The sequence below is a fragment of the Maricaulis sp. genome (genome assembly GCF_015665295.1).
GTDB lineage: Bacteria > Pseudomonadota > Alphaproteobacteria > Caulobacterales > Maricaulaceae > Maricaulis.
The window spans coordinates 55,845-110,900 of the sequence record NZ_JADFAJ010000023.1; the positions used below are offsets into that span (position 1 = coordinate 55,845).

Below are 55,056 nucleotides of genomic sequence, written 5' to 3' on the forward strand. Positions count from 1 at the left end.
CATGTACATCGAATACTATCACTTTCCCTTCCTGCTTTTCGAACTGCCCGCCTCCATCTACGCCTCCTCCTTGATCGTCACCCTGGTTGCGGTCGGTGGCGGGGCTGTCCTGGCCGGGCTGCGCACGGCACGGCTTTCTCCGGCCGAGGCGATGCGGCCCTCTCCGCCGCCGGATTATTCCCGGGCGCTCGGTGCCACGCTGGCGCGCTGGCGGCGTTTCGACCAGCAATCGCGGATGATCCTGCGCCATGTCCTGCGCTGGCCGGCGCGCGCCGCCTTCACCCTCGCAGGTATCGCCGTCTCCGGCGCGCTGCTGGTCTCGTCCATGTACTTCCTCGACGCGATGGATGCGATGATCGACGCCCATTTCAACCTCGCCAACCGGCAGGATGTTTCTGTCACGCTGGTCGAGCCCCGTTCGCGGGCCGCCCTGCATGAGATTGCGCGTCTTCCGGGGGTCCTGGCTGCCGAGCCGGTGCGCCATGCGCCGGCGCGCCTTCGCTTTGCCGGGCATGAGGAACGTGTCGCCCTGACCGGGGCACCGCAGGACGCAAGCCTGTCCCGCCTGATCGGCGCGGACAACTTGCCGGTCACGCCGCCGCCGGGCGGGCTGATCCTCTCGCGCGATATCGCCACGCCCCTGGGCCTGCGTGCCGGGGATTGGGTCGAGGTGGAGATCACCGAGGGCCACCGTCCCGTCTTCTTCCTGCCGGTCAGCAATGTCGTCACAACGCTGATCGGGTCCGGCGCCCTCATCAATATCAGTGACCTCAACGCCCTGATGGGCGAGAGCGACATGATCACCGGCGCCGTGCTTCGGATCGACCCGGATCGGGCCGATGCCCTCTACACAGCGCTGAAGGATGCCCCGGGCGTCGCGGAAGTCGGCCTGCAAAACGAGGCCCGGCGCCGCTTCCAGGCGATCATGGACGAGGTCATTGGCGCCTCCATTTTCATCTACACCGTCTTCGCCGGCCTGATCGCAGTCGGTGTGGTCTATAACAGCGTGCGGATCGCCTTCTCCGAGCGCGAGCACGAACTCGCCGTGCTGCGCGTCCTCGGCTTCAGCCGCGGCGAAGTCGCCTACGTCCTGCTCGGCGAGATCGCGCTATTGACCCTGCTCGCCCTGCCGCTGGGCGCCGCACTGGGCGCCGGCCTGTCCTGGTACTTCTCCCGCGCCATGAGCTCGGACCTGTTTCGCCTGCCCTTTATCATCGATCCCAGTACCTTCGGCTATTCTGCCCTTGTCGTCGTGGTCGTCGCCCTGTCCTCGGGCCTGATGGTCCGGGCTCGGCTCAACCGGCTCGACATGGTCACCGCACTGAAAACGGGAGACTAGGAAACCGTCATGACGCTTCGCTTTCGGACCGTATTCTGGACCGCCGCCGCCCTGACCGTGCTGGTCACCCTCATCTGGAGTTTCTGGCCGGAACCGGTCCGCGTTGATATCGCGCGGGCCGCCATCGCCCCGATGACGGTGGAAATCCGCGATGAGGGTCGCACCCGGATCCGCGATGTCTATGCCATCGCCGCGCCGGTCTCCGGCCGCCTCCTGCGCATCGACCTGGAACCGGGCGACCGGATCGAAACCGGCGATGTCCTGGCCCGCATCCTGCCGTCCGAGCCCTCCATTCTGGATACCCGCAGCCAGGGCGAGGCAGAGGCTGCCATCCACCTCGCCGAAGCGGCGCTTTCGGCGGCCCGTGCCGACGCCCAGACAGCCACCTCCGCGCTGGATCTGGCCCGTGAAGACCACACCCGGATCGCCCGACTGCGCGCGACCGGAACGGCCTCGCAGGCCCAACTTGATCGCGCCGCTGCAGAGCTGCGCAGCGCCCAGGCCGCAGCCATCCGGGCCCAGGCGGCCATCCGCATGCGCGAGGCCGAGATCGAGGCGGCCCGCATCCATTTGCACGGCGCCGGATCCGGCCCTCAGACCGGTGAGATCTTCGACATTCGCTCCCCCATCGATGGCGTCGTCCTCCAGGTCAGCCGGGAAAGCGAAGGCCCGGTCGCCGCCGGCGCTTCCTTGCTCGAGATCGGCGACCCGGCCGGACTCGAAATCGTCGCCGAATTCCTGTCGGCCGATGCGGTGCAGACAGGGCCGGGCGATACGGCCAGCATCACCGGCTGGCGCCGTGACGCTCCGCCGCTGCCCGCGCGGGTGCGCCGTGTGGAGCCCTATGGTTTCGAACAATATTCCCCGCTCGGCGTCGAGGAACAGCGGGTCAATATCGTGCTGGACTTCACCGGCCCGCCGGACGACTTGGGAAAGCTGGGTCATGGCTATCGGGTCGAGACCGCCATCACGGTGTGGCAACGCGATGATGCCCTGCAAATCCCCGTCGCCGCCCTCTTTCGCCATGACCGGGAGTGGGCCGTCTACCGCATCATTACCAATCGCGCCCGCCTGACCCCGGTCGTGATCGGGCGGGATAACGGCATCCAGGCCGAAATCCTCTCAGGCCTGTCGGCAGGTGATCGCGTCATTCTCTATCCAGGCGAGGGGGTTGCCGACGGCGTGGTGGTACGGGAAAGGTCCGTGACGGAATAGGGATCAGGCAGGCGCACGCGCACACGCGCGAATGCGGTGCAGGCCGCCGCCCCGAACCTAGTCCCCGGCGGGATAGAACGCCGCCTGCATCGCCCGCTGGGTGAGCGGCTGCAGCTCGGGCATGCCGGGACCGGCATTGCGCTGGACCATGCCGACAAAGACGATGTCATGCGCAGGGTCGACCCAGAACCAGGTCATGGCCCGGCCATCCCACAGATAGGTGCCCTCGCCCACGGCCACGCCGCCCAGCCGCGGATCGGTCACCACGACGCCGTTATAGCCGTACTGGTAGCCCGGCCGGATCTGCTGGAAACCGATCCCGAACCCGCCCGCCGCCACGGCATGGCTGATCTGGTTGGTCATGATCGTCTCGACAGAGGCCTCGGTCAGCACGCGCACGCCGTCCAGCTCGCCACCGCCCAGCAACATGCGACCGAAGCGCAGGAAATCATCCGCCGTCGAGAACAGCCCGCCGCCGCCCCAGGCGAAGCCCGGCTCGGTGAAGGGGTCGATGAAAAGCCCGTCCGACGTGTTTTCCGGCTGCAGCCGGCCATCGCGCCAGTCATAATTCGTGGCCAGACGATCGGCCCCGGCCGGATCAACGGAAAAGCCGGTATCCGCCATGGCCAGCGGCGTGAAGATATGATCGCGCATATAGTCCGACAGGCTCTGCCCGCTCAGCCGCTCGATGATGACGCCCTGCAGGTCCATCGACACCGAATAACGCCACTCACTGCCCGGCTCGGCATTCAATGGCAGGCTGGCCATGGTCTCGATGAAATCGTCGGACGACGGCGACGCCCACAGATTGGCCTCGCGATAGCGGTCATCCACCCAGCCTCCCAGGAAGCCATAGGAGAAGCCCGCAGTGTGGGTCATCAGCTGAGCCATGGTCGGCGAACGCACCGGCGGCGTGATGACCGGCTCACCCTCCGCATCCAGCCCGCGAAACACGCCGACATCCGCCAGCTCGGGCAGATAGGCGGCAACCGGGTCATCGGGATGCCACAGCCCCTGCTCATAAAGCTGCATCATCGCCACGGCGGTCACCGGCTTGGTCATGGAATAGATGCGCACGATCGTGTCGGCCCGCATCGGCGCGCCGCTCTCCAGATCCCGCACGCCCTGCCCCCAGCGTCCGATGAGCGCGTCATCCTGCCAGACCGCCACGGCGACACCGGCAAGCTCCCCGTCATCGATCAGGGGCTGAAGTGCCTGCGCGACCGGCTCGATAACGACAGGCTCAGAGCCATCCTCAGGCCCGGCCTCTGGTCCCGCCGAGCACGCTGCCAGCACCAGAGCCGTCAGTCCCGCCACAATCCGCATGCTGAAACTCCCGTGTGCCGCCTTCTCCGGCAAGCCTCTCACAAGCCAGTGTTAGCGCCAACAGAAGATGTGGTGAAAGCGCGCGCGAGCGCGGAACGATCCATACATCGCTTGTGCACACATGGCCTTCGGCCACCCCATCGACCCGCCGCTGCGCGCCGGGCCACTTCCCCACTATGTGGGGAAGAAAACAATCCCGGATCGGCCTTTCCTCCCCACATCGTGGGGAGGTGGATCGCCGCAAAGCGGCGAGACGGAGGGGCGCCGCCGCAGGCGGCGGGGTACCCCTAAAGCGGAATATTATCGTGCTTTTTCCATGGGTTCTCTGCCTTCTTGTTCTTCAGCGTTCGTAGCGCCGAGATCAGGCGTTTGCGGGTGCCGTGGGGCATGATGACGTCGTCGATATAGCCGCGGCCGGCGGCGACGAAGGGGTTGGCGAAGCGGTCTTCGTACTCCTTGGCGTGTTCGGCCATCTTGTCGGGATTGTCGGCATCCTTGCGGTGGATGATCTCGGCGGCGCCCTTGGCGCCCATCACCGCGATCTCGGCGGACGGCCAGGCATAGTTGACGTCGCCGCGCAGATGTTTCGAGCTCATCACGTCATAGGCGCCGCCATAGGCCTTGCGGGTGATGACCGTGAGCTTGGGCACGGTGGCCTCGGCATAGGCAAAGAGGAGTTTGGCGCCATGCTTGATCAGCCCGCCATATTCCTGCTTGGTGCCGGGCAGGAAGCCGGGCACGTCGACAAAGGTCACCAGCGGGATGTTGAAGGCGTCGCAGAAGCGCACGAAGCGGCCGGCCTTGCGGCTGGCATCACTGTCCAGAACGCCGGCGAGTGACATGGGCTGGTTGGCGACAAAACCTACCGGCTGACCATCGAGGCGGCCGAAACCGGTGACGATATTGGCGGCATAGTCCGGCGCGATCTCGAAGAAATCGCCCTCATCCGCCACCTTCTCGATCAGCTCCTTGATATCATAGGGCTTGTTCGGATTGGACGGGACCAGCGTGTCGAGGCTGGGTTCGAGCCGGTCTGCCACATCATGGGTCGGACGCTTGGGCGGCGTCTCGCGGTTGGACAGCGGCAGGAAGTCGATCAGGCGGCGCAGCTGGACCAGGGCCTCGATATCATTCTCGTAGGCGCCATCGGCAACGCCGGACTTCCTGGCGTGAATGGAGGCGCCGCCGAGCTCTTCATGGGTGACGGTCTCATTGGTGACGGTCTTCACCACGTCCGGCCCGGTCACATACATGTAGGAGGTGTCCTTCACCATGAAGATGAAGTCGGTGATGGCGGGTGAATAGACATCACCGCCGGCGCACGGCCCCATGATCATGGAGATTTGCGGCACCACGCCGGAAGCCAGCGTGTTCTGCAGGAAAATATCGGCATAGCCCCCCAGCGAGGCGACGCCTTCCTGGATGCGGGCGCCACCGGCGTCGAAAATCCCGATGACCGGCGCGCCGTTCTGCAGTGCCGCCTTCTGGATCTTGACGATTTTCTGGGCGTGGGTCTCCGACAGGGAGCCGCCGAAAACGGTGAAGTCCTTGGAGAAGAGATAGACGAGACGGCCATTGATCGTGCCATGGCCCGTGACCACGCCATCGCCGGGGATTTTCTTGTCGGCCATGCCGAAATCGACACAGCGATGCTCGACGAACATGTCCCATTCTTCAAAGGAACCTTCGTCCAGCAGGAGTTCGATCCGTTCGCGCGCCGACAGCTTGCCCTTGGTGTGTTGCGCGGCAATCCGCTTTTCACCACCGCCCATGCGCGCCGCGGCCCGCTTGGCTTCGAGCTGTTCGATCACGTCTTTCATGGCCAATCCTTCCCCCGTCGGGATTCTTGTTATGCGCCAGATAGCAGACCCGCGAACGCTTTCGCAATCAAGCTGGTACGCCAGTCACAGGTCGTCCGGCGCAGGGATTGCAGCTGGACAGGCACAACGAATTTGGGGACTGGCGCATGGGCAGCCAAAACTTGCGGACCGAAGTTGTGAAGATCGACGGGCTTGGCGCGTCGGAATGCGAAGCCTGGAACGCGTTTCGCGCCACAACACCGTCACTTGGCTCACCCTATTTCACGCATGAATTTACACGCGCTGTCGCCCGGACCCGCCCGGACACCCGCATCGCAATCCTGCACCGAAACGGGACAATTTCGGGATTTCTGCCGCTCCATTTGTCCCGTTCGGGTGTGGCACGGCCGATTGGCGGACCGCTCGGCGACCATCACGGGCTGATCACCGACACCCCGGATCTGGATGTCGAGGCCGCGCTGGCCGGCACCGGATTCGGCATTTTCAACTTTCATGGTGCCCTCGCCGGACAAGCCAGTTTCGCCCGGGCTGCCACCCGCCCGGCGGAAACCTCCTGGGTCTCGGACCTGTCCGCCGGCTATGACAGTTTCCTCGAGGACTGCGCCCGAGAAGACGCCAAGGCGATGCGGAATATCCGCGCCCGCCAGCGCAAGCTGGCCGAGATGGGCGATGCGGTCGTGTTTCGCCTCGATGACCGGCGGCCGGAAGCGCTGCGTGCCGTCATCGAGACCAAGCGCGCACAATACCGCCGTACGGGGGCGCTCGACGTTTTCGTGGCGAGCTGGGCCCGAAAGCTGATCGAGGACCTTTTCGAGACCGATACACCGACCTTTGCCGGCCTGCTGTCGACCGTAGAGATCGAGGGTGAGCTCGCCGCCGCACATTTCGGCATGCGCTCGGATCGCGCACTGCACTACTGGTTCCCGGTCTATTGGCCGGAATTCTCCAAGCTGGGCCCGGGCCTGACGCTCTATCTCGAAATCGCGCGCTTCCTCGAATCCCGCGGGATCAAGGAAATTCATCTCGGGCCGGGCGATTACGACTTCAAACGCCGCCTCTCCAATGCCGGTTTCGATGTGCTTGGGGGCCGGCTCGAGCGCCCGTCGCTTGCGCACGCAATCGTTCGCACCGGCCAGCTTGTCGACCGCACAGCCCAGGCCCTTCCGCTTGGACGTGTCTCAAACTGGCCCGCCAAGGCCTTTCGCCGCCTCGACAAATGGGCGGCAGTTCACGCCTTCTAGGAGGCCGATCCCGATGACCACATTCTTCTCGCCCGACGGCTCGATTGACGCGCCCCTGCAGGCCTTCGGATTCGCGGTCGCCGTCGCGCTCGCAATGGCCATCGCCGTGAAGGTCCTCTGGCGCGGGATGGGCCGGATCGGACCGGTCGGGATGATGCGGCAGGGTCTCGACCTCGACATGCTGGCCCTGTTCGCGCTGGTTCAGCTGGCCGCGCTCAATCTGTTCGACCACACCGTCCGGCCCCTCGCCGGCGTTTTCCGGCCCGAAGTGGGCGATGGCGGCCTGATCGAGAACCTCACCATCCTGCTGATGCTGTTTCCGGTGGCGCTGACCGCCGAGCGCATCTGGCAGCGCAATCGCGATACCGCCTTCGGCGGCGTCTGCCTGGTCGCGACCGCGCTGGTCCTGATCCTTGCTTTTGGGGAAGAGGTCAGCTGGGGCCAGCACTGGCTGGGTTTTACGCCGCCGGACGCCGTGCTGCAGAGCAATCTCCAGGAAGAGTTCAACCTGCACAACTACATCCCGCCATCGACGATGGAGGCCCTCTACTACGGCCTGGGGCTTGGCCTCCTGGTGCTGGGCGCCCGCCTTGGCTCCATTGTGGAAGCCCCCCGGGGCGACCGCGTGCTGCTGCCCCTGCGGGCCCTGCTGCTTCTGAGCGGTGTGCTGATGTGTCACCACATCTTCCAGGAACTGGCAGAACTGGCCGTGATTGCCACCGGCTTTTTGATCTGGAACCGGATGGACGAAGGGCGGCTGCGTTTCCGCGAAGGCCCGGTGCGCACGCTGGCCGCTATCTAGCCGCCCAGGCCAGCGCCCGCGCCTCGATCTGCGAAACCAGTTCTGACTTGGCTGACTGGTAGGCCTCGCCGGACAGGGCGCCACGAGCGGTCAGGGCCAGCTTGTGCGCGCCATAGCGCCGCGCCTCCTCCTGATGCTCCCTGAGATAGTCGCGAAAGACAAGGTGGCGCCGAAACCCCTCGCTCCCGCACAGATAGGCATGGATATGGGCGAGCCGGCTTCCGTCCGCTGCCTCGCGACGAAAATAGCGACGCCCCGGCAGACCATATTCCCCCTTCACCTGATAGCCTGCCTCCCGCATGGCGGCAGAGCAGGCATCAAGCCGCTCCAGACTGTCCACACTCACCAGGATATCAATGATGGGCTTGGCGGCCAGGCCGCGTACGGATGTGCTGCCGACATGCTCGATGCGGCCCGCGACGTCGCCCAGCAAAGTGGCCAGACGCTCGCGCTCAAGCTCGAAACGCGCAGACCAGCACGGGTCCCAGGCGCACACGGTCACCGCCATGAGATTTACTGGAACGGGTTCAGCTTTTTCAGGAAATACTGCAGGCCGCCACGGTTTTCCTTGCGGTCGAGCTCCTCCTGGGAGGTCAGGAAAGTGGTCTGCACGACATAGCGCTCGCCCTCGAAGGGCAGATGCCCGTGCCAGGAATTGTCCGCGCGCAGGAAGGCGAAGACATAGCCGGCCAGCGGCGGCACTTCCTCGGTGAAATCCTCGAAATCCTTGGGCCCGTTGAGCACGCGGATACAGCCCGCACCCGTGCCATCCCACTCGGCATTGAGATAGGTCAGCATGGTCAGGATTTTCGACTTCGAGTCGTTGTGGATCGGGCCGTCCGACAGCTGGGAAATCTTGCGCACCGTGATCATGCGCGGCTTCTCGGTGAAATCGACGCCGAACTTGTCTGTCAGCACCTGGGCCAGGTCCGGCGAGTTGAGGTCTTCCATGAGACGCTTGAACGCGCCACTGGCCTCGAGCTTGGAAAGCGGCAGATAGCCCGGCTTGTCGATCGCAGGATAATCACGGCGCACGTCCGCCGCCTCGGTTTCGCTGAGCGCTGCCTCGGCAACGAGATAATTGTAGGGCTCGGTCCGCAAATTGGCGCGACGCAGGGCGTCAAAATCGAGCATCCCGCCGGGGCCGGTCTTGCCGGGGTGCTCAGGGCCGGTGTGCGCAGGGCCGGTGTGCGCAGGGCCGGTTTGCCCTGGGACGATGTCAGCCATGATCCAGTCTCCGCAAAATCACGTGACGCAGGTTAGCCGTCTGACGTCCGGCATCAAGCCGCAGACGCCGCGTCCAATGCGCGCAGGACTTCGCCCATCACGACCAGTTCCCGGCGCAGGCGCGCCAGGCGGTCGGCGGCCTCGTGGTCTTCGCCCCACTGGCTGATCTGGAAATGCTCGTCCAGCGTCGACAGGACGAAGGCCTTTTCGCCATCGATTTCGCCCTCGAGCAGGGCCAGTGCGATCAGCGCCGAACCACAGACGGCCGTGACATGGGCCAGGGTCGTCAAACGCCAGTCGTCCAGCTCGCCGGCCCGCTGCATGACGCGTTGCAAGGCGACCGGATCCTGGTCGATCGGCATCAGGCCCGTCGCCGGCACGAAACGGGCGTCCAGGGAGCGTCCAGCCCAGGCAATAATCGGATCCCAGGCGGCGGCCTGCGATGCGATCAGGGCAGCCGGTTCCGGTGCGCGGAAGCAGACCAGATCGGTCGAAGCGTATTTCGTGACCTCCGCCACGGTCGCTGCCCGTGCGTCGGGAATGAGATCCAGCGCCACGAAACACAGGCGGGTTGCCGGCATGGCCGGCGCATCAATGCGTTCGCCCTGGGCAGCCCATTCCGACGCCACCAGCTCGGCAAGCGCGCGGGTCGGCAGGGACAGGGCGCGGCGGGCCGGTGACTTGACCGGGCGACCGTCGAGATGGACGGCAAAACCGTCACCTTCCGCGACCACGGTCACATCGGTGTAAAAACGCTTGGGCAGGGAATTCTCGCGGCTCGGGATCTTGACGCCCGGCTTGGTCTCATAGGTCAATTCAAGTCTCGATCATTGCGGGGACGGTCGGTAGACGTAAAAATGACGCTCGACCGCGCTTCGCTGGGCGATATAGCCTTCCCTGTCATTTGTCTCACCATCGCGCAGCAGCACGTAATGCGCGCAATAGGCGGCTCGAGCCGCTTGCGAGATCGGCGAAACAAGCGCCTCGAAAGCGTCGATCGAAAGCACTTCTTGCGGCATCGGGCGGGTCACGGGAAAGTCCGGGTCTGCCAGATCCGACGCTGACAAGGCGTGAACGCCGGCCGGTTCGGACAGGCGTATGCCCCCGGCGCCGAGCGTTACAGCATATATATACCCCGGCGCGCCTCCCCCGGCGCTCATCGTAGCAACGACCGGCAGGCAGGGCGGAACACCGAGCGGCAGCGTGCGGGCCGGCACGTCCTGGCCATGTTCAGCCAACTGTGACGCCAATCGGTCCAATTCCCTTTCCAGCATCTCGACGCGGCTCGTATCCAGAGCAACATCCGGTGCCTGGGCTCGGGCCAGGACGCGATCATATTCTTCCTGAAGGTTTGCCAGCTCCTCATCAAGGCGGACGATTTCAGAGCGCCGGCCAATATCAAGCGCCCGGAACAGGCTGTCGCGCCAGTCCGGAACCAGAAGAATGGTCGCCGCAATGCCCAGCAGCGCAATCGCCGCAAGCGCGAGCAGGATGCACAGCAGGCATCTGGGCTCAGGCTCATCGGTGATGGGCGGTGCTTCCTTCGGAAATGCCAGAGAAAGAAAAAGTTTGCACAGGGCCGAGCCATCCCTGGGGGTCTCGGCAAGCGGGTCGAAACCGCCGAAGCGCAGCGCCTCACCCTGGTCAACCGCGCTTTGTTGGCGGCGGATCAGGAAATGCGTATGCAAGGGGGCTTCCATGAAGGCCGGTACGCAATCGGGTGCCATCTGCACCAGCGCCGCCGGTGCAAGATTCGCGGTCTTGAAGAACACGAAGAGTTCGACCGCATAAGGCCCCGCGCGCTTGGGCGCAAAACGGTCATGGATCAACCGGGTGGCACTCCCGATTTCCCGCTCGCGATCAGAGCGGACGCCTTTTGGCAGCGCGGCGCGGTTCTTTTCGAGCGCGGCCAGCTTTTTGCGCCAGGCAAGCGCCTTCCAATACCCGACCCCGCCACGCCAGGAAACGGCCAAGAAATCATCGCTGTAACTGGATTCAAACGCCCGTTCTTCCCAATAACCTTCGGCAATTCGGGATTGAACGCACTGGTCGAGTTCGCGCTTCAGGGTTTGAAAGCGGCCGGATTGGGAGTCGATCGACGCCTCAACCGCGGTTCGGGATTCGGCAGTGATTGAGGTCGTGCCCATCCCCGACTCCCCGACTCGCCACGAGCGCGAATTCTACCAACCGGGAGTAGCAGGAACAAGACATAAACGGAAAGCCGGATATGAGAGGTCGCTCAAGATTTCCCGTCGACCGTGGCCGCGAAACGGTCCAGCGCGGCATTAAGGGCTGCGAATTCATGATGGATGCTGTGGGCGCCGCCCTCGGCAATCTCGTCTTCGGTGTGGAAGCCCCAGCCAACGCCCAGCGTGTGCACACCGGCATTGCGGCCCATCTCCATGTCAAACCGGGTATCGCCGATCATCACGGTCTGGAAGGCGTCCATGCCGGTTTCGCGCATGGCGTCGAGCACCATGCGCGGATGCGGCTTGCCGGCGCCACCATCGACGGTCTGCAGCGTGTCGAAATAGCGGTGCAGGTCGTGATGCTCGAACACGATGTCGAGGCCGCGACGCGCCTTGCCGGTCGCCACGCCCATCAGCCAGCCGGCATCGACCAGGCGTTCGATCGTCTCGCGCACGCCATCATAGAGCGGTTCGGAAAAGCCGGCCTCGGCGCGCTGCTCGACGAAGGCTTCCTTGTAGAATGTCGCCAGTTGCACGGCCTTTTCGGCCGTGTAATCCGGCGGAGCGAGCCGGGTGACGGCCTCGGTCAGCTCAAGCCCGACAATGGTGCGGGTGCGATCATAGTCGATCCCGCCCAGCCCGGCCCGGCGAAAGGCACGGTCCATCGCCTTCTGGATCACCTGGCGACTGTCGACAATCGTGCCGTCGACATCCCAGATCGCAAGTTTGAGAGGGGTGTTCACGCCGCGAGGCTCCATTTGCTGACCGCGACATAGGCGGCTGTGCCGGGCTTGGCAAGCATGCCCCGCCTCGTGCTAGCTATGCATCACAGCCCAGCCGGAGTGCGCCTGACATGACCCTGCCCGAAAACATCACCGAGACCGAGCGCACCGCGCTGGACGCTGCCGCCTTCCGCCGCCTCGTCGCGCATCTGGATGCGCACAGGGAAGTCCAGAACATCGATTTGATGCTGCTCGCCGATTTTTGCCGCAACTGCCTGGGTGACTGGTGGCGCGAAGCCGCCTCCGAACGCGGCATCGAGGTCACAAAGGACCAGGCCCGAGAGCGCGTTTACGGCATGCCGCCGGCCGAGTGGAAAGCGAAACACCAGGGCGAGACCAGCCCGGAAAAACTGGCCGCCTTCAAGGCAAAACAGGCCGGAAAAGAAGCCTAGGCCGCCTCTCCTACGCCAGGTCTTCCTCGATATCCGTCTCGTCAATTTCCTTCACCGAAAAGCCGAGCGTGTCGTAGATCTTCTTCAATGCAGGCGGCAGGTCCGCCGTGAGCACGAGCGACTTGCCGCCCGGACGCGGCACTTCCAGGCGACGCGCATGCAGGCAGAGCCGACGTCCCAGATCCTCCGGGGCCGGCCGGTGACAGGTGTATTTCTTGTCGCCGAGAATGGCGGTGCCCATGGCCGCGAGATGGACGCGCAGCTGGTGGGTCCGGCCGGTGACCGGACGCAGCGCGACCCAGGATGCCTTCTGGCCCGCCTCGCCGATGACCACATAGCGGGTCAGGGCGTGCTGCGCGCCCTCATCGCCATGACCGGCGGCGACCATGGTTTCACGCTCGCTGTCGACGCCGACCGAGGCGGCCTTGCGCATGAAGCCCTTGATCTCGCCCTTCTTGGGCTTGGGCACACCAATGGCGATCGCCCAATAGGTCTTGCGGGTCTTGTGCGACTGGAAGGCCTTGGCGAGGCGGGCTGTCGCCTTGGGGCCCTTGCCGACAATCAGGATGCCGGACGTGTCCTTGTCGAGCCGGTGCACCAGCCGCGGCCGGTCGAGGCCTTCGCCGAACGCGTCCAGCAGACCGTCGAGATGGCGTGTTGTCTTGGACCCGCCCTGCACGGCCAGACCGGCCGGCTTGTTGAAGGCGATCAGCTCGTCATCCTCGTAGATGACCAGCGATTTCACATAGGCGATGTCGTCATCCGACAGGCGGTTGGCCGGCGGCCGTTCACCGGGTTCGGGCAGCGGCGGAATGCGGATTTCCTGGCCCTCATGGACCCGGCTGTCGCCTTTCACACGTCCACCATCGACCCGGATCTGTCCCTTGCGGCACAGTTTCTGGACCATGATGGCGGAGACATGGGGAAAGCGCCGCTTGAACCAGCGATCTACCCGGGAGCCGTCCTCGGACGCTTCGACCCTGATGGTCTGGACACCGCTCATGCAAACGCCTTCCGCATGATCCAAAGGCCGAGAAACACCGCCGCCAAGGCGAGCACGACCGAGCTGGCCGCATAGCCGAAGGCCGGCAGGATGGCCTTGCGCTCAAGCATATTGGCAATCTCCAGCGAAAAAGCCGAAAAGGTCGTGAAGCCGCCAAGGAATCCGACGGCCCCGAACAGGCGGATATATTGCTGGTCGGCGCGATCGGTTGCGGCAAGCCAGCCGATCAGCAGGCCCATCAGCAGCCCCCCGGCCAGATTGACCGCGAATGTGCCCCAGACCTGTTCCGGACCGAACCAGCGAAAGGTCAGCCGACCGACCTGATAGCGCGACAGGGCGCCCAGCGCACCGCCGACGCCGACGAGAAGATAATTGATCATCCCGGCTCGATAGGGTCCCGCAGCCGGATTGGCAAGCACTCCCGCATTCGCGATCGCGACATTAACCCGGCACTAACCAATCCTTAATTTCACGTCATAAACCGCAACCCATGCGTTTTTGCAAGGCTGCCTTGGCATAATGTCGATTGCCGATCATCGCTAAGTCCTTATTTACCAACGTGCGAACCGGGAAGGCTCGGCTCGCCTGGAAGACAAGGACTGAACCCATGATGGACCGTGTTTCGAACTCCCTCTCGACACTCGTCAATATACTTTTCGTGGCCGGTGTGTTTGGCGCCATGACGATCGCCCTCGGCGGCGCATTCGCCTAGGTTGAGCCGCCCCCAAGGGCTCTTCCCATACGGCACCCGATCCGGACCGGCGACACGCCTCACCGTCCCCCGTCCTGATCACACCCGACCCCAAGCGAAAGCGGCAGCCTCCCCCCGGGACTGCCGCTTTTGTTTTGTCGACATGCCTTGGATACGCCACACGCGGCGCTAGACTGTCCCGACAATCGGGGAGTCGACCAATGTCCATCTTCATTCTGGCCGCCATGCTTGTCCTGCAGGACGCCGAGGCGCCGCCACCGGTGGAAGCCGTGGCCGAATCCGAACCCACTGACGCCGCGACCCTGATCGCCCGGATCGAGGGACGGCTGGCAGCCTATGGCGATACGGTCGCCCAGATGGCGGCCCGCAAGGCGCGCGAGCGTTATCTCTCCGAACTCCTGCTGCCCGTCATCGCGCGCAATGATCTCGACGATGGTGCGCGGGGCGAAATCCTCAACGCGCTGGGCGCGGAAATGCGCGAGACCGAGGACGGCAATAATCGCTGGGCGCTGGGCCAGATCGACCCGCAGCGTTTCGCCATCCTGTGGCAGGAACACCCGCGACTGGGCGCTGACCTTTTGCGCATGGCGGCGCGCGATCCCGACAGCACGCCACGCCTCGTGGCCGCGCTGGAACCCGTTGCCCTCGCCGGCGGCTATGACGGCGCACAATACGCGGCCATGGCAGATGCGCTGGCCGTGACGGAAAACCGCCCGCAGCCCTATGGCACCGCGACGCAGTGCGTTGACGGAACCACCCGGGCCTGGCCCGTCGCCGATCCCGAAGCGATCAACGACGACCGGGCCGCACTCGGCCTGGGTCCGTTTGAGGCCGACACGGTCGGCGGCGAGGCCTGCGAGACGCCGACTGCCGGCACAGAGTAGCGGAACTCAGGCGTCCGGCCTGGCTCGCAGGCTCAGGACCAGAACCAGCGCCACCGAAACGATGGCCAGAATGGCCCCGATACCGAGCAGCGGTCCGACCGTCGATTCCTCGGCCATTTGACCGAACATCAGATAGAGCGACGGGATCATCACCAGCACGGCAATATGGTGCAGGCCGACCTGGGCCCAGGCCAGCAGGCCACTGCCGAGCTTGAAGACGCGGTACAGGATCGCCCAGAGGATCGGCAGGACGCCGCCCAGCAGCATCATGTGGGCATGGGTCGGCATTTGCGTGTGATCGCCCGAGCGGCCCATATGCTCGCCCAGCAACATGCCGAGAATGAGCCAGATGAGGCCAAGCGTCAGGTGAATGCGTTCCGGTTTCATGTGAACTCCCCCCAGAGTCATTGCGAGGGGAGCATTCGCGTGAACCGTGTGATTGGCAAGTACCGCCTTATGGTCGCCCGCCGCGGCGCTGATCGCGCAAGGCCCGCCATCGGGTCAGACGTTCGGCGATCGCCGCTTCGCGGCCGCTGTCGCGCGGTTCATAGAAGACCGGACGATCGGGCATGTCGTCCGGGAAATAGTCCTGCCCGGAAACACCGCCGGCGGCGTCGTGGTCATACTCATAGCCCTTGCCATAGCCCTGGTCCTTCATCAGGGCCGTCGGGGCGTTGAGGATGTGCGCGGGTGGCATCAGCGAGCCTGTTGCCCTGGCCGCGCTCCGGGCCCGCTTGAAAGCGACGTAAACGGCATTCGACTTGGCTGCCGTCGCCAGGTGCACGACGGCATGGGCCAGCGCCAATTCCCCTTCCGGCGAACCGAGCCGCTCATAGGTGCGGGCCGCCTCATTGGCAATCATCAGACCGGTCGGGTCGGCCAGTCCGATATCCTCCGACGCCATGCGCACCAGGCGGCGCGCGAGGAAGAGCGGATCCTCGCCGCCCTCCAGCATGCGCGCAAACCAGTACAGCGCCGCATCCGGGTCCGAGCCGCGGATCGACTTGTGCAGGGCCGAAATCAGATTGTAGTGCTCTTCGCGGTCCTTGTCGTAGGCAGTGGCGCGCTTGTTGAGGAGTTCGGCAAGATCCTCGGCGCTGACGGTTGTCTGCGGATCAAAGGTGAAGACTTCCTCGACCAGGTTCAGCATGTAGCGCCCGTCGCCATCGGCCATCGAGCGCAGCGCCGCACGGCCGCCGGCATCGAGCGGCAGTGCCCGGCCCATCTCGGCTTCCGCGCGCAGCATCAGAAGCTCCAGCCCGTCATCATCCAGTCGCTTGAGGACGAGAACCTGGCAGCGCGACAGCAAGGCGGCATTGAGCTCGAAGGACGGGTTTTCCGTGGTCGCCCCGACCAGCGTCACCGTGCCCTCCTCCACCACGGGCAGGAAACCGTCCTGCTGGGCCCGGTTGAAACGGTGGATTTCGTCGACGAAGAGCAGTGTGCCGCGCCCCTGCTGGCGCCGTGCGCGGGCACGCTCGAACGCCTTCTTGAGATCAGCAACGCCGGAGAAGACGGCCGAGAGCGGCTCGAACTCGAGCCCGCTATCCTCGGCCAGCAGGCGGGCAATCGTGGTCTTGCCGACCCCGGGCGGTCCCCACAGGATCAGCGAGGCGAGACGGCCCTGCGCGCGCATGCGGGCGATCGGGCCCTTGCCGGCCAGCAAATGATCCTGGCCGACCACATCGGCCAGGGTTTGCGGACGCAGGCGGTCGGCGAGCGGGCGCGGGGCATCGGCGTCAAGGCCGGCGGCTTCAAACAGGCTTGTCATCAGGGCCAAGACTAGGCGTGTTCGCGGTTTCGCAGAAGTGCGGGCGTGATAGACTTGCAGATGAGCTGGGGAGGCAGACATGACGGATAGCGAAACCCGGACGCGGCCGGCCAATGATCACCAGGGCACGCCCGTGGCCAGCGGGGTCACGCCGCACCTGACGACCAGGGACGCCCTCGCCGCCGTCAGGTTCTACAAGGCCGCCTTCGGCGCGGAGCTTGTTTTCTGCCAGATGGCGGAAGACGAGAAACGCGTCCTGCACGGCCACCTTGTGATCAATGGCGGCTCGGTCTTCCTGCATGATGATTTCCCGGAATATCGCGGCGGCGCCCTGGCGCCTGTTCCCGCGGGTATCGCCCTGCACATGCAGGTCGATGATATCGATGCCTGGTGGGATCGCGCGGTCCGGGCCGGTGCCGAGATCACCATGCCGCTGGCCGACATGTTCTGGGGCGACCGCTATGGCCAGCTCAAGGATCCCTGGGGCTATGTCTTGTCGCTCGCCGCCACGTCGGCACAAGCCGACAGGGAAGGTCCGCGATGAGCGACCCGCGGGACACCCATGCGCCGCCGACCAGCGGCGTGGCGCCCTATCTCAGCGTCCGCGATGGCGCCGCCGCGATCGACTTCTATGTCCGCGCCTTCGGGGCCGAACTGCTCGAGCGCTATGATTTCGAAGGCAAGCTTGGCCATGCCACGCTGCGCATCAATGAAGGCATCGTGATGCTGGCCGATGAATTCCCCCGGCACGAGGCGATGATCGGCAATGTCGCGCCACCAACGCTGGGCAATCGCACCACGTTCACGCTCAATCTCTATGTCACAGATGCCGACGCCTGGTTCGACCGCGCCGTCGCCGCGGGCGCAACAGTGGTCCGCCCGTGCCAGGACGAGTTCTTCGGTCGCCACGGCAAGGCCCGCGATCCGTTCGGCCATGTCTGGAGCTTCGTGGCGCTGAAACCCCACGAAACAGCACCTGGCTAGGCTAGTAGAGCCGCACCGAAGTCTCGAAGCGCTGGCCGCGCCGCTCGACAATGAGTGGCCACACCTGTTCGCCGTCATGGGCTGCCAGCACCTCGGCGACATCGTCGAGGGAATGAATGGGGATCCCCATCAACTCCACCAACTGATCACCGGGACGGAAGCCGAAGCGTCCGGCGACCGAGCGACGACCGACAGCGCTGACCACCACACCCCCGCGGAACGGATCGAGACCGACGCGTTCGTTGAAGGCCGGCGACAGGGTGACCATCGCCGCGCCTGACAGCGGATTGCGCCCGACGGCCTCGAACGGGTCCGGCTCGGCAATGCCCGGCGCCGGCTCGACGGCAACATTGAGGGAAATTTCCTCGCCATCACGCAGGACGGTGAAGACGGCATCATCGCCGGCCGCACGCGTGGCAAGACGGAACCGCGCGCCGGCCTCGTTGTTGACGGGCTGGCCGTCAATGGCGAGGACGATATCGCCCTGCATCAAGCCGGCCATGTCGGCCGCGGCTTGCGGGTAGATGTCATTGACCAGCGCACCGCGAGGCCGGCTGAGGCCGAACGCATCGGCAATATCACTGTCGACGGTCTGCAGCCGCGCGCCCAGCCAGGGCCGGATCAGCTCGCCCTCGCTCATCGCCGTATCGACGACGCGGGCGACCATCTCGACCGGAATGGCAAAACCGATCCCGTTCGAGCCACCCGAGCGAGAGAAGATCATCGTGTTCACACCGACCAGCTCGCCGTCCATGTCGACCAGTGCGCCGCCGGAATTGCCCGGATTGATCGCCGCATCGGTCTGGATGAAAGAGGCAAAATCGGTCTGCCCGACATCGGTTCGTGCCAGCGCCGACACAATGCCGGAGGTCACGGTCTGCCCGACGCCAAACGGATTGCCGATCGCCAGTACCAGGTCACCGACCTCGATATCACCGGAGCGGTCAAACGGCAGAACGGGCAGCGGTTCGTCGGTCTCGACGCGCAGGACGGCCAGGTCGGTGGCTTCATCGGTGAGCAGGATCACGGCCTCGTATTCGCGACGATCCGCGAGCACCACGCGCAGCTCGGTCGCACCGGCCACGACATGATTATTGGTCACGATGACGCCGGAGGCATCGACGATGACGCCGGAGCCCAGCGAATTCTGTTCACGCGGCTGGCTGCGGAACATGCGCGAGAAGAACGGGTCATTGGCGAACGGATGCTGATTGGCCGCCACGCGTCGCGAGTACACATTCACCACCGCCGGGGTCGCCTCGCGAACAACCGGTGCAAAGGACATCTGCATCCCGGCTCGGCTGGCGGGAATGATCCGGTCATCGGCGGCACCGGCAAGGTCGATCTCCTGGGCGGCCGCGGGCGCGGACGCGAGGAGGCAGGCAATTAGGACAGATCTGATCATGGCACCCATATAGGCTGGATTGCGGGCACGAAAAAGGCGGCCCTGCCGAAGCAAAGCCGCCCTTCCGTGAACTTGTGCTGACTGGAAGCTTACTCCTCAGTCATGCCGCCTTCTTCCTCGAGGCGCGCGCGGTCAGCGGCACCCTTGGCAGACGGGTCGCGGTCAACCAGCTCGATGACAGCCATCGGTGCATTGTCACCATGGCGGAAGCCGGCCTTGAGCACGCGGGTGTAACCACCATCGCGCTCGGAATAACGACCGCCGAGCGTGTCGAACAGTTTCTTGACCTGGTCCTCATTGCGGACCTTGGACATCGCCTGGCGACGGCCGTGCACGTCGCCGCGCTTGGCCAGCGTGATCAGCTTGTCCACGAACGGGGCCAGTTCCTTGGCTTTCGGCAAGGTGGTGACGATCTGTTCGTGCTCGATCAGCGAGGCAGCCATATTGGCCAGCATCGCCTTGCGGTGCGAATGGGTGCGGTTAAGCTTGCGGTGTGCGATGCCGTGACGCATGGCTTTATCTCCTCAGGTCCGGTTCAGGCGCCTCCCGGCGGCTGCCTAGACGTGATCCTCAAAACGTTTGGCGAGATCTTCGATGTTCTCCGGCGGCCAGTTCGGCGCTTCCATGCCAAGATGGAGACCCATCTGGGCAAGAACTTCCTTGATCTCATTAAGCGACTTGCGTCCGAAGTTCGGGGTACGGAGCATTTCCGCCTCGGACTTCTGAATCAGGTCACCGATGTAGACGATGTTGTCGTTCTTCAGGCAGTTCGCCGAACGCACCGACAGTTCCAGCTCGTCGACCTTGCGCAGCAGCGCCGGGTTGAAGTCGAGCTCGGGCTTGTCGTCCTCGGCCGGACGGGCCTCGACAGCCTCTTCGAAATTGATGAAGATCTGGAACTGGTCCTGGAGGATACGCGCGGCAAAGGCCACGGAATCTTCCGGGGTGACGGTTCCGTCCGTCTCAACTTCAAGCGTCAGCTTGTCATAGTCGAGAACCTGGCCCTCACGGGTGTTCTCGACCTTGTAGGACACCCGCTTGACCGGGCTGTACAGCGCATCAACACCAATCAGGCCGATCGGGGCGTCTTCCGGGCGGTTACGCTCGGAAGGAACATAGCCCTTGCCGGTATTGATGGTGAACTCCATGCGGATTTCCGCACCCTCGTCCAGCGTGCACAGGGCGAGGTCCTTGTTGACGATCTCGACGTCGGCCGTTTCCTCGATATCACCAGCGGTGACGATACCGGGGCCGGACTTCTTGAGCACGACACGCTTGGGACCTTCGCCATGCATGCGCAGGGCGATCTGCTTGATGTTCAGCACGATGTCGGTGACGTCTTCACGAACGCCGTCGATCGACGAAAACTCGTGGACGACGCCGTCGATGTGGACATTCGTCACTGCTGCACCCTGAAGCGAGGACAGCAGGACACGACGCAGCGCATTGCCCAGCGTCATGCCGAAGCCACGCTCCAGCGGCTCGGCGACAATCTTGGCTTGGCGCGCGGGATCATGTCCCGGCTCGATTTCCGGCTTCATCGGGCGGATGAGTTCTTGCCAGTTCTTCTCGATCACGTTCTTACTGCCCCTTCATCAGCCGTACGGGTTGGACCGCCGGCGCGTTCAACAGGCGAAATGCGCGCAGCGTACTAGACGCGGCGGCGCTTCGGCGGACGGCAACCGTTGTGCGGGATCGGTGTCACGTCCTGGATGGTGGTGATGGTGAAACCCACCGACTGCAACGCACGCAGCGCGCTTTCACGCCCCGAACCCGGACCGGAGACCTTCACTTCGATGGTCTTCATGCCGTGGTCCATCGCCTTCTTGCCGGCATCCTCAGCAGCCATCTGGGCCGCATAAGGGGTCGATTTGCGCGAACCCTTGAAGCCCATGTGACCGGCCGACGACCAGGAAATTGCATTTCCCTGGGCGTCCGTGATGGTCACCATGGTGTTGTTGAAGCTGGCACTCACGTGGGCAACGCCCGACGTGATGTTTTTGCGTTCACGCCGCTTAACGCGGCCTGTTTCCTTAGCCATTGGTCAGGACCCTACTTTTTCTTGCCGGCAATCGGCTTGGCGGGACCTTTGCGCGTACGCGCATTGGTGTGAGTGCGCTGGCCACGGACAGGCAGGCCACGACGGTGGCGCAGGCCACGGTAGTTGCCCAGGTCCATGAGGCGCTTGATGTTCACAGCCACGTCACGGCGCAGGTCCCCTTCCACCATGTGATCACGATCGATCACTTCGCGGATTTGCAGGACTTCCGCATCCGTCAGTTCACTGACTCGACGCTCGGGCGTGATGGAAACCTGCTCGCAGATCTCCTTCGCCTTGGCCGGGCCAATGCCGTGGATGTAGCGAAGCGCGATCTCTACGCGCTTATTCGTCGGAATATTGACGCCGGCAATACGGGCCACTTTCCATCTCCCAAATTCTGAACGCCATTCACGGACGGCCCAAGAGGCAACCTTTCGGTCGCCACTTCAGCTCGCCCGTTTCGCGAAGGGCGCTATCTACAGTCAGCGTTGCCACCCCGTCAATGGGGTTGCAACAGGTGTGTGTCACTTCTCTTCGAGCGCTGCAGCAATTCCTGCTGCAACCTCGTCCATGGATCCCATGCCGGGAACTTCCCGAATCTTGCCCGACCGGGCGTAAAACGGGATCAGCGGCGCGGTCTGATCCTGGTAGGCTTTCAGTCGTACTTTGAACGCGTCGATATTGTCATCGGCCCGTCCCTCTTCCGCCGCACGCTTTTCCATGCGTGCGACCAATTCAGAATCATCCACCAGCAGGCGGACAACGGCATCAACCCCGGCACCGCGCTTGGCCAGCGCCGCATCAAGAGCCTCTGCCTGGGCCACCGTACGCGGGAAACCGTCAAAGATGGCACCACCGGCCGCTTCGGCTTCCGGCAGTCTCTCCTCGATCAGCTCGATCACGATCTCGTCGGACACCAGATTTCCGGCATCCATGATCGCGGCCACCCGCTGGCCCAGTTCTGTTCCGGCCGCCTTGGCCTCGCGCAGCATGTCTCCGGTGGAGAGCTGCACCCAGCCGCGCTCTGTCACCAGTCGCTTGGATTGGGTGCCCTTGCCGCAGCCCGGCGGTCCGAACAGGATGATGTTCATCGTTTGCGTCCCCGCAGCTTCGACTTCTTGATCAGGCCTTCATACTGGTGAGCCAGCAGATGGGACTGAATCTGGGAAACCGTGTCCAGCGTCACCGAAACCACGATGAGCAGGGAGGTGCCGCCCAGCGCCGTCTGCGGATTGAGCAGCATCGGCACCATACAGATCAGGACCAGGTAGAGGGCCCCGATCAGGGTCAGGCGGGACAGGACGTAGTCGATGTATTCCGCGGTCCGCTTGCCGGGACGGATGCCCGGCAGGAAACCACCATACTTCCGCAGGTTCTCGGCCGTGTCTTCGGGATTGAAAACCACCGAGGTGTAGAAGAAGCAGAAAAAGATGATCATGGCGGCGTAGAGCACCATGAAGAGCGGCGCGCCCGGTCCGAGATAGGCCACGACCGTCTGCAGCCAGCCAGCGCCCGACTGGGCCTGGAAACTGGCCGCCGTTGCCGGCAGCAGCAGCAGGGACGAGGCAAAGATCGGCGGGATGACACCGGCCGTGTTCAGCTTGAGCGGCAGGAAGGAGGTGTCACCACCGACCATGCGATTGCCCTGCTGACGCTTGGGATACTGGACCAGAAGCCGGCGCTGCGAGCGCTCCATGAAAACCACCAGCAGGAGGCCGATGATGATCAGGACGGTACCGACCAGCAAGACAGTGCCATCACCCGTCGAAGACGCCTGCGACAAAGCCCCACCGATCACACCGGGAACGGCCGAAATAATGCCGGCAAAGATGATCAGCGAAACACCATTGCCAACCCCGCGCGCGGTGATCTGCTCGCCCAGCCACAACAGCAGCATGGTGGCGCCCACCAGGGTAATCACGGTCGATGCCAGGAAGAAGGGGCCCGGATTGAGCGCCAGTGCCACGCCTTCCGCATTCGGCGTATTCATGCCGATTGCGATCGCAAAGGCCTGCCCTGTCGCCAGGAAGACCGTGAGATAGCGGGTGTACTGGTTGATCTGCTGACGGCCCTGTTCGCCACCTTCCTTCTTCAGCTTTTCAAGGCTGGGAATGGTGGCAGACATCAGCTGCATGATGATCGAGGCCGAGATGTACGGCATCACATTGAGCACGAAGATCGCCATGCGTTCGACGGCACCGCCGCCCAGCATGTTGAACATGGACAGGATACCCTGCCCCTGCCCGCCCAGTGAATCGAACACGCGGGCGTATTCGGCCGGATTGATCCCCGGAATCGGCACGAAAGTACCAATCCGGTAGACAATCAGGATCCCGATCGTGAACAGGATGCGTTGCTGCAGCTCCTTCGCTTTCGCGAAGGAGCTAAAATTCATGTTCGCAGCAAGCTGTTCGGCAGCTGAAGCCATGAAGACGTCCTTAAAAGGTCGGCGTGAAGTCGCTTATTCCGCGGCGTCGTCGGCCACGGCGGTGAGGGTCACCTTGCCACCAGCCTTCTCGACGGCGGCAATCGCAGTCTTGGAGGCACCGGCAATGGTGATCTCTACTTTGGACTTGAGCTCGCCCTTCGCAAGGAGGCGGATGCCATCCAGCTGGCGACGGACCAGGCCCGCTGCCATCAGGACGTCGGCATCGATCGGCTTTTTCGCGTCGATCTTGCCTTCACTGATTGCCTTCTCGAGACGGCCGAGATTCACCTCTGCCCATGCCTTGCGGTTCGGCTTGTTGAAGCCCCGCTTCGGCAGACGCATGTGAAGCGGCATCTGACCGCCTTCAAAGCCCTTGATGGCCACACCCGAACGGGATTTCTGGCCCTTGACGCCACGACCACCGGTCTTGCCCTTGCCGGAACCGATACCACGGCCGACGCGGAAACGGTTCTTGGTCGCACCGTCATTGTCGCGCAATTCATTGAGACGCATGTCGTTCTCCATTCGATGGAGCGGTTTCCCCAAGGGGGACCTACTCCTCGACGATTTCCACCATGTGGCTGACCTTGGCAATCATGCCGCGGACAGACGGTGTGTCTTCCAGCTGACGCTCACGACCGATCTTGTTGAGACCGAGGCCGATAAGCGTGGCGCGCTGATCTTTGGGGCGGCGGATGGCGCTGCCCGTCTGGCGCACGCGGATGGTCTTGTTGGCCATTGTGTCCGGTCCTTACGCTTCGATCGCTTCCGGTGAGGACGCGCCGTCATCACGGCGGTTCACCAGATCACCGACCTTCAGACCACGCTTGGCAGCAACCGAGCGCGGGCTCGACTGCGACTTCAGCGCGTCCATGGTGGCGCGGATCATGTTGTACGGGTTGGACGTGCCAACCGACTTGGCAACCACATCCTGGACCCCGAGGGTTTCCAGCACGGCGCGCATCGGACCACCGGCGATAACACCGGTACCCGGAGGCGCTGCCCGCAGCACGACCTTGCCGGCGCCGTGACGGCCCTTGCCGTCATGGTGCAGGGTGCGGCCTTCGCGCAGCGGAACACGAACCATGTTTTTCTTGGCTTCGTCGGTCGCCTTGCGAATGGCTTCCGGCACTTCGCGTGCCTTGCCCTGTCCGAAGCCGACGCGGCCCTTGGTGTCACCGACGACGACGAGGGCTGCGAACTGGAAGTTCCGGCCACCCTTCACCGTCTTGGCGACGCGGTTGATGTGGACGAGCTTGTCGACGAGTTCGTCGTCACGCTCCTGGTCGCGGTCGCGGCCACGGCCGCGGCCACGGCCACGGTCACCGCGATCACCGCGGTCGCCGCGGTCACCGCCGCGCTGTTGCTCGTTTTGATGAGCCATACGTCCGCTCCCTTAGAAGTTCAGGCCGCCCTCGCGGGCCGCCTCTGCGAGCGCTTTGACACGCCCGTGAAAGATGTAACCGCCACGGTCGAAGACGACGTCCTTGACGCCTTCCTTGACAGCGCGCTCGGCGATCAGCTTGCCGACGATCTCGGCAGCCTTCGTGTCGCAACCCTTGCCATGCTCCTTTTGAGCGGCATCCTCGAGCGAGGAGGCAGCGACGACCGTCTTGCCCGACACATCGTCGATGATCTGGGCATAGATGTTCTTCGAAGACCGGTAGACCGACAGCCGCGGACGGCCGTTGGCGAACTTGCGCAGACGGATCCGGTTGCGCTGGGCGCGACGGACCGATTTTTCGCGTTGAGTTTTCATCGCTCGCCCTACTTCTTCTTGCCTTCTTTGCGGCGGATGTACTCGCCGACATATTTGATGCCCTTGCCCTTGTAGGGCTCCGGCGGACGGAAGCGGCGGATCTCGGCGGCCGTCTGGCCAACGCGCTGCTTGTCAGCGCCCGTGATCTTCACTTCGGTCGGCTTGCCGACCTCGATCGTGATGCCCTGCGGCGCGTCATAGATGACGTCATGCGACAGACCCAGCGACAGCTTCAGGGACGAGCCCTGCATCTGCGCGCGGTAACCGACGCCGACCAGCTCGAGATTTTTCTCGTAGCCAGCCGTGACACCCTGAACCAGGTTGGCGACCAGGGCACGTTGCATGCCCCACATCGCGCGGGCCTTCTTGGTCTCGTCGCGCGGCTTGATGACAATGCCATCTTCGCCCTGCTCGACATTTACCTCATCCACGAAGGTCATGGACAGCTCGCCCTTGGGACCCTTGACGGTCAGCGCCGTGTCCGTGAGCGTCATCGTGACACCGCCGGGAATGGCTACCGGGAGTTTACCGATACGTGACATTGGTTCGCTCCCTTAGCTGACGTGACAGAGGATCTCGCCGCCCACATTGGACTCGCGAGCAGTCGAATCCGACATCACACCCTTGGGGGTGGACAGGATTGCGATGCCGAGGCCGTTCTGGACGAGCGGAAGGTCCTTGACGCCTGAATAGACGCGGCGGCCCGGCTTGGAGATACGCTTGATCTCCGAAATGACCGAGTCACCTTCGAAATACTTGAGTTCGATCTCGAACTCTTTCATGCCGGAAGCGTGTTCCACTTCCGCGTAATCGCGGATGTAGCCTTCCGACTTGAGAACGTCGAGCACGCGGCGGCGCAAGGCCGAGGCCGGCGTGTTGACGGTCCGCTTGTTGCGCATCAGCGCATTGCGGATACGGGTCAGCATATCGCCGAGAGGATCGTTCACAGACATCTTTTCGTCTCCTCTCTTACCAGCTCGACTTGACCATGCCCGGGACAAGACCCTGGCTGGCGTAGTCACGCAGCGCGATACGCGACATGCGGAGCTTGCGATAGAAAGCACGCGGACGGCCGGTGATCTCACACCGGTTCCGAATGCGGGTAACCGCCGAATTACGCGGCAGTTCAGCCAGTTTCAGCTGCGCAGCAAAGCGCTCCTCGACCGGCAGATCCTTGTTACGAGCAATCGCCTTGAGCTGCTCACGCTTGGCCGCATAACGCTTGGCCAGGCGCGCACGCTTCAGGTTGCGCTCGATTGCGGAAGTTTTCGCCATTTAAGTCCTCCTGCGTGCAAAGCCCGAACGGCTTTGCTCTCCTGCTGCGTCAGTTCGTAAAGGGGAAATCGAACTCGGCCAGCAGGGCCTTCGCTTCCTCATCATTGCCTGCGGTCGTGCAGACAACGATATCCATACCCCGGATTTTCTCGACCTTGTCGTAGTCGATTTCCGGGAACACGATATGTTCCTTGAGACCCATCGCGTAATTGCCGCGACCGTCGAAGCTCTTACCATTGAGCCCGCGGAAGTCACGCACACGCGGCAGGGCGATCGTGATCAGGCGGTCCAGGAATTCGTACATACGATCCTGGCGCAGGGTCACTTTCGCGCCAATCACCTGCTCCTCGCGGAGCTTGAAGCCCGCGATGGACTTCTTGGCGACCGTCTTGACCGGCTTCTGGCCGGAAATGGCTTCGAGATCTTCCAGGGCACCCTTGATCTTCTTGGAGTCCTGGGAAGCCTCACCGACGCCCATGTTGATCACGATCTTGTCGAGACGCGGGATCTGCAGGTCGTTGGCATAGCCGAATTTTTCCTTCATCGCCTTACGAATTGCTTCGTTGTACTTGGCGCGAAGGCGTGGGGTGTAAGTGGCGGTATCAGACATCGATAACCTCGCCCGAGCTCTTGGCGATGCGGACCTTCTTGCCGTCTTCAATCTTGAAGCCGACACGAGTTGCCTCGCCGGTTTTCGGATCAGCCACGGCCACGTTCGAGACGTGGATCGAGGCTTCCTTTTCCTTGATGCCGCCCTGGTCGGTCTGGGTCGCACGCGTGTGGCGCTTGACCACGTTCACGCCGGCCACAATGACACGGTCCTCGGTCGGCAGGACCTTGGTGACTTCGCCGGTCTTGCCTTTGTCACGGCCGGCGAGAATGACGACCTTGTCGCCCTTCTTGATCTTGGCAGCCATTACAGCACCTCCGGCGCCAGCGACACGATCTTCATGTGGTTCTTGGCGCGAAGTTCGCGCGGAACCGGCCCGAAGATACGCGTGCCGAGCGGCTCGTTGTTATTATTGATAATCACAGCCGCGTTGCCATCAAAGCGAATGACGGAACCGTCCTTGCGCTTGATGTCCTTGGCCACGCGAACGACGACGGCCTTGCGGACGTCACCCTTCTTCACACGGCCACGCGGGATGGCTTCCTTGACGGACACCACAATGATGTCGCCGACGTGGGCATAGCGACGCTTGGCACCGCCAAGCACCTTGATGCACTGAACACGACGGGCGCCAGAATTGTCTGCCACGTCCAGATTGGTCTGCATCTGGATCATTGAAGATCCTCCTTAGGACAGGTGGGGTCCTTCCGCGGGGCTTACGCCTCGACGGTGACCACCTCCCACCGCTTCAATTTCGACTTGGGTGCACATTCCTGAATCTGGACCTGGTCACCCACCTTGAACGCATTGGCTTCGTCATGCGCATGGTAGCGCTTGGTACGACGGACCGTCTTGCGCAGCAGCGGGTGGAGGAAAGTCCGTTCCACACGCACCACGATGGTCTTGGCACCTTTGTCACTTACCACGACGCCTTGCAGGATACGCTTCGGCATCGCTAGCTCCCTTGCTCTTGCTGCGACTTGCGCTCGCTTTGAACGGTCCGGATACGCGCGACATCGCGGCGGATCTGGGCGTAGCGGGCGGTATTTTCCATCTGGCCGGAGGCCTGCTGGAACCGCAGATTGAATTGCTCTTGCTTCAGCTTGAGGAGCGAGTCCTTAAGCTGGTCTTCGGTCATGGCCCGAACGTCGACGGCGCTAAGTTCTTTCTTGCTCATCTCCGCTCTCCCTATTCGCCCAACCGGGCGACGACTTTGGTCTTGATCGGCAGCTTGGCAGCGCCGAGCGCCAGGGCCTCACGTGCGACAGCGTCGGGAACCCCGTCGATCTCGAACATGATGCGGCCCGGCTTGACCTTGCAGGCCCAGAATTCCGGAGAACCCTTGCCCTTACCCATCCGGACTTCGGTCGGTTTCTTGGAAACCGGCACATCCGGGAAGATGCGGATCCACACGCGGCCGGCCCGCTTCATGTGGCGGGTGATGGCACGGCGGGTCGCTTCGATCTGACGCGCAGTGACGCGTTCCGGCTCAAGCGCCTTGAGACCGTAGGAGCCGAAGTTCAGCGTAAAGCCACCCTTCGCAGCACCCTTGATACGGCCCTTGTGCGCCTTGCGGAATTTCGTGCGTTTCGGTTGCAGCATGGCTGAATTCCTTACGCGGCTTGGCGGCCCGAACGGGCGCGCTGCTCACCCGACTCCTGGAGACGGCGCTCCTGGGCATTCGGGTCGTGTTCCATGATTTCGCCTTTGTAGATCCAGACCTTGATGCCGATGATACCCATCGCGGTCTTGGCTTCGGCGGTTCCGTAGTCGATGTCGGCGCGCAGCGTATGAAGCGGCACGGAGCCCTCATTATACTGCTCGGTGCGGGCAATTTCCGCACCACCGAGACGACCGCCGCAGACGATCTTGCAGCCCTTGGCGCCCATGCGCATCGCCGACTGCATCGAACGCTTCATCGCGCGGCGGAAAGCCACACGGCGCTCGAGTTGCTGGGCGATGGACTCGGCCACCAGGGTGGCGTCGATTTCCGGCTTGCGCACTTCAACGAGGTTCAGGAAAACCTCGCCGTCGACCATTTTCGACAACTCCTTGCGGAGCGTCTCGATGTCCGAACCCTTCTTGCCGATCACCACACCCGGACGCGCCGTGTGGACGGTGACGCGGCACTTCTTGTGCGGGCGTTCAATGACGATTTTCGACACGCTGGCATTCTTCAGACGCTCTTTGAGCATCTTCCGGATCTTGATGTCTTCATGCAGCAGCTTGGCGTATTCGCCAGCGCCGGCATACCAGCGGGATTCCCAGGTACGGTTGACGCCAAGGCGCAGACCGATCGGATTTACTTTCTGACCCATCAGGCGGCCTCCTCGACTTCGCGCACCACGATGGTGAGCTCGGAAAACGGCTTCAGGATCTTTGCGCCGCGTCCGCGTGCACGGGCCCGAAAGCGTTTCATGACCAGGTTCTTGCCGACGAAGGCTTCCGACACGACGAGGCTGTCGATATCCAGGCCGTGATTGTTCTCGGCGTTGGCGATCGCAGATTCGAGCGCTTTCTTGACGTCCTTGGAAATACGCTTGCGCGAGAATTCCAGGTCAGCCAGGGCGCGCTCGACCTTCTTGCCGCGGATCATCGCGGCAACCAAGTTCAGCTTTTGCGGGCTGATGCGGATCATCCGCAGCTTGGCGCGCGCTTCGTTGTCAGCGACGCGACGGGGATTGGTAGACTGTCCCATCGCTTATCTCCGCTTGGCTTTTTTGTCCGCAGCGTGACCGTAATAGGTCCGCGACGGAGAGAACTCACCGAGCTTGTGGCCGACCATGTCTTCGGTCACGAGCACAGGCACGAACTTGTTGCCGTTGTGAACCTGGAATGTCAGGCCCACAAACTGCGGCATGATGGTGGAACGGCGCGACCAGGTCTTGATCGCTTGCTTGCGTCCGCCCTCGTGCGACTTTTCCGCTTTTTTCAGCAGATAGCCGTCGACGAACGGACCTTTCCAGACAGAGCGAGGCATCGTCTGCTCCCTATCGCTTCTTGCGCTCGTGGCGCGAGCGGATGATGAACTTGTCGGTCGACTTGTTCTTGCGTGTCTTGGCACCCTTGGTCGGCTTGCCCCATGGCGTCACCGGATGGCGACCACCAGAGGTACGGCCCTCACCACCACCATGCGGGTGATCAACCGGGTTCATGACAACACCGCGAACAGACGGACGCTTGCCAAGATGGCGGTTGCGACCGGCCTTGCCGAGATTGATGTTGAGGTGGTCCGGGTTGGAAACCGCACCGACCGTCGCCATGCACTTGTCCGAGACCATGCGCAGTTCGCCCGAAGCCAGACGGATCTGGGCGTAGCCGGCATCGCGGCCGACGAGCTGGACATAGGCGCCGGCGGACCGGGCGATCTGACCACCCTTCTCCGGCTTCATCTCGACATTGTGAAGGATCGTACCGACCGGCACGGCCTTCAGCGGCATGGCATTGCCCGGCTTCACGTCAGCCTTGGCCGACGCGATGACCGTATCGCCTTCGGAAAGGCGCTGCGGAGCCAGGATGTAGGCCTTTTCGCCGTCCTCATACTGGATGAGGGCGATGAAGGCCGTCCGGTTCGGATCATATTCCAGACGCTCGACGGTCGCGGGGATGTCCCACTTGCGGCGCTTGAAATCGACCAGACGGTAGAGGCGTTTCGCGCCACCACCACGCCGGCGGGCCGTGATACGGCCCATATTGTTGCGCCCACCTTTTTTGGTGAGGCCTTCGACCAGTGTCTTCTCAGGGCGTCCCTTGTGCAGGGCGGAGCGATCCACCAGCACGAGGGCACGGCGGCCCGGAGAGGTCGGTTTGAATGTTTTCAAAGCCATCTTACAGACCCGTCGTCACGTCGATCGAGTGACCCTCTGCGAGAGTCACGACCGCTTTCTTCTGGTCATTGCGGCGTCCGGCAATACCCCGGAACCGCTTCGTCTTGCCGTGAACCTTGATGGTGTTCACCGCCGTCACCTTCACCTTGAAGAGGGACTCGACCGCGTCCGCGATCTCCTTCTTGTTGGCGGAGAGCGGCACGAAGAAGACGACCTTGCTTTCTTCCGAAAGCAGGGTGGACTTCTCGGTGATCACCGGGCTCAGGATCGTGTCGTAATGGCGCGCAGCAGCCGACATCTTATGCCTCCTTCGCGCTGAGGCGGGCGTGGATCTGTTCCACGGCAGCCTTGGTCAGCACCAGGGTGTCGCGACGCAGCACGTCATAAACATTCAGGCCCTGGGCGGGCAGAACGTCGATGCACGGCAGGTTGCGAGCCGCCTTGGCAAAATTCTCGTTCACTTCGGTGCCAGAGATGACCAGGGCATTGGAAATGCCAAGGCCCTGGAACGAAGCGCGGAGCGCTTTCGTCTGCGGCGCATCCAGAGCGGCATCATCGATGATGATGAGCGATTTGGAGCCGAGCTTGGCGGACAGCGCATGACGCAGGCCCAGCGCACGAACCTTCTTGGGAAGCTCGTGGGCGTGACTGCGAACGCGCGGGCCGTGAGCCTTGCCGCCGCCGACGAATTGCGGCGCAGAACGGGCACCGTGACGGGCCGTACCGCCGCCCTTCTGGCGACCGAAACGCTTCTTGGTCCGATTGATTTCGGAGCGGCCGAGCGTCTTGTGTGTGCCTTGCTGACGGGCGGCCAGCTGCCACTTCACAACACGCTGCAGGAGGTCGGAGCGCACCTCTTCAATGCCGAAGACGGCATCGTCGAGATCGATGGCACCGGCGTCCTTCGCCGCGAGGGTTTTGACCTCGATCTTCATGCTTGCGTTCCTTCTTCACCGTCAGCCGCAGCTTCCGGGGCCGCGTTGTCGGCGTCAGCCGGAGCAGCCTCGTTCTCAACCGTTTCGGTCTGAGCCGGTGCGTTCAGTTCGTCCAGCGTGCGGAACTTGCCCGGGATCGGGAGTTCGCTATCGCCATGACCCTTGATTGCATCACGCAGCTCGACCCAGCCGCCCGCCGAGCCGGGCACAGCGCCCTTGACCAGGACGATGCCGCGATCGGCGTCAACACGGACGACTTCGATATTTTGCGTGGTCACGCGGACAGCGCCCATGTGACCGGCCATTTTCTTGCCCTTGAAGACCTTGCCCGGATCCTGGCACTGGCCGGTCGAACCATGCGAACGGTGCGAGATTGACACACCGTGCGAGGCACGAAGGCCGCCAAAACCGTGGCGCTTCATGGCACCTGCAAAACCCTTACCAATCGAGATGCCGGCGACATCCACTTTCTGGCCGGGGACGAAGTGGTCCGCGGTCAGCTCGGAGCCGACTTCGATCAGCGCGTCTTCTGCAACGCGGAATTCGACCAGCTTGCGCTTGGGCGCAACCTTGGCCTTGGCGAAGTGACCGCGCAGCGCCTTCGGCGTCCGCTTGGCCTTGGCTTCACCGGCACCGAGCTGGAGTGCGACATAACCATCCCGGTCGGCGGTCTTGTGAGACACGACCTGGACATTGTCCATGTGCAGCACCGTGCAGGGCACGTGCGAGCCGTCTTCGGCGAAAATACGCGTCATGCCCAGCTTGCGGGCAATCACGCCTGTTCTGCGATCTTCCTGGCGCATAACCCTACGCTCCCAGCTTGATCTCGACGTCCACGCCGGCCGACAGGTCGAGCTTCATCAGCGCGTCCACGGTTTGCGGAGTGGGGTCGACAATGTCCAGAAGGCGTTTGTGCGTCCGGATCTCGAACTGCTCGCGCGACTTCTTGTCGATGTGCGGCGAGCGCAGCACCGTGAATTTCTCGATACGCGTCGGCAGCGGAATCGGACCACGGACGTTGGCGCCCGTGCGCTTGGCTGTCGAAACGATCTCCCGGGTGGAATTATCCAGAACCCGGTGATCGAACGCCTTCAGGCGAATGCGGATGTTTTGACGTTCCATCAAACCGATCCCGTTTCTTAACTTTCAAAAAGAGCAAACCGGGGCGGATACCTGCGGCACCGCCCCGGTCGGATGAGTAGTCTACTCGATGATTTTCGAGACGACGCCGGCGCCGACGGTGCGGCCGCCTTCACGGATAGCGAAGCGGAGCTTCTCTTCCATGGCGATCGGCACGATCAGCTCGACATTCATTTCGACATTGTCGCCCGGCATCACCATTTCCGTGCCTTCGTTCAGCGTCACGACGCCGGTGACGTCGGTCGTGCGGAAGTAGAATTGCGGACGGTAATTGGTGAAGAACGGGGTGTGACGGCCGCCCTCTTCCTTCGTCAGGATATAGGCTTCTGCCACAAACTTCTTGTGCGGGGTGATCGAGCCCGGCTTGGCCAGAACCTGGCCACGCTCGACACCTTCACGGTCCACGCCGCGCAGCAGCACGCCGACATTGTCGCCGGCCTGGCCCTGGTCGAGCAGCTTGCGGAACATTTCAACGCCGGTGCAGGTCGTCTTCGAGGTGTCACGGACACCCACGATTTCGATCTCTTCACCAACCTTCACGACACCACGCTCGATACGGCCGGTCACAACCGTGCCGCGGCCCGAGATCGAGAACACGTCCTCGATCGGCATCAGGAAGGGCTGGTCGATCGGACGCTCCGGCGTCGGGATGTATTCGTCGACAGCCGCCATCAGCTCAAGGATCTTGTCCTTGCCGATGTGATCGTCGCGCTTCTCGACAGCCGCCAGAGCCGAACCCGCCACGATCGGCAGATCGTCGCCCGGGAACTCGTAGGAGGACAGAAGTTCGCGAACTTCCATCTCGACCAGCTCGAGCAGCTCTTCATCGTCAACCTGGTCAACCTTGTTCAGGAAGACAACAAGGGCCGGAACGCCAACCTGGCGCGCCAGAAGAATGTGCTCGCGGGTCTGCGGCATCGGGCCGTCAGCCGCGTTCACAACCAGGATAGCGCCGTCCATCTGCGCCGCACCCGTGATCATGTTCTTCACATAGTCAGCGTGGCCCGGGCAATCAACGTGGGCGTAGTGACGGTTGGCCGTCTCGTATTCAACGTGAGCCGTCGAAATCGTGATACCGCGCGCCTTCTCTTCCGGCGCACTGTCAATCTCGTCATAACCCTTTGCGACACCGCCGGATGATTCCGCCAGTACCATCGTGATCGCAGCCGTCAGCGTCGTCTTGCCATGGTCAACGTGACCAATCGTGCCGATGTTCGCGTGCGGCTTGGTGCGCTCAAACTTTTCCTTCGCCATGATCTCGCTCCGAAATCCGTGTGTTCGTTGTTTTACTGTGACCAGAGGTCCGCTTAGGCGGACTTGGCGATGACTTCTTGTTCGACGGCCTTGGGTACCGCCTCGTAGTGATCGAAAAGCATCGTGAACTGCGCCCGGCCCTGGGTCGCAGACCGCAGGTTGTTGACGTAGCCGAACATGTTCGCAAGCGGCACCATCGCGTTCACGACGGTGGCGTTGCCACGCATTTCCTGACCGGCGATCTGACCCCGACGGGAGTTCAGGTCACCAATGACACCACCGGTGTACTCGTCAGGCGTCACGACCTCGACCTTCATGATCGGCTCGAGAAGCTTCGGGGCACAATGCGCCTTGGCTTCGCGGAATGCCGCGCGAGCGGCGATCTCGAAGGCGAGAACACTGGAGTCGACGTCGTGATAGGCGCCGTCCACCAGGGTGGCCTGGACGTCGATCACCGGGAAACCGGCAATCAGGCCGCCATCCATGACGGACTTGAGGCCCTTTTCAACGCCCGGGATATATTCCTTGGGCACCGAACCACCGACGATCTTGCTCTCAAAGACGAAGCCCGAACCGGATTCACCCGGCGCGAATTCAATCTTGACGCGGGCGAACTGGCCCGAACCGCCGGACTGCTTCTTGTGCGTGTAGTCGACAAGACCAGCCTGGCCGAGCGATTCACGGTACGCCACCTGCGGCGCGCCAACATTGGCCTCGACCTTGAACTCGCGACGCATGCGGTCGACGAGAATGTCGAGGTGAAGCTCACCCATGCCGGCGATGATGGTCTGGCCGGATTCCTCGTCCGTCTTCATGCGGAAGGACGGATCCTCGGCAGCCAGGCGCTGCAGGGCGATGCCAAGCTTCTCCTGGTCGGCCTTCGACTTCGGCTCGATGGCCAGCTCGATAACCGGATCCGGGAATTCCATGCGCTCGAGGATGACCGGCTTCATCGGATCACACAGCGTGTCACCCGTGGTCGTGTCCTTGAGGCCTGCAATCGCGACGATATCGCCGGCGAAGCATTCCTTGATGTCCTCACGCGAATTGGAGTGCATCTGCAGCATGCGGCCAATGCGTTCCTTCTTGTCCTTCACCGTGTTGAGAAGGGACCCGCCCGTCTCGAGGTGACCGGAATACATCCGGCAGAAGGTCAGCGAGCCGACAAAGGGATCGTTCATGATCTTGAAGGCGAGCAGCGAGGTCGGCTCATCGTCCGAAGCCTTGCGAACCACTTCTTCCTCGGTCTTGAAATCGATACCCTTGATCGCCGGAACCTCGGTCGGGTTCGGCAGGAAATCGACAACAGCATCGAGCAGGGGCTGGACGCCCTTGTTCTTGAAGGCGGTGCCGCAGAGGATCGGATTGAACGCCAGGCTGACACAGCCCTTGCGGATCAGCGACTTGAGCATGTCAATGGAGGGCTCTTCACCTTCCAGATACGCTTCCATGGCCGCTTCATCGAGCTCGACAGCCGTCTCGACCAGCATCTCGCGATACTCGGCAGCCTTGTCGGCGAGCTCAGGACGAATGTCCAGAACTTCCCACTCGGCGCCCAGGCCCTCGCCCTTCCAGACCAGTTCCTTCATGATCAGGAGATCGATGACGCCCTCGAACTCGGTTTCCGAGCCGATCGGCAGCTGGACGCACAGCGGCTTGGCGCCGAGTCGGTCCTCGATCATCTTCACGCAGTTGTAAAAATCGGCGCCGAGCTTGTCCATCTTGTTGACGAACACCATACGCGGAACCTTGTACCGGTCGGCCTGACGCCAAACGGTCTCGGTCTGCGGCTCAACACCGGCATTGGCGTCCAGGCAGCACACGGCGCCATCGAGAACACGCAGCGAACGCTCGACTTCGATCGTGAAGTCGACGTGGCCGGGCGTGTCGATGATGTTCAGGCGCTTGCCGTTCCAGAAACAGGTCGTCGCAGCCGAGGTGATCGTGATGCCACGCTCCTGCTCCTGCTCCATCCAGTCCATGGTGGCGGCACCATCGTGCACTTCACCAATCTTGTGGGACTTGCCGGTGTAATAGAGGATCCGCTCGGTCGTCGTCGTCTTCCCGGCATCGATGTGAGCCATGATGCCGAAATTGCGGTAGTCCTCGATTTTGTAGTCGCGGGCCATTTGTATCGGGTCCTTGGTACGGGTCAGAGCCTGTAAGGGGTTACCAGCGGTAGTGCGAGAAGGCGCGGTTGGCTTCCGCCATCCGGTGCGTGTCTTCACGCTTCTTGACGGCGGTACCGCGATTGGCGGCAGCATCCATCATTTCAGCAGCAAGACGCTCGCGCATCGTGTTTTCATTGCGGCCGCGCGCAGCACCCGTCAGCCAGCGAATGGCCAGGGCTTTCTTGCGCTCGGCGCGGACTTCAACGGGCACCTGATAGGTCGCACCACCAACGCGGCGGGAGCGGACCTCGACCTCAGGGGCCACATTGTCCAGGGCATCGTGGAAGACGCGGATCGGCTCGCGCTTCAGCTTCTCTTCGACAATCTCGAGAGCGCCATAGACAATGCGCTCGGCGACGGATTTTTTGCCGTCGAGCATGATGTAGTTCATGAACTTGGTGAGATCGCGATCTCCGAACTTGGGGTCCGGAAAAATCTCGCGTTTCTCTGCGCGGTGACGACGCGACATGAACGTCTCCCTTACTTAGGACGCTTGGCGCCGTATTTCGAACGGCGTTGCTTGCGGTCCTTGACGCCCTGGGTATCCAGAACGCCGCGAAGAATGTGATAGCGGACACCCGGAAGGTCCTTCACGCGACCACCGCGGATAAGGACAACTGAGTGTTCCTGCAAATTGTGACCCTCACCCGGGATATAGCTCACAACTTCGTGCCCGTTGGTCAGACGCACTTTGGCGACTTTCCGCAAGGCCGAGTTCGGCTTTTTCGGGGTCGTGGTATAGACGCGCGTGCAGACACCACGGCGCTGCGGGCAAGCCTGCAGGGCCGGCACCTTGTTGCGCTTCGGCTTGTCTTTTCGCGGCTTGCGAATGAGCTGGTTGATTGTTGGCATCCCGCTCTAATCCGTTCCTAATCTCAACAACCACGCCCCCCAGCATGTTGAAATGCTGATGGACGCAAAGAATGACCCCGACGTCCGAACACAAGGCTCGCACGGCGGCGTCAGGGGTTTTTCCGTTACCGTGGACGACGTCTAACCGCGTGGGTTACGGCCCGTCCTTCAAACGAGCGCGGAAACTACGCACGCGACTCGCATTCGTCAAGCGCTTGTTCAGAGGTTTTCTGAGGCGCCCCGGCCCAGTATCAGCCGATACAAAAAGGCCGCCGGTCTCCCGGCGGCCTTTTCTTTGTCATTACAGGGATATCGCCCCTGAATTGAGCTAGTTCGCGCCCTCTTCAGCCGCCATTTCCTCAGCAGCTGCCTCGGCAATTTCGGTCGGAAGACCCTCTGCCTCGACCGCCGCTTCGCGCTCGGCGAGCATGTCCGCATCCAGATCATCAGCGATGGCCTGGTACTGGCGCATGATGGAGCCGGTGCCGGCGGGAATCAGGCGACCGACAATGACATTCTCCTTGAGCCCCTCGAGCGTGTCTTCCTTGCCCTGGACCGCCGCCTCGGTGAGGACGCGGGTGGTTTCCTGGAAGGAGGCCGCCGAGATGAAGGAGCGGGTCTGCAGCGAGGCCTTGGTGATACCCAGCAGGACAGGGTCACCGGTCGCCATGCGCTTGCCCTCGGCCTCGAGACGCTCATTGGTCTCGATGAACTCGATCTTGTCGACCTGTTCAGCGGCCAGATAGGTGCTGTCACCCGGATCCTTGACCTCGATCTTCTGCAGCATCTGGCGAACGATCGTTTCGATGTGCTTGTCGTTGATCGGCACGCCCTGCAGTCGGTAGACCTCCTGGATCTCGTCGATCAGGTAGTTGGCCAGGGCCGGGACGCCCAGGATCGCCAGGATGTCGTGCGGCGCGGGGTGACCGTCGAGCAGGTATTCGCCCTTCTGGATCACATCGCCTTCCTGGCAGGTCAGGTGCTTGCCCTTGGGAACCAGGTATTCGACCTTCTCGGCATCATCGCCCTCCGGAACAATCGCGATACGGCGCTTGTTCTTGTAGTCGCGGCCGAACTCGACCCGCCCCGTGATCTCGGCGATGACGGCGTGATCCTTGGGACGACGGGCTTCGAACAGTTCCGCAACGCGCGGCAGACCACCGGTGATGTCCCGGGTCTTGGCGCCTTCGGTCGGGATACGGGCGACGATGTCACCCGGACGAACCGTATCGCCATCGGCGACCGAGAGGATGGCGCCAACGGCGAGCATGTAGCTGGCCGTGGAACCGGAGGAGAGCTTGATCGGCTCGCCATTCTCGTCCTGCACGACAATCGTCGGCTGCAGGGCGTTGGCCTTGGCCGAACCGCGCCAGTCGATGACCACCTTAGAGGCGATACCGGTGGCTTCATCGGTCTCTTCCTTCACCGACACGCCTTCGGCGATGTCGACGAATTTGACCTTGCCGCCGACTTCCGAGACGACCGGGGCCGTATACGGGTCCCACTCGCCCAGACGCTGGCCGCGGACGGTCTTGTCGCCTTCCTTGACCTTCAGCTTGGTGCCGTAGCCCAGCTTGTAGCTCTCGCGCTCCTTGCCTTCGCTGTCGACGATGAGCAGCTGCATGTTGCGCGACAGGGCGATGAGATCGCCGTCGGAATTGGTCACGGTCGACGGGTTCTTGAAGGTCACATGACCTTCCGAACCGGCTTCGATGAAGGACTGCTCGGAGACCTGGGCCGTACCGCCGATGTGGAAGGTCCGCATCGTCAGCTGGGTGCCCGGCTCACCGATCGACTGGGCGGCGATAACGCCGACAGCTTCACCGATATTGACGCGGGTACCGCGGGCCAGGTCGCGACCATAACAGGTCGCACAGACACCGACGCGGGTCTCACAGGTCAGGGGCGAACGGGCCCAGACAGACTGGACGCCGGCCATCTCGATCGCCAGGGCGAGGTCTTCGTCGATATAGGTGTCGGCCGCACAGATCACTTCGCCGGTCGCCGGATCCTTGACTTCCTGGGCCAGGGTCCGGCCAAGGATGCGCTGTTCCAGCGACACAACGACATCACCGCCATCAACAACCGCGGAAATCTCGAAGCACTCGGAGGTGCCGCAATCTTCCTCGGTGATGATGCAGTCCTGGGCGACATCGACGAGACGGCGGGTCAGGTAACCCGAGTTGGCCGTCTTCAGGGCGGTGTCGGCCAGACCCTTGCGGGCGCCGTGGGTAGAGTTGAAGTATTCAAGGACGGTCAGGCCTTCCTTGAAGTTCGAGATGATCGGCGTCTCGATGATCTCGCCGGACGGCTTGGCCATCAGGCCGCGCATGCCGGCCAGCTGCTTCATCTGGTTCTTGGAACCCCGAGCACCGGAGTGGGCCATCATGTAGACCGAGTTCACTTCCGACGTCCGGCCATCGGCGCCGATCGTCGTCTTGGAAATCTCGTCCATCATGGCGTCAGCGACGTTGTCCGTACACTTGGCCCAGGCATCAACGACCTTGTTGTACTTCTCACCCTTGGTGATCAGACCGTCGACATATTGCTGCTCATAGTCCGACACCATGTCGCGGGTCGCCCCGACCAGGTCGGCCTTGGCGTCCGGGATCAGCATGTCGTCCTTGCCGAAGGAAATGCCGGCCTTGGCCGCTTCCTTGAAGCCGAGGCCCATGATCTGGTCACAGAAGATGACCGTCGCCTTCTGGCCGCAGTGGCGATAGACCTGATCGATCAGACCACCGATGGCCTTCTTGGTCAGGAGCTCGCCAATGAGCTCGGGCTGCATTTTCGCGTGCTTGGGCAGAAGATCGACAATCATCTTCCGGCCTGGCGTGGTCTCGATCACCTTGGTGATCGGATTGCCTTCGACATCAATGCCTTCCCAACGCGCCTTGATCTTGGTGTGCAGGGTGACGACGTCCGACTCCAGAGCCGCTTCCAGCTCGGCCCGGCTGCCGAAGGCCATGCCCTCACCCGGCTCCTTGTCCTTTGCGATGGACAGGTAGTACAGGCCCAGCACGATATCCTGCGACGGCACGATGATCGGCTTGCCATTGGCCGGCGAGAGGATGTTGTTGGTCGACATCATCAGCGTGCGCGCTTCCAGCTGGGCTTCCAGCGAGAGTGGCACGTGAACAGCCATCTGGTCGCCGTCGAAGTCGGCGTTGAAGGCCGCACAGACGAGCGGGTGAAGCTGGATGGCCTTGCCTTCGATCAGCTTCGGCTCAAATGCCTGGATGCCGAGACGGTGCAGCGTCGGCGCCCGGTTCAGCATGACCGGGTGCTCGCGGATGACCTCGTCGAGCACGTCCCAGACTTCCGGACGCTCTTTCTCGACCAGCTTCTTGGATTGCTTGACCGTGCCGGACAGGCCCTTGGCGTCGAGACGCGCATAGATGAAGGGCTTGAACAGCTCGAGCGCCATCTTCTTGGGCAGGCCGCACTCGTGCAGTTTGAGATCGGGACCAACAACGATGACCGAACGGCCGGAATAGTCGACGCGCTTGCCGAGCAGGTTCTGCCGGAAGCGACCCTGCTTGCCCTTGAGCATGTCGGACAGCGACTTCAGCGGGCGCTTGTTGGCACCGGTGATGACGCGGCCGCGACGGCCATTGTCGAACAGGGCATCGACGGATTCCTGCAGCATCCGCTTTTCGTTGCGGATGATGATGTCCGGCGCGCGCAATTCGATCAGGCGCTTGAGGCGGTTGTTGCGGTTGATGACGCGGCGATAGAGATCATTGAGATCCGACGTCGCGAAACGGCCGCCATCAAGCGGCACGAGCGGACGCAGTTCCGGCGGAATGACCGGAATGACGGTCATGATCATCCACTCCGGGCGATTGCCCGAAGACTGGAAGTTTTCCATCAGCTTGAGACGCTTGGCATACTTCTTCAGCTTCAGCTCGGAGCCGGTTTCCTTCATGTCCTCACGGACCTTGGCGCACTCGGCTTCCAGATCCATGTTGATGAGGATTTCGCGGACCGCTTCAGCGCCGATGCCGGCCGTGAAGGCGTCTTCGCCATATTCGTCCTGCGCTTCCATATACTCTTCTTCCGAGAGCAGCTGGAACGGCTGGAGCGGGGTCAGGCCCGGTTCAATGACGACATAATTCTCGAAGTAGAGAACACGTTCGACATCCTTCAGCGCCATGTCGAGGATCATGGCGATCCGCGACGGCAGCGACTTCAGGAACCAGATGTGGGCGACCGGAGCAGCCAGCTCGATGTGACCCATGCGCTCGCGACGGACGCGGGCCAGGGTGACTTCAACGCCGCACTTCTCGCAGACGATGCCCTTGTACTTGATGCGCTTGTACTTGCCGCACAGGCACTCATAGTCTTTCACCGGCCCGAAGATGCGGGCGCAGAACAGACCGTCGCGCTCCGGCTTGAAGGTCCGGTAGTTGATGGTCTCGGGTTTTTTCACTTCGCCGAAGGACCAGGAGTGGATTTTCTCCGGGCTGGCCAGGGCAATGCGGATCCGGTCGAAGGACGGGCCTTCGGCAGCCGGATTGAAGATGTTCATGACGTCGTGATTCATGTCGCCGTCTCCCAAAAGGGGCAAGCGGGACAGGGAAGCCCTGCCCCGCAAAATATGGTTCAGCCTTAGCCGTTCTTCAGTTCGACGTTGAGGCCGAGCGAACGCATTTCCTTGACAAGCACGTTGAAGCTTTCCGGAATGCCGGCTTCGAAGGTGTCGTCACCGCGGACAATGGCCTCATAGACCTTGGTCCGGCCGGCCACGTCATCCGACTTCACCGTCAGCATTTCCTGCAGCGTGTAAGCTGCACCGTAAGCTTCCAGCGCCCACACTTCCATCTCGCCGAAGCGCTGGCCACCGAACTGGGCCTTACCACCCAGCGGCTGCTGGGTCACAAGGCTGTACGGGCCGATGGAACGGGCGTGGATCTTGTCGTCCACCAGGTGGTGCAGTTTCAGCAGGTGCTTCACACCCACCGTCACCTTGCGGCGGAAAGGTTCACCGGTCTGACCGTCATAGAGCGTCGACTGGCCGGACGGATCGAAGCCCGCCTTCTCCAGCCAATGCGCCACATCAGGCTCACGGGCACCGTCGAAGACCGGGGTCGCGATCGGCACGCCGTTGGACAGGTTACGGCCCAGCTCGGCAATGTCGGCATCGGTTTCCGGCAATTCATCGCCTTCATAGACCCGATCCAGCTCGGACCGGAGACCGGCCGTGCTGCCATCACGCTGATAGGCCTCGTAAGCCTCGCCGATCTGCTTGCCGAGACCGCGGCAGGCCCAGCCCAGATGGGTTTCCAGGATCTGGCCGACATTCATGCGCGACGGCACGCCGAGCGGGTTGAGGACGATGTCCACCGCTTCGCCATTGGCCAGGAAGGGCATGTCCTCGATCGGGTTGATCTTGGAGATGACACCCTTGTTGCCGTGACGGCCGGCCATCTTGTCGCCCGGCTGAAGCTTGCGCTTCACGGCCACGAAGACCTTGACCATCTTCATCACGCCCGGCGGCATTTCATCGCCACGCTGAAGCTTGTCGACCTTGTCCTCGAAACGACGGTCGAGGCGGGCCTTGCTATCGTCATACTGCTTTTGCAGGGCTTCGACTTCGGCCATGGCCTTTTCATCGTCGAGGCCGATGCGCCACCAGCCGCTGCGCGGGGTCTCGTCGAGCGAATCCTGGGTCACCGGGCCCTTGGCAAAGCCGCGCGGTCCGGAGACCGCCGTCTTGCCGAGCAGGAGATCGCCGAGACGCTGGTAGATATTGCGCTCGAGAATGGCGAGCTCGTCATCCCGGTCCTTGCCGAGACGTTCGATCTCTTCACGCTCGATGGAGATCGCGCGCTCGTCCTTGTCGACACCATGACGGTTGAAGACGCGAACTTCCACGACCGTACCGGTGGCACCGGACGGCATGCGGAGCGAGGTATCGCGAACGTCGGACGCCTTCTCGCCGAAGATGGCGCGCAGAAGCTTTTCTTCCGGCGTCATCGGGCTCTCGCCCTTCGGCGTCACCTTGCCGACAAGAATGTCGCCGGCAGCGACTTCCGCACCAACCGCAACAATACCGGCTTCGTCGAGATTGCGCAGGGCCTCCTCGCCGACATTCGGGATGTCACGGGTGATCTCTTCCGGGCCGAGCTTGGTGTCACGGGCCGCAATCTCGAACTCTTCAAGGTGGATGGAGGTGAAGACGTCGTCGCGCACGATGCGCTCGGAGATCAGGATCGAGTCCTCGAAATTATAGCCATTCCACGGCATGAAGGCGACGACCACATTCCGGCCGAGAGCGAGCTCGCCGAGATCGGTTGACGGGCCGTCAGCAATGATGTCACCGGCATGGACCTGGTCACCCACGCGCACGATCGGGCGCTGGTTGATACAGGTCGACTGGTTCGATCGCTGGAATTTCGCGAGGCGGTAGATGTCGACGCCCGACTTGGCGGCATCGAGATCTTCCGTCGCCCGGATGACGATACGGGTCGCATCGACCTGTTCGATCACACCGGTCCGGCGGGCGGCGATCGCCGCACCGGAATCGCGCGCCACAATGCTTTCCATGCCGGTGCCGACGAGCGGTGCTTCCGCCTTCACGAGCGGAACGGCCTGGCGTTGCATGTTCGAGCCCATCAGGGCGCGGTTGGCGTCATCGTTTTCAAGGAAGGGAATGAGCGCGGCAGCGACCGAAACAACCTGTTTCGGCGACACGTCGATATATTCCACATCCTCGCGCGGCACGAGCGTCACATCACCGGCGATGCGGCAATTGACGAACTCATTGTCAAGCTCGCCATTCTCGCTGACATGCGCGTTCGCCTGGGCGATCGCGTAGCGCGACTCCTGCATGGCCGAGAGATAGTCCACCTGGTCGGTCAGCTTGCCGTTCTCGACCTTGCGATACGGGCTCTCGATGAAACCGTACTTGTTGACGCGGGCGAAGGTGGACAGCGAGTTGATCAGGCCGATATTCGGCCCTTCCGGCGTCTCGATCGGGCAGATCCGGCCGTAATGGGTCGGGTGCACGTCGCGGACTTCGAAACCGGCACGCTCGCGGGTCAGACCACCCGGGCCAAGCGCCGAGAGACGACGCTTGTGGGTGACTTCCGACAGCGGGTTGGTCTGGTCCATGAATTGCGACAGCTGCGAGGAGCCGAAGAATTCACGCACCGCAGCCGCAGCCGGCTTGGCGTTCACCAGGTCGTGCGGCATGACCGTCTCGATATCGACCGAGGACATGCGCTCCTTGATCGCGCGCTCCATGCGCAAGAGACCGATGCGGTACTGGTTTTCCATCAGCTCGCCGACCGAACGCACACGGCGGTTGCCGAGATTGTCGATATCGTCGATTTCACCACGGCCATCGCGCAGGTCGACCAGCGTCTTGAGGACCGCCAGAATGTCTTCCTTGCGCAGTGTGCGCATGTCATCCGGCGCATCCAGGTCGAGACGCATGTTCATTTTCACGCGACCGACGGCCGAGAGATCATAGCGTTCCGGATCGAAGAACAGGCCCTGGAACATGGCTTCCGCGGTTTCCGCCGTCGGCGGCTCACCCGGACGCATGACGCGGTAGATATCCACCAGCGCCTGCTCACGGCTGTCATTCTTGTCGGCCGCGAGGGTCGCACGGATATAGGGACCCACGCCGGTCGCCGGATCGATGTCGAGCAGGTTGAGTTCCTTGACGCCGGTATTCTTCAGCGTCTCGAGGATTTCCTCGCTCATTTCATCGCCGGCCTCGGCGAAGATCTCACCGGTTTCGACATTGACCATGTCATCCGCCAGATATCCGCCGAGCAGGTGCTCGTCGGAAACCAGCAGGGCGGCCAGCCCGTCTTCGGCAAACTTGTTGGCGGCACGGGCGGAGATTTTCTTGCCGGCCGGGGCGATGATGTCGCCCGTCTTGGCGTCGACCAGATCGCGCACCGGCTTCACACCGCGCCAGCGTTCCTTCACATACGGAACCGTCCAGCCCTTCTTGGAGCTCTTGTAGGTGACCGTGGAATAGAAGGTCGAGAGGATCTCTTCCTTGTCCAGGCCAAGCGCATACAGGAGCGTCGTCGCCGGCAGCTTGCGGCGACGGTCGAGACGCATGTGGACGACGTCCTTGGCATCGAACTCGAAATCGAGCCAGGAACCGCGATACGGAATGATGCGGGCGGCGAACAGATACTTGCCCGAGGCATGGGTCTTGCCACGGTCATGATCGAAGAAGACGCCCGGAGACCGGTGCATCTGGGAGACGATCACGCGCTCGGTACCGTTGACGACGAAGGTGCCCTTGTCCGTCATGAGCGGGATATCGCCCATGTAGACATCCTGCTCCTTGATGTCCTTGACCGAGCGGGCGCCGGTTTCCTCGTCCACATCAAACACGATGAGACGCATTTTCACCTTGAGTGGCGCGGCGAACGTCATGTCGCGCTGCTGGCACTCTTCCACGTCGAACTTCGGCGCTTCGAATTCGTAGGAAACGAAGTCGAGGACAGCCCGTTCGGCGAAATCCTTGACCGGGAAGACGGACTTGAAGACCGCCTGCATGCCGGTGTCGTCGCGCTCGGCGGCAGGCACCTCTTTCATCAGGAAGTGCTCGTATGAGCTCTTCTGGACTTCGATGAGATTCGGCATCGCAACAGTTTCCGGAATACGTCCGAAAGACTTGCGAATCCGCTTTTTGCCGGTGAACGACAGACCCATGTCGGCTCCCTTCGCAGACAGCACTGCGCATTTTGATGCGGGGATCGCCCCCGCGGCGCCGCTCCGGTCGGATCAGGCGTTTTACGGCCCGAACCAGTCAACAATCCCGCCTGGAACGACAGCGGCAGGATCGGGTATTCCAAAGACGGGCTAACGGACGCGCAGGATTGCCCCACGCGCCCGTAGCACCGTGTCAGTCACGCCGAAGCGAGACTATTTCAGCTCAACGCTGGCGCCAGCGGCTTCCAGCTTGGCCTTGATGTCTTCGGCCTCGGCCTTGGACGCGGCTTCCTTGACAGCTTTCGGAGCGCCTTCGACCAGGTCCTTGGCTTCCTTGAGGCCCAGGCCAGTGATGGCGCGGACTTCCTTGATGACGTTGATCTTCTTGTCACCGGCGCCGGTGAGGATCACGTCGAATTCCGTCTGCTCTTCAGCAGCCGGGGCATCGCCACCGCCGGCCGGACCGGCAACGGCGACAGCAGCAGCTGCCTTGATGCCTTTTTCTTCGAGAAGATCGTTGAGTTCCTTGGCTTCAAGGATGGTGAGGGCGAGAAGTTCGTCGCAGAGTTTAGCTACATCAGCCATTTGTTCAATTCCTTGTCGGTGTTCAGTGTGTCAGTTCGAAAGCGGAGAATGACGTGATCAGGCGTCGGCCTTCTCGCGGATGACATCGATTGCCCCCGCCAGACCTTGACCCGGTGCCATGAGGCGCTGGGCGACCTGGGAAGCCTGCCCCATGAGGCGGGCCGAGATGGTGGCAATAAGCTCTTCGCGGGACGGCATCTTGGAGAGCGTTTCGATGCCGGCGGCGTCGAACACATCCTCTTCCATGAAACCGCCGAGAATGACGAGCTTCTTGTTATCCTTGGCGTACTCGGTCATCACCTTGGGCGCGGCCACAAAGTCTTCCGAGTAAGCGATTGCCACCGGACCTGTGAACAGGTCAGCGGCGCCCTCACCCGGCTTGCCTTGCAGTGCGATTTTGGCGAGGCGGTTACGCACCACCCTGAACGTGCCACCCAGCTCGCGGAGCTTGGCGCGCAGTCCCGTCATTTCCGCAACGGTCATGCCCGTATACTGGGCAATTACCACGGATCCAGCATCCGTGAAGACGCCATTCAGCTCTTCAACGGTCGCTTCTTTTTGATTGCGATCCATTTTGCGGACTCCCTGTTTGAACCGTCCACCGTGGACGGCTCGGTGAAAACGCCATCACTGCGTCTTCCCCCTTGCGGGCTGGACGCCGTCATGACGCGTCCTGTCCCAGGGCTTGAACCGACAGACCTCAAACAAGGCCAGATCGATCTCGCTCTGTCTCACGCAGGGCCCGAATTGGATTAAAGAGGCACCTTTCGGCCCTCTCCCTGTGATCTCGGACAGGCCGGCCCCACTCACACAACGCGTGAATCGGACCGGAACAGCCCGGCCGGATAATCCGGTCCGGGCTGAAACTCAAGTCTTTTACGCCGAAAAGGCGCCAGACGTATCGATTTTGACACCGGGACCCATCGTCGAAGACAGGGCAATCCGGCGTACATAGGTGCCCTTGGCGCCCGACGGCTTGGCTTTCACGATCGCGTCAACCAGCGCCCGGATGTTCTCGGCCAGCGCGGCTTCGGTGAAGCTCGCCTTGCCGACACCGGCGTGAATGATACCGGCCTTCTCGACGCGGAACTCGACAGCACCGCCCTTGGAAGCGGCAACAGCCTTGGTGACATCCATGGTGACCGTGCCGACCTTCGGGTTCGGCATCATGCCGCGCGGGCCGAGCACCTTACCGAGACGACCGACCAGCGGCATCATGTCCGGGGTCGCGATGACCTTGTCGAAATTGATGTTGCCGCCGAGGATCTGCTCCATCAGGTCTTCCGCACCGACAACGTCGGCGCCGGCCTTGGTGGCCTCTTCAGCCTTCGGGCCCTTTGCGAAGACAGCAACCCGGACCGAGCGGCCCGTGCCGTTCGGCAGGTTGCAGACGCCGCGGACCATCTGGTCGGCATGGCGCGGGTCAACACCCAGATTGATGGCGAGCTCGATGGTCTCATCGAACTTGGCCTTGGCATTGGTTTTCACGTGAGCGACGGCATCGTCGATCGTGTACAGCGTGTCGCGATCAAAGGTCTCGCGCGCAGCCGAGAGGCGTTTTCCGAGTTTAGCCATGATCTTACTCCGTCACCTGCAGGCCCATGGAACGGGCGGAACCGGCGATGATCTTCGTCGCCTGGTCGAGGTCGTTCGCATTGAGGTCGGCGAATTTCGCTTCAGCAATCTCGCGGCACTGACCCAGCGAGACCGTACCGGCGATCGACTGGCTCGGCGTGCTCGACCCTTTTTGGATCTTCGCGGCTTTCTTCAGGTAGAAGCTGGCCGGCGGGGTCGCCGTGACGAAGGTGAAGGACTTGTCGGAGAAGACGGTGATGGTCGTCGGGATCGGCATCCCTTTTTCCATCTCCTGGGTCTTCGCGTTGAAGGCCTTGCAGAATTCCATGATGTTCACGCCGCGCTGACCCAGGGCCGGGCCGATCGGCGGGGACGGGTTTGCAGCGCCAGCAGGCACTTGCAGCTTGATATAGCCGGCAATTTTCTTGGCCATGTTCCCACTCCATAATTAAAGACGCGTCCATCGCGCCTTCGGGGGTTTGCGGTACGACCCGGCATGGACTTGGTGCCGGCATCTCCCGCAGTTACACGCTACTGGATCTTTTCGACCTGAGCGTATTCGAGCTCGACCGGGGTGGCCCGGCCGAAGATGTTGATGGCAACCTTCAGGCGGCCATGTTCGTCGTCCACTTCCTCGACAACACCGTTGAAGCTCTGGAAGTGACCGTCGATGACATTGACGGTTTCGCCGATCTCGTAGCTGACGGTCGGGCGCGGACGTTCCGCATCCTCTTCCATCTGGCCAAGGATCCGCTTGACCTCATTCTCGGAAACCGGGATCGGCTTCTTGCCCGAACCGAGAAAGCCGGTGACTTTCGGGGTCGAGGTGACGAGGTGATAGGCCTGGTCCGTCATGTCCATCTTCACGAGGACATAACCGGGGAAATACTTGCGCTCAGCATTGATCTTGCGACCCTTGCGAACCTCAACGACATCCTCGGTCGGAACCAGGATCTCTTCGAACTTGTCTTCCAGGCCCTGGATCGACGCTTCGATGCGGATCGCGTCAGCGACCTTCTTTTCGAAGTTCGAATAGGCATGCACGATGTACCATTTGGCAGACATACAGCCTCCTCCTTATCCGAGCGCGAGAATGAACTGGATGCTCGAGCTGATCACCCAGTCGACACCCCAGAAGAACAGCATGGCGATCAGGGACAGGATCAGCACAAGCACGGTTGACACCAGGGTCTCCTGGCGCGTCGTCCACGTTACCTTGCGGGCTTCCTGGCGCACCTGGGACAGGTACTGGAAAGGACCAGCCCCCTTCTTCTTGGGCGCTGCCGTGTCAGCCTTCGCCTTGGCAGGCGTGGTATTTTTCGCGTTCCGCGTCATTCAAGTCCATCTGGCCCGCTCGGGCCCTCTATTCAAGAGGCGGAGCGCATCACGCGCAACCACCTGAAATTCAATACGGCCTGGCAGGGGCGGAGGGACTCGAACCCCCGACCCTCGGTTTTGGAGACCGATGCTCTACCAACTGAGCTACACCCCTAGGACCGAGCGCGGGATATCACGATGGCCGGGCCACCGCCACATCCGAAGCGCAGCTGTCTACACTGCCCTTACAGCAATGCAAACAGGTGACTGCAAAAAAAGGGCGGCAGCCCGAAAGCCGCCGCCCCTCATCTGGTTTGAACGAACGCTTAGAAGCGCATGTTCACACCGACCGTGAAGACGCGACCGAACACGTCATACATGGACGGGAAGGTGTTGCCGCTGTTGAACGTGGTCGTACCGGTATCGTTACCGATGATCGGCGGCAGTTCAGCGAACACGTTGTCGATCGAAGCGCGGAACGTCACGCCGTCATTCAGCTCGTAGGAGCCGGAGAGATCGAAGTAGTCGTAGGCGTCGATCGAGCGGAAGTCCGCAAAGATCGCAGCCGCCTCGACCGGTTCGATTTCCATCTCGCCAATGTGACGCCACAGGACAGAGACGCTGTAAGGACCGTTGTTCCAGGTCGTGCGCTGGATCCAGCGAACTTCCGGGGTCGGGTTACAGGACGTGCCGTAGTAGCCGATACACTCGATAACCGGCGAGGTATCTGCGGACTGGTTCTCCTGGGTCAGGTACCAGTTCATGTTGAAGGAGAACTGGAGATCGCCCATGTCGCCCAGGCCGTAGCCGGTGGACGCAGCGAACTCGACGCCTTCAGCACGAGCGTATTTGAGGTTGGTCGTGAACAGGTTCACGCCAGCGCCCGTCGTACCCAGGTTACCGGCAATACGATTGATGCCGGAACAGGCAGCAAGATCACCCAGCACGTAGCAGTTGTTCAGGGCTTCGTTGGCCGAGAACGTGCCGATCGTGTCGGTGATGTTGATGTCGTAATAGTCCAGCGACAGGGTCGTGTTGTTGAAGCTTCCACCCAGGAAGTCCGGCTGCCAGACCACACCGAAGGTCGTGGTGCGGCCGGTTTCCGGCTCCGGCGGGTTGAGCGGGTCGGTACCGGTGAAGGTATTGACCTGACCGGAAACAATATCCGGAACCAGACCGACAAGTGGTGCCGGAACGCCCGAGGCAACGCAGAGCGCCGTCAGAGCCGCGTCGATATTGGCCACATTGGCGGACGAACACGGATCCAGCGTCGCATTGCTCAGACCGGTCGTGACCGGCGAACCCAGCTCGGCCACGTTCGGGGCGCGGACAGCCTGCTGCTCCATGTAGCGGAAGCGGAGGGTGTCGGACACCTGCCAGCTGACGCCAGCTTTCCACGTGTCATTGCCACCGGTCGGATCATAGTGAGCGTAACGCCAGCCGAGTTCCAGGGAGAGGTCCTGGAAGATGCCGCGATCCTGGATCAGCGGAACATTGGCCTCGAAGAAGGCTTCCTGCACCGAGAAGGAGCTGGCGATCGGGAGACGGTTACCGCCCGCACCACCAAGGCACGAAGCCGGCGGCGTTTTCCAGCACTCGTCCGGCGTGGTCGAACCAAGCTCGTCACGATACTCGGCGCCGAGCACGAGGTAGGCCGGCTGCGCAGCCAGCGGCGACTGGAAGGCCGTCGGGCCGGTCGTCACTGCCGAGAACACGTTCTGGACATAGTTGCGCTGCTCGATGGCGGTCGCCGAAGAATAGGCAGCCATTTCCGGCGTGATCGTGCCGAAACCACCGAAGACATTGAGCGGCACACAACCGTTCGTGATCGTTCCGCCAACCGTTTCACACTGCGTCGCGCTGACCGTGTTGAGAGCGGTGCGGATGTTGGTGATGTTGGTGTAGCCGGCGGAGGTGTTCGTCCGGTCGGTTTCGCCACGCTGGTAGTAGACGTCATAGGTCCAGTTCTCGGTGAACGGCAGATCGCCGCGCAGGCCGAGGGTGAACTGGAACTGGTTCTGGTCGTACTGGGTCGAACGCTCACCAAGCTCGAGCGTACGACGGCGAACCGGCACATTGATCGAGTCATTGACGTCAAACACGCCATTATTGTTGTTGTCGATCACGCCAGCGAGATCCAGCGTCACGGCCGGGTTGGCCGCGATGAAGGCGTTGACTTCACTGACAATCTGAGCGGCGTTCGCAGACCAGAACGGGTTCTGGAGCGGGATTTCCATGCGGGTACCGAAGATACCGGACGGAGCAACCTGCTGACGAACATTCGTGGCGGAGTACAGCGCACGACCGTAGACTTCAGCGTTGTCGTTGATCTCGTAACGCGCCAGGGCGGCAGACGAGAAACGCTCACGCGGGGTCTGGTAGTAGTTGAACGGGTTGAAGTTGAAGCGCGAGCAACGCGGCCCGAGCGAACCGTCATTGCGGTACTGAAGCGTACCCGACACGAAATCGAACGCCGTCGGCATCGACGTGGTCGAACCCGACTGATCGGCCGCGACAGCGCCAGGCGCCGTACAATCCGCTGCCGGAGCAGCGCCCGCAGCGTCGACACCAAGGCCCGCACCGGTTTCGGAATCGACACCGAAGATGCCGTAATCGCGATCACCGAAGCGAACAGCTTCACGGTCCGTGTGGTTCATCGCGAGGACGACATTACCGCGGCCGCCATCCATTTCGGCGCCCATCATTACGGAGATGTCGTACTGCTGACCGTCATTGGACTCGGTCTGCGAGTAGTTGAGGTCAGCCTCAAAGCCCGCGAAATCATCCTGCATGATGAAGTTCACGGCGCCGGCCATGGCATCAGAACCGTAAACGGCCGAGGCACCACCGGTGACCACATCAACGCGATCGAGCAGGATCATCGGGATGGTTGCGACGTCCACACGACCATTGATGTCGTAAGGAACCATGCGCTTGCCATCGATCAGGATCAGCGTGCGGTTGGTGCCCAGGTTACGCAGGTTCACGGTCGACGCACCGGCCGTACCGTTGTTGACGTTCTGGCCGTCACCCGGGACGGTCAGGGGCAGATCGCGGAAAACCCGCTCAATATCCGGCGTCTGCTGAACATCGAGTTCTTCCTGGCCGATCGACGTGACCGGGCTGACTGAGACGACATTCGGCGCCTGGATACGAGTACCGGTAACGATGATGATATCGTTCTCGTCCTGAGCCATCGCCGGCGCCGCAAACGCGAGGCCGCCGATAAGCGTGCTCGCCATCAGGCAAGCCTTCATTGTTCTGGATCTCACTCTCTTTTTCCCTCCGAGGTAAGAAATATGGTAAAAGCGAAAAACGGCCGCTTGCTGGCGGACCGGGCTCCCCTCCCACGCGAAATCAGTCAGATTTCACTGTCCCGACTCTACCGCCGCCCCGCGAAGGCCGTCAATCAACTGGCCCCGGAACCGCACAGGCTCCTCTGGTATTTTACAGAACTGTTGCAATTCCGCCTCATACATTAAAATCTAGACACAATTCAAAACCTTCTGTCCTTTGCGGCAATTGGAACCCACCCGCCTCTGCTGCAATCAAAGCCCGTCGCCATCTGGAAGCGGGTGTTGCCGGAGGGACGGCCGGCGACCCTGCGCTGCTCTCATCCGGCCGTCAGGTGATTCCTTACAGAAACGGCGCGCCCCGTCGGGGCGCGCCGTTCAATTGCATCAATGTGAGGTCCGTCGACCCGCTCATTTTCGCGACGATCCCGGCACCGCCGGATTCCTGCGACGGTCGGGCCGACCGGTTTGCCTCGCAGCCTACTCGATGATTTTCGAGACGACGCCGGCGCCGACGGTGCGGCCGCCTTCACGGATAGCGAAGCGGAGCTTCTCTTCCATGGCGATCGGCACGATCAGCTCGACATTCATTTCGACATTGTCGCCCGGCATCACCATTTCCGTGCCTTCGTTCAGCGTCACGACGCCGGTGACGTCGGTCGTGCGGAAGTAGAATTGCGGACGGTAATTGGTGAAGAACGGGGTGTGACGGCCGCCCTCTTCCTTCGTCAGGATATAGGCTTCTGCCACAAACTTCTTGTGCGGGGTGATCGAGCCCGGCTTGGCCAGAACCTGGCCACGCTCGACACCTTCACGGTCCACGCCGCGCAGCAGCACGCCGACATTGTCGCCGGCCTGGCCCTGGTCGAGCAGCTTGCGGAACATTTCAACGCCGGTGCAGGTCGTCTTCGAGGTGTCACGGACACCCACGATTTCGATCTCTTCACCAACCTTCACGACACCACGCTCGATACGGCCGGTCACAACCGTGCCGCGGCCCGAGATCGAGAACACGTCCTCGATCGGCATCAGGAAGGGCTGGTCGATCGGACGCTCCGGCGTCGGGATGTATTCGTCGACAGCCGCCATCAGCTCAAGGATCTTGTCCTTGCCGATGTGATCGTCGCGCTTCTCGACAGCCGCCAGAGCCGAACCCGCCACGATCGGCAGATCGTCGCCCGGGAACTCGTAGGAGGACAGAAGTTCGCGAACTTCCATCTCGACCAGCTCGAGCAGCTCTTCATCGTCAACCTGGTCAACCTTGTTCAGGAAGACAACAAGGGCCGGAACGCCAACCTGGCGCGCCAGAAGAATGTGCTCGCGGGTCTGCGGCATCGGGCCGTCAGCCGCGTTCACAACCAGGATAGCGCCGTCCATCTGCGCCGCACCCGTGATCATGTTCTTCACATAGTCAGCGTGGCCCGGGCAATCAACGTGGGCGTAGTGACGGTTGGCCGTCTCGTATTCAACGTGAGCCGTCGAAATCGTGATACCGCGCGCCTTCTCTTCCGGCGCACTGTCAATCTCGTCATAACCCTTTGCGACACCGCCGGATGATTCCGCCAGTACCATCGTGATCGCAGCCGTCAGCGTCGTCTTGCCATGGTCAACGTGACCAATCGTGCCGATGTTCGCGTGCGGCTTGGTGCGCTCAAACTTTTCCTTCGCCATCGATCTTCACCTCTACAGCGCCGATCTGGAGACGAATGGCCGATCGACATGGTGGTTGATTACATGGGAGTGCAGGGCACACCCGGTTGGGGATGGCGCCTGATACACAAGGTCAGACCGGCAAGGCAAGCCCGAATGCAGACCGCCGTTCAAGACATTAGCCAAAAGGTGCCGGATCGGCGCCTGCACGCCGCCAACCCTGCCGAACCGGTGGCCGGCCCCGCCCCGGCTCGGCATTCTCGTTTTCGCCGTCTGTGACGCCGAAAATCTCGAAATCATCGAGCCGGGCTGAAATAGGTCTTTTGAATCAAGTAAATCCAATTCACCACCGTCGCTTTTTCCTTGCTTTCGGCGATTGGCGCTGCCTAGGCTTTTTGCGACAGAAATGAAAAACAAGGCGATGCGTCATGTCACTGGTCAGCGCGATCCGGCCCGAACAGGATAGCCGCAAAGGGGCGGCGCCTCATATCACCGGCATTGCCCACAGCCTTGCCTCGCAGCGTCGCGATTCGGTCGAGATTGACGTCGAGCTGGGGCGATCGCCAG

Annotated in this window: 62 protein-coding genes and 1 tRNA gene (2 of these 63 running past the window's edge); 9 read left to right on the forward strand and 54 right to left on the reverse strand. The window is 62.3% G+C overall.

Annotated elements, in window-relative coordinates; all coding sequences use genetic code 11:
- Window positions 1–1,339 carry the 3' portion of an ABC transporter permease gene (locus QZZ02_RS10990; protein ID WP_291844425.1) on the forward strand. It extends 1,061 nt beyond the left edge of the window, so only the last 1,339 of its 2,400 coding nucleotides appear in the window; the start codon falls outside the window, past its left edge; it ends in the stop codon at window positions 1,337–1,339.
- Between the two features lie 9 nt (window positions 1,340–1,348).
- On the forward strand, window positions 1,349–2,554 hold the full coding sequence (locus QZZ02_RS10995) for an HlyD family efflux transporter periplasmic adaptor subunit (protein WP_291844429.1): 1,206 nt from the start codon (window positions 1,349–1,351) through the stop codon (window positions 2,552–2,554).
- A 57-nt stretch (window positions 2,555–2,611) separates the two neighbouring features.
- Here the strand turns inward: QZZ02_RS10995 and QZZ02_RS11000 are convergent, their stop codons facing one another.
- Both QZZ02_RS11000 and QZZ02_RS11005 read right to left on the reverse strand, forming a co-directional pair.
- Window positions 2,612–3,880, reverse strand: a complete 1,269-nt coding sequence (locus QZZ02_RS11000) for a serine hydrolase domain-containing protein (protein ID WP_291844432.1) — start codon at window positions 3,878–3,880, stop codon at window positions 2,612–2,614.
- A gap of 287 nt (window positions 3,881–4,167) precedes the next feature.
- Window positions 4,168–5,700: an acyl-CoA carboxylase subunit beta gene (locus QZZ02_RS11005; RefSeq protein WP_291844435.1), complete on the reverse strand. Its 1,533-nt coding sequence runs from the start codon at window positions 5,698–5,700 to the stop codon at window positions 4,168–4,170.
- 146 nt (window positions 5,701–5,846) lie between these two features.
- Between QZZ02_RS11005 and QZZ02_RS11010 the strand changes: the two genes are divergently transcribed.
- Both QZZ02_RS11010 and QZZ02_RS11015 read left to right on the forward strand, forming a co-directional pair.
- Window positions 5,847–6,941 (forward strand): GNAT family N-acetyltransferase, encoded by a 1,095-nt coding sequence (locus QZZ02_RS11010; RefSeq protein WP_291844438.1) that lies wholly within the window; start codon window positions 5,847–5,849, stop codon window positions 6,939–6,941.
- A 13-nt stretch (window positions 6,942–6,954) separates the two neighbouring features.
- Complete coding sequence (locus QZZ02_RS11015) at window positions 6,955–7,743, forward strand: hypothetical protein (RefSeq protein ID WP_291844442.1); 789 nt, start codon at window positions 6,955–6,957, stop codon at window positions 7,741–7,743.
- Here the strand turns inward: QZZ02_RS11015 and QZZ02_RS11020 are convergent.
- From QZZ02_RS11020 to QZZ02_RS11040, 5 genes are all read right to left on the reverse strand, one after another.
- Window positions 7,736–8,251 (reverse strand): GrpB family protein, encoded by a 516-nt coding sequence (locus QZZ02_RS11020; protein WP_291844446.1) that lies wholly within the window; start codon window positions 8,249–8,251, stop codon window positions 7,736–7,738. The two genes, QZZ02_RS11015 and QZZ02_RS11020, sit on opposite strands and share 8 nt — an antisense overlap.
- Window positions 8,252–8,256: 5 nt before the next feature.
- On the reverse strand, window positions 8,257–8,970 hold the full coding sequence (locus QZZ02_RS11025) for a 2OG-Fe(II) oxygenase (protein WP_291844449.1): 714 nt from the start codon (window positions 8,968–8,970) through the stop codon (window positions 8,257–8,259).
- Window positions 8,971–9,023: 53 nt separating this feature from the next.
- Window positions 9,024–9,785, reverse strand: coding sequence for an ATP12 family protein (locus QZZ02_RS11030; RefSeq protein ID WP_291844452.1), 762 nt, complete (start codon window positions 9,783–9,785; stop codon window positions 9,024–9,026).
- A 12-nt stretch (window positions 9,786–9,797) separates the two neighbouring features.
- Window positions 9,798–11,117, reverse strand: a complete 1,320-nt coding sequence (locus QZZ02_RS11035) for a hypothetical protein (RefSeq protein WP_291844455.1) — start codon at window positions 11,115–11,117, stop codon at window positions 9,798–9,800.
- A 92-nt stretch (window positions 11,118–11,209) separates the two neighbouring features.
- Window positions 11,210–11,902, reverse strand: coding sequence for an HAD-IA family hydrolase (locus tag QZZ02_RS11040; RefSeq protein WP_291844458.1), 693 nt, complete (start codon window positions 11,900–11,902; stop codon window positions 11,210–11,212).
- A 110-nt stretch (window positions 11,903–12,012) separates the two neighbouring features.
- Between QZZ02_RS11040 and QZZ02_RS11045 the strand changes: the two genes are divergently transcribed.
- Complete coding sequence (locus QZZ02_RS11045) at window positions 12,013–12,333, forward strand: DUF1244 domain-containing protein (RefSeq protein ID WP_291844461.1); 321 nt, start codon at window positions 12,013–12,015, stop codon at window positions 12,331–12,333.
- A 10-nt stretch (window positions 12,334–12,343) separates the two neighbouring features.
- Here the strand turns inward: QZZ02_RS11045 and QZZ02_RS11050 are convergent, their stop codons facing one another.
- Complete coding sequence (locus QZZ02_RS11050; RefSeq protein ID WP_291844466.1) at window positions 12,344–13,336, reverse strand: RluA family pseudouridine synthase; 993 nt, start codon at window positions 13,334–13,336, stop codon at window positions 12,344–12,346.
- Window positions 13,333–13,716, reverse strand: coding sequence for a fluoride efflux transporter CrcB (gene crcB, locus QZZ02_RS11055; RefSeq protein ID WP_291844469.1), 384 nt, complete (start codon window positions 13,714–13,716; stop codon window positions 13,333–13,335). Before crcB ends, QZZ02_RS11050 begins: the two co-directional genes overlap by 4 nt.
- A gap of 532 nt (window positions 13,717–14,248) precedes the next feature.
- On the opposite strand from crcB, the gene QZZ02_RS11060 reads away from it, so the two are divergent.
- Complete coding sequence (locus QZZ02_RS11060) at window positions 14,249–14,932, forward strand: hypothetical protein (RefSeq protein WP_291844472.1); 684 nt, start codon at window positions 14,249–14,251, stop codon at window positions 14,930–14,932.
- 6 nt (window positions 14,933–14,938) lie between these two features.
- Here QZZ02_RS11060 and QZZ02_RS11065 read toward each other — a convergent pair whose 3' ends face one another.
- Both QZZ02_RS11065 and QZZ02_RS11070 read right to left on the reverse strand, forming a co-directional pair.
- Window positions 14,939–15,319: a hypothetical protein gene (locus QZZ02_RS11065; RefSeq protein WP_291844475.1), complete on the reverse strand. Its 381-nt coding sequence runs from the start codon at window positions 15,317–15,319 to the stop codon at window positions 14,939–14,941.
- Between the two features lie 67 nt (window positions 15,320–15,386).
- Window positions 15,387–16,703, reverse strand: a complete 1,317-nt coding sequence (locus QZZ02_RS11070) for a replication-associated recombination protein A (protein ID WP_291844571.1) — start codon at window positions 16,701–16,703, stop codon at window positions 15,387–15,389.
- A 79-nt stretch (window positions 16,704–16,782) separates the two neighbouring features.
- Here QZZ02_RS11070 and QZZ02_RS11075 point away from each other — a divergent pair, with 79 nt between their 5' ends.
- Both QZZ02_RS11075 and QZZ02_RS11080 read left to right on the forward strand, forming a co-directional pair.
- On the forward strand, window positions 16,783–17,247 hold the full coding sequence (locus tag QZZ02_RS11075) for a VOC family protein (RefSeq protein WP_291844478.1): 465 nt from the start codon (window positions 16,783–16,785) through the stop codon (window positions 17,245–17,247).
- Window positions 17,244–17,687 carry a VOC family protein gene (locus tag QZZ02_RS11080; protein WP_291844481.1) on the forward strand — a complete coding sequence of 148 codons (444 nt, stop codon included), beginning with the start codon at window positions 17,244–17,246 and terminating at the stop codon, window positions 17,685–17,687. The genes QZZ02_RS11075 and QZZ02_RS11080 overlap by 4 nt, the downstream gene beginning before the upstream one ends.
- Before the next feature lies 1 nt (window position 17,688).
- Here the strand turns inward: QZZ02_RS11080 and QZZ02_RS11085 are convergent, their stop codons facing one another.
- From QZZ02_RS11085 to tuf (QZZ02_RS11295), 43 genes are all read right to left on the reverse strand, one after another.
- On the reverse strand, window positions 17,689–19,092 hold the full coding sequence (locus tag QZZ02_RS11085) for a Do family serine endopeptidase (RefSeq protein WP_291844484.1): 1,404 nt from the start codon (window positions 19,090–19,092) through the stop codon (window positions 17,689–17,691).
- An 89-nt stretch (window positions 19,093–19,181) separates the two neighbouring features.
- On the reverse strand, window positions 19,182–19,604 hold the full coding sequence (gene rplQ / locus QZZ02_RS11090; RefSeq protein ID WP_075190856.1) for a 50S ribosomal protein L17: 423 nt from the start codon (window positions 19,602–19,604) through the stop codon (window positions 19,182–19,184).
- A gap of 45 nt (window positions 19,605–19,649) precedes the next feature.
- Window positions 19,650–20,669 (reverse strand): DNA-directed RNA polymerase subunit alpha, encoded by a 1,020-nt coding sequence (locus QZZ02_RS11095; protein WP_011643709.1) that lies wholly within the window; start codon window positions 20,667–20,669, stop codon window positions 19,650–19,652.
- Window positions 20,670–20,743: 74 nt separating this feature from the next.
- Window positions 20,744–21,133 carry a 30S ribosomal protein S11 gene (gene rpsK / locus QZZ02_RS11100; RefSeq protein WP_291844491.1) on the reverse strand — a complete coding sequence of 130 codons (390 nt, stop codon included), beginning with the start codon at window positions 21,131–21,133 and terminating at the stop codon, window positions 20,744–20,746.
- Between the two features lie 11 nt (window positions 21,134–21,144).
- A complete protein-coding gene (rpsM, locus tag QZZ02_RS11105) occupies window positions 21,145–21,513 on the reverse strand; it encodes a 30S ribosomal protein S13 (RefSeq protein ID WP_291844495.1) in 369 nt (122 codons plus the stop codon).
- A gap of 144 nt (window positions 21,514–21,657) precedes the next feature.
- Entirely contained in the window at window positions 21,658–22,224 is a 567-nt protein-coding gene (locus QZZ02_RS11110; protein WP_291844498.1) for an adenylate kinase, read from the reverse strand.
- Window positions 22,221–23,561, reverse strand: coding sequence for a preprotein translocase subunit SecY (gene secY / locus QZZ02_RS11115; RefSeq protein ID WP_366511529.1), 1,341 nt, complete (start codon window positions 23,559–23,561; stop codon window positions 22,221–22,223). The genes QZZ02_RS11110 and secY overlap by 4 nt, the downstream gene beginning before the upstream one ends.
- Window positions 23,562–23,594: 33 nt before the next feature.
- The gene (rplO, locus tag QZZ02_RS11120) at window positions 23,595–24,074 is read right to left on the reverse strand and encodes a 50S ribosomal protein L15 (RefSeq protein WP_291844501.1); all 480 of its coding nucleotides are present in this window, start codon (window positions 24,072–24,074) and stop codon (window positions 23,595–23,597) included.
- Between the two features lie 40 nt (window positions 24,075–24,114).
- Window positions 24,115–24,300: a 50S ribosomal protein L30 gene (rpmD, locus tag QZZ02_RS11125; protein ID WP_291844503.1), complete on the reverse strand. Its 186-nt coding sequence runs from the start codon at window positions 24,298–24,300 to the stop codon at window positions 24,115–24,117.
- A gap of 12 nt (window positions 24,301–24,312) precedes the next feature.
- Entirely contained in the window at window positions 24,313–24,945 is a 633-nt protein-coding gene (gene rpsE, locus QZZ02_RS11130; RefSeq protein ID WP_291844505.1) for a 30S ribosomal protein S5, read from the reverse strand.
- Window positions 24,946–24,957: 12 nt separating this feature from the next.
- Complete coding sequence (gene rplR, locus QZZ02_RS11135) at window positions 24,958–25,320, reverse strand: 50S ribosomal protein L18 (RefSeq protein ID WP_291844508.1); 363 nt, start codon at window positions 25,318–25,320, stop codon at window positions 24,958–24,960.
- 8 nt (window positions 25,321–25,328) lie between these two features.
- Entirely contained in the window at window positions 25,329–25,862 is a 534-nt protein-coding gene (rplF, locus tag QZZ02_RS11140) for a 50S ribosomal protein L6 (RefSeq protein ID WP_291844510.1), read from the reverse strand.
- Between the two features lie 12 nt (window positions 25,863–25,874).
- The gene (gene rpsH, locus QZZ02_RS11145; RefSeq protein WP_075190864.1) at window positions 25,875–26,273 is read right to left on the reverse strand and encodes a 30S ribosomal protein S8; all 399 of its coding nucleotides are present in this window, start codon (window positions 26,271–26,273) and stop codon (window positions 25,875–25,877) included.
- A 16-nt stretch (window positions 26,274–26,289) separates the two neighbouring features.
- Complete coding sequence (gene rpsN / locus QZZ02_RS11150; RefSeq protein ID WP_291844513.1) at window positions 26,290–26,595, reverse strand: 30S ribosomal protein S14; 306 nt, start codon at window positions 26,593–26,595, stop codon at window positions 26,290–26,292.
- Between the two features lie 49 nt (window positions 26,596–26,644).
- The gene (gene rplE / locus QZZ02_RS11155) at window positions 26,645–27,205 is read right to left on the reverse strand and encodes a 50S ribosomal protein L5 (RefSeq protein ID WP_291844515.1); all 561 of its coding nucleotides are present in this window, start codon (window positions 27,203–27,205) and stop codon (window positions 26,645–26,647) included.
- Entirely contained in the window at window positions 27,198–27,512 is a 315-nt protein-coding gene (gene rplX, locus QZZ02_RS11160) for a 50S ribosomal protein L24 (protein WP_291844518.1), read from the reverse strand. The genes rplE and rplX overlap by 8 nt, the downstream gene beginning before the upstream one ends.
- Window positions 27,512–27,880, reverse strand: coding sequence for a 50S ribosomal protein L14 (gene rplN / locus QZZ02_RS11165; RefSeq protein ID WP_291844520.1), 369 nt, complete (start codon window positions 27,878–27,880; stop codon window positions 27,512–27,514). The genes rplX and rplN overlap by 1 nt, the downstream gene beginning before the upstream one ends.
- 41 nt (window positions 27,881–27,921) lie before the next feature.
- A complete protein-coding gene (gene rpsQ / locus QZZ02_RS11170) occupies window positions 27,922–28,158 on the reverse strand; it encodes a 30S ribosomal protein S17 (protein ID WP_047162728.1) in 237 nt (78 codons plus the stop codon).
- A gap of 2 nt (window positions 28,159–28,160) precedes the next feature.
- Complete coding sequence (gene rpmC, locus QZZ02_RS11175) at window positions 28,161–28,382, reverse strand: 50S ribosomal protein L29 (RefSeq protein WP_291844525.1); 222 nt, start codon at window positions 28,380–28,382, stop codon at window positions 28,161–28,163.
- Window positions 28,383–28,393: 11 nt separating this feature from the next.
- Entirely contained in the window at window positions 28,394–28,807 is a 414-nt protein-coding gene (rplP, locus tag QZZ02_RS11180; protein ID WP_291844528.1) for a 50S ribosomal protein L16, read from the reverse strand.
- 11 nt (window positions 28,808–28,818) lie between these two features.
- Complete coding sequence (gene rpsC, locus QZZ02_RS11185; RefSeq protein ID WP_291844532.1) at window positions 28,819–29,523, reverse strand: 30S ribosomal protein S3; 705 nt, start codon at window positions 29,521–29,523, stop codon at window positions 28,819–28,821.
- Complete coding sequence (rplV, locus tag QZZ02_RS11190) at window positions 29,523–29,903, reverse strand: 50S ribosomal protein L22 (RefSeq protein WP_291844534.1); 381 nt, start codon at window positions 29,901–29,903, stop codon at window positions 29,523–29,525. Before rplV ends, rpsC begins: the two co-directional genes overlap by 1 nt.
- A gap of 3 nt (window positions 29,904–29,906) precedes the next feature.
- Window positions 29,907–30,185, reverse strand: coding sequence for a 30S ribosomal protein S19 (rpsS, locus tag QZZ02_RS11195; protein WP_011643729.1), 279 nt, complete (start codon window positions 30,183–30,185; stop codon window positions 29,907–29,909).
- A 10-nt stretch (window positions 30,186–30,195) separates the two neighbouring features.
- Window positions 30,196–31,032: a 50S ribosomal protein L2 gene (gene rplB / locus QZZ02_RS11200; RefSeq protein WP_075190873.1), complete on the reverse strand. Its 837-nt coding sequence runs from the start codon at window positions 31,030–31,032 to the stop codon at window positions 30,196–30,198.
- Between the two features lies 1 nt (window position 31,033).
- Window positions 31,034–31,330, reverse strand: coding sequence for a 50S ribosomal protein L23 (locus QZZ02_RS11205; protein WP_291844539.1), 297 nt, complete (start codon window positions 31,328–31,330; stop codon window positions 31,034–31,036).
- A gap of 1 nt (window position 31,331) precedes the next feature.
- Window positions 31,332–31,967, reverse strand: a complete 636-nt coding sequence (gene rplD / locus QZZ02_RS11210; protein ID WP_291844541.1) for a 50S ribosomal protein L4 — start codon at window positions 31,965–31,967, stop codon at window positions 31,332–31,334.
- Entirely contained in the window at window positions 31,964–32,770 is an 807-nt protein-coding gene (gene rplC, locus QZZ02_RS11215; protein WP_366511530.1) for a 50S ribosomal protein L3, read from the reverse strand. The genes rplD and rplC overlap by 4 nt, the downstream gene beginning before the upstream one ends.
- 4 nt (window positions 32,771–32,774) lie before the next feature.
- Window positions 32,775–33,089 (reverse strand): 30S ribosomal protein S10, encoded by a 315-nt coding sequence (gene rpsJ, locus QZZ02_RS11220; RefSeq protein ID WP_011643734.1) that lies wholly within the window; start codon window positions 33,087–33,089, stop codon window positions 32,775–32,777.
- 81 nt (window positions 33,090–33,170) lie between these two features.
- Window positions 33,171–34,361: an elongation factor Tu gene (gene tuf / locus QZZ02_RS11225; RefSeq protein ID WP_291844543.1), complete on the reverse strand. Its 1,191-nt coding sequence runs from the start codon at window positions 34,359–34,361 to the stop codon at window positions 33,171–33,173.
- Window positions 34,362–34,414: 53 nt separating this feature from the next.
- The gene (gene fusA / locus QZZ02_RS11230) at window positions 34,415–36,490 is read right to left on the reverse strand and encodes an elongation factor G (protein WP_291844546.1); all 2,076 of its coding nucleotides are present in this window, start codon (window positions 36,488–36,490) and stop codon (window positions 34,415–34,417) included.
- A 40-nt stretch (window positions 36,491–36,530) separates the two neighbouring features.
- Window positions 36,531–37,001 (reverse strand): 30S ribosomal protein S7, encoded by a 471-nt coding sequence (rpsG, locus tag QZZ02_RS11235; RefSeq protein WP_291844548.1) that lies wholly within the window; start codon window positions 36,999–37,001, stop codon window positions 36,531–36,533.
- 11 nt (window positions 37,002–37,012) lie between these two features.
- Window positions 37,013–37,384, reverse strand: coding sequence for a 30S ribosomal protein S12 (gene rpsL, locus QZZ02_RS11240; protein ID WP_011643738.1), 372 nt, complete (start codon window positions 37,382–37,384; stop codon window positions 37,013–37,015).
- A gap of 328 nt (window positions 37,385–37,712) precedes the next feature.
- Complete coding sequence (rpoC, locus tag QZZ02_RS11245) at window positions 37,713–41,930, reverse strand: DNA-directed RNA polymerase subunit beta' (protein WP_291844550.1); 4,218 nt, start codon at window positions 41,928–41,930, stop codon at window positions 37,713–37,715.
- A gap of 65 nt (window positions 41,931–41,995) precedes the next feature.
- Window positions 41,996–46,069, reverse strand: a complete 4,074-nt coding sequence (rpoB, locus tag QZZ02_RS11250; RefSeq protein WP_291844551.1) for a DNA-directed RNA polymerase subunit beta — start codon at window positions 46,067–46,069, stop codon at window positions 41,996–41,998.
- A gap of 213 nt (window positions 46,070–46,282) precedes the next feature.
- Window positions 46,283–46,654: a 50S ribosomal protein L7/L12 gene (gene rplL / locus QZZ02_RS11255; protein ID WP_291844552.1), complete on the reverse strand. Its 372-nt coding sequence runs from the start codon at window positions 46,652–46,654 to the stop codon at window positions 46,283–46,285.
- Window positions 46,655–46,711: 57 nt separating this feature from the next.
- A complete protein-coding gene (gene rplJ / locus QZZ02_RS11260; RefSeq protein WP_291844553.1) occupies window positions 46,712–47,227 on the reverse strand; it encodes a 50S ribosomal protein L10 in 516 nt (171 codons plus the stop codon).
- A 303-nt stretch (window positions 47,228–47,530) separates the two neighbouring features.
- Window positions 47,531–48,229, reverse strand: a complete 699-nt coding sequence (gene rplA, locus QZZ02_RS11265) for a 50S ribosomal protein L1 (RefSeq protein WP_291844554.1) — start codon at window positions 48,227–48,229, stop codon at window positions 47,531–47,533.
- Window positions 48,230–48,233: 4 nt separating this feature from the next.
- Window positions 48,234–48,662, reverse strand: a complete 429-nt coding sequence (gene rplK, locus QZZ02_RS11270; RefSeq protein WP_291844556.1) for a 50S ribosomal protein L11 — start codon at window positions 48,660–48,662, stop codon at window positions 48,234–48,236.
- 98 nt (window positions 48,663–48,760) lie between these two features.
- A complete protein-coding gene (gene nusG / locus QZZ02_RS11275; protein ID WP_291844557.1) occupies window positions 48,761–49,294 on the reverse strand; it encodes a transcription termination/antitermination protein NusG in 534 nt (177 codons plus the stop codon).
- A 12-nt stretch (window positions 49,295–49,306) separates the two neighbouring features.
- Window positions 49,307–49,564 carry a preprotein translocase subunit SecE gene (gene secE / locus QZZ02_RS11280; RefSeq protein WP_291844558.1) on the reverse strand — a complete coding sequence of 86 codons (258 nt, stop codon included), beginning with the start codon at window positions 49,562–49,564 and terminating at the stop codon, window positions 49,307–49,309.
- Between the two features lie 81 nt (window positions 49,565–49,645).
- A tRNA-Trp gene (locus tag QZZ02_RS11285) sits at window positions 49,646–49,721 on the reverse strand.
- Window positions 49,722–49,872: 151 nt separating this feature from the next.
- Complete coding sequence (locus QZZ02_RS11290) at window positions 49,873–52,788, reverse strand: TonB-dependent receptor (protein WP_291844560.1); 2,916 nt, start codon at window positions 52,786–52,788, stop codon at window positions 49,873–49,875.
- Window positions 52,789–53,319: 531 nt separating this feature from the next.
- Window positions 53,320–54,510, reverse strand: a complete 1,191-nt coding sequence (gene tuf / locus QZZ02_RS11295; protein ID WP_291844543.1) for an elongation factor Tu — start codon at window positions 54,508–54,510, stop codon at window positions 53,320–53,322.
- A gap of 407 nt (window positions 54,511–54,917) precedes the next feature.
- On the opposite strand from tuf (QZZ02_RS11295), the gene QZZ02_RS11300 reads away from it, so the two are divergent.
- Window positions 54,918–55,056: the 5' portion of a 3-oxoacyl-[acyl-carrier-protein] synthase III C-terminal domain-containing protein gene (locus QZZ02_RS11300; RefSeq protein ID WP_291844561.1), read on the forward strand. It continues 923 nt past the right edge of the window; the window shows 139 of its 1,062 coding nt (coding positions 1–139); its start codon is at window positions 54,918–54,920; its stop codon lies off the right edge, out of view.

Coding starts and splice junctions, on each gene's coding strand:
- rplP (WP_291844528.1), bottom strand. CDS start 28,807: ATGCTGCAACCGAAACGCACGAAATTCCGCAAGGCGCACAAGGGCCGT.
- rpmC (WP_291844525.1), bottom strand. CDS start 28,382: ATGAGCAAGAAAGAACTTAGCGCCGTCGACGTTCGGGCCATGACCGAA.
- rplJ (WP_291844553.1), bottom strand. CDS start 47,227: ATGGATCGCAATCAAAAAGAAGCGACCGTTGAAGAGCTGAATGGCGTC.
- QZZ02_RS11290 (WP_291844560.1), bottom strand. CDS start 52,788: ATGGCGAGCACGCTTATCGGCGGCCTCGCGTTTGCGGCGCCGGCGATG.
- rplD (WP_291844541.1), bottom strand. CDS start 31,967: ATGAAGATCGAGGTCAAAACCCTCGCGGCGAAGGACGCCGGTGCCATC.
- crcB (WP_291844469.1), bottom strand. CDS start 13,716: ATGATCAATTATCTTCTCGTCGGCGTCGGCGGTGCGCTGGGCGCCCTG.
- QZZ02_RS11080 (WP_291844481.1), top strand. CDS start 17,244: ATGAGCGACCCGCGGGACACCCATGCGCCGCCGACCAGCGGCGTGGCG.
- QZZ02_RS11060 (WP_291844472.1), top strand. CDS start 14,249: ATGTCCATCTTCATTCTGGCCGCCATGCTTGTCCTGCAGGACGCCGAG.
- rplL (WP_291844552.1), bottom strand. CDS start 46,654: ATGGCTGATGTAGCTAAACTCTGCGACGAACTTCTCGCCCTCACCATC.
- rpsH (WP_075190864.1), bottom strand. CDS start 26,273: ATGTCTGTGAACGATCCTCTCGGCGATATGCTGACCCGTATCCGCAAT.
- rpmD (WP_291844503.1), bottom strand. CDS start 24,300: ATGGCCAACAAGACCATCCGCGTGCGCCAGACGGGCAGCGCCATCCGC.
- rplN (WP_291844520.1), bottom strand. CDS start 27,880: ATGATCCAGATGCAGACCAATCTGGACGTGGCAGACAATTCTGGCGCC.
- QZZ02_RS11070 (WP_291844571.1), bottom strand. CDS start 16,703: ATGACAAGCCTGTTTGAAGCCGCCGGCCTTGACGCCGATGCCCCGCGC.
- QZZ02_RS11045 (WP_291844461.1), top strand. CDS start 12,013: ATGACCCTGCCCGAAAACATCACCGAGACCGAGCGCACCGCGCTGGAC.
- rplF (WP_291844510.1), bottom strand. CDS start 25,862: ATGTCACGTATCGGTAAACTCCCGGTAGCCATTCCCGGCGGTGTCACG.
- QZZ02_RS11065 (WP_291844475.1), bottom strand. CDS start 15,319: ATGAAACCGGAACGCATTCACCTGACGCTTGGCCTCATCTGGCTCATT.
- nusG (WP_291844557.1), bottom strand. CDS start 49,294: ATGTCTGCCAAATGGTACATCGTGCATGCCTATTCGAACTTCGAAAAG.
- QZZ02_RS11075 (WP_291844478.1), top strand. CDS start 16,783: ATGACGGATAGCGAAACCCGGACGCGGCCGGCCAATGATCACCAGGGC.
- QZZ02_RS11020 (WP_291844446.1), bottom strand. CDS start 8,251: ATGGCGGTGACCGTGTGCGCCTGGGACCCGTGCTGGTCTGCGCGTTTC.
- rplK (WP_291844556.1), bottom strand. CDS start 48,662: ATGGCCAAGAAAATTGCCGGCTATATCAAGCTGCAAGTGCCTGCTGGC.
- rpsL (WP_011643738.1), bottom strand. CDS start 37,384: ATGCCAACAATCAACCAGCTCATTCGCAAGCCGCGAAAAGACAAGCCG.
- rpsS (WP_011643729.1), bottom strand. CDS start 30,185: ATGCCTCGCTCTGTCTGGAAAGGTCCGTTCGTCGACGGCTATCTGCTG.
- QZZ02_RS11000 (WP_291844432.1), bottom strand. CDS start 3,880: ATGCGGATTGTGGCGGGACTGACGGCTCTGGTGCTGGCAGCGTGCTCG.
- rplA (WP_291844554.1), bottom strand. CDS start 48,229: ATGGCTAAACTCGGAAAACGCCTCTCGGCTGCGCGCGAGACCTTTGAT.
- fusA (WP_291844546.1), bottom strand. CDS start 36,490: ATGGCCCGCGACTACAAAATCGAGGACTACCGCAATTTCGGCATCATG.
- QZZ02_RS11005 (WP_291844435.1), bottom strand. CDS start 5,700: ATGAAAGACGTGATCGAACAGCTCGAAGCCAAGCGGGCCGCGGCGCGC.
- QZZ02_RS11110 (WP_291844498.1), bottom strand. CDS start 22,224: ATGAACATCATCCTGTTCGGACCGCCGGGCTGCGGCAAGGGCACCCAA.
- QZZ02_RS11010 (WP_291844438.1), top strand. CDS start 5,847: ATGGGCAGCCAAAACTTGCGGACCGAAGTTGTGAAGATCGACGGGCTT.
- rplR (WP_291844508.1), bottom strand. CDS start 25,320: ATGAAAACTCAACGCGAAAAATCGGTCCGTCGCGCCCAGCGCAACCGG.
- QZZ02_RS11205 (WP_291844539.1), bottom strand. CDS start 31,330: ATGTCGGCTGCTGCGCGCCATTACGACACGATCCTGAGCCCGGTGATC.
- rpsG (WP_291844548.1), bottom strand. CDS start 37,001: ATGTCGCGTCGTCACCGCGCAGAGAAACGCGAGATTTTTCCGGACCCC.
- rpoC (WP_291844550.1), bottom strand. CDS start 41,930: ATGAATCACGACGTCATGAACATCTTCAATCCGGCTGCCGAAGGCCCG.
- rplC (WP_366511530.1), bottom strand. CDS start 32,770: ATGCGCCAGGAAGATCGCAGAACAGGCGTGATTGCCCGCAAGCTGGGC.
- rpsK (WP_291844491.1), bottom strand. CDS start 21,133: ATGGCTAAGGAAACAGGCCGCGTTAAGCGGCGTGAACGCAAAAACATC.
- QZZ02_RS10995 (WP_291844429.1), top strand. CDS start 1,349: ATGACGCTTCGCTTTCGGACCGTATTCTGGACCGCCGCCGCCCTGACC.
- secY (WP_366511529.1), bottom strand. CDS start 23,561: ATGGCTTCAGCTGCCGAACAGCTTGCTGCGAACATGAATTTTAGCTCC.
- rpoB (WP_291844551.1), bottom strand. CDS start 46,069: ATGGGTCTGTCGTTCACCGGCAAAAAGCGGATTCGCAAGTCTTTCGGA.
- QZZ02_RS11025 (WP_291844449.1), bottom strand. CDS start 8,970: ATGGCTGACATCGTCCCAGGGCAAACCGGCCCTGCGCACACCGGCCCT.
- rplV (WP_291844534.1), bottom strand. CDS start 29,903: ATGGGACAGTCTACCAATCCCCGTCGCGTCGCTGACAACGAAGCGCGC.
- rplO (WP_291844501.1), bottom strand. CDS start 24,074: ATGCGTCTCAATGAATTGCGCGACAATGACGGTGCGACCAAGAACCGT.
- rpsE (WP_291844505.1), bottom strand. CDS start 24,945: ATGGCTCATCAAAACGAGCAACAGCGCGGCGGTGACCGCGGCGACCGC.
- QZZ02_RS11035 (WP_291844455.1), bottom strand. CDS start 11,117: ATGGGCACGACCTCAATCACTGCCGAATCCCGAACCGCGGTTGAGGCG.
- QZZ02_RS11050 (WP_291844466.1), bottom strand. CDS start 13,336: ATGAGCGGTGTCCAGACCATCAGGGTCGAAGCGTCCGAGGACGGCTCC.
- tuf (WP_291844543.1), bottom strand. CDS start 34,361: ATGGCGAAGGAAAAGTTTGAGCGCACCAAGCCGCACGCGAACATCGGC.
- rpsJ (WP_011643734.1), bottom strand. CDS start 33,089: ATGGAACGTCAAAACATCCGCATTCGCCTGAAGGCGTTCGATCACCGG.
- tuf (WP_291844543.1), bottom strand. CDS start 54,510: ATGGCGAAGGAAAAGTTTGAGCGCACCAAGCCGCACGCGAACATCGGC.
- rplQ (WP_075190856.1), bottom strand. CDS start 19,604: ATGCGTCACGGCATCGCACACCGCAAGCTTAACCGCACCCATTCGCAC.
- QZZ02_RS11085 (WP_291844484.1), bottom strand. CDS start 19,092: ATGATCAGATCTGTCCTAATTGCCTGCCTCCTCGCGTCCGCGCCCGCG.
- rplE (WP_291844515.1), bottom strand. CDS start 27,205: ATGTCTGATACCGCCACTTACACCCCACGCCTTCGCGCCAAGTACAAC.
- rpsN (WP_291844513.1), bottom strand. CDS start 26,595: ATGGCGAAAACTTCCGCAATCGAGCGCAACCTGAAGCGTGCGCGCCTG.
- QZZ02_RS11015 (WP_291844442.1), top strand. CDS start 6,955: ATGACCACATTCTTCTCGCCCGACGGCTCGATTGACGCGCCCCTGCAG.
- rpsQ (WP_047162728.1), bottom strand. CDS start 28,158: ATGCCGAAGCGTATCCTGCAAGGCGTCGTGGTAAGTGACAAAGGTGCC.
- rplX (WP_291844518.1), bottom strand. CDS start 27,512: ATGGCTGCCAAGATCAAGAAGGGCGACAAGGTCGTCATTCTCGCCGGC.
- secE (WP_291844558.1), bottom strand. CDS start 49,564: ATGACGCGGAACGCGAAAAATACCACGCCTGCCAAGGCGAAGGCTGAC.
- rplB (WP_075190873.1), bottom strand. CDS start 31,032: ATGGCTTTGAAAACATTCAAACCGACCTCTCCGGGCCGCCGTGCCCTC.
- rpsC (WP_291844532.1), bottom strand. CDS start 29,523: ATGGGTCAGAAAGTAAATCCGATCGGTCTGCGCCTTGGCGTCAACCGT.